The 55,157-nt window shown below is 57.7% G+C and carries 60 protein-coding genes (2 of these 60 cut by a window edge); 38 read left to right on the top strand and 22 right to left on the bottom strand.

Annotation, left to right across the window (positions count from 1 at the left end):
* Nucleotides 1-1,692, bottom strand: the 5' portion of a protein-coding gene (locus ERD84_RS05135) for a LodA/GoxA family CTQ-dependent oxidase (RefSeq protein ID WP_130038524.1). 309 nt of this gene lie to the left of the window's left edge; 1,692 of the gene's 2,001 nt are visible here — the first part of the coding sequence; its start codon is at nt 1,690-1,692; its stop codon lies beyond the left edge, outside the window.
* Between the two features lie 12 nt (nt 1,693-1,704).
* Nucleotides 1,705-1,992, bottom strand: coding sequence for a twin-arginine translocation signal domain-containing protein (locus ERD84_RS05140; protein ID WP_130038525.1), 288 nt, complete (start codon nt 1,990-1,992; stop codon nt 1,705-1,707).
* A 228-nt stretch (nt 1,993-2,220) separates the two neighbouring features.
* Here ERD84_RS05140 and putP point away from each other — a divergent pair, with 228 nt between their 5' ends.
* Both putP and ERD84_RS05150 read left to right on the top strand, forming a co-directional pair.
* Entirely contained in the window at nt 2,221-3,720 is a 1,500-nt protein-coding gene (putP, locus tag ERD84_RS05145) for a sodium/proline symporter PutP (protein WP_130038526.1), read from the top strand.
* A 19-nt stretch (nt 3,721-3,739) separates the two neighbouring features.
* Nucleotides 3,740-4,174 carry an acyl-CoA thioesterase gene (locus ERD84_RS05150; protein ID WP_130038527.1) on the top strand — a complete coding sequence of 145 codons (435 nt, stop codon included), beginning with the start codon at nt 3,740-3,742 and terminating at the stop codon, nt 4,172-4,174.
* Between the two features lie 59 nt (nt 4,175-4,233).
* On the opposite strand, the gene galU is transcribed toward ERD84_RS05150, so the two are convergent.
* Nucleotides 4,234-5,073 (bottom strand): UTP--glucose-1-phosphate uridylyltransferase GalU, encoded by an 840-nt coding sequence (gene galU, locus ERD84_RS05155; protein ID WP_130038528.1) that lies wholly within the window; start codon nt 5,071-5,073, stop codon nt 4,234-4,236.
* 107 nt (nt 5,074-5,180) lie between these two features.
* Here galU and ERD84_RS15940 point away from each other — a divergent pair, with 107 nt between their 5' ends.
* Entirely contained in the window at nt 5,181-5,345 is a 165-nt protein-coding gene (locus ERD84_RS15940) for a hypothetical protein (protein ID WP_167667255.1), read from the top strand.
* Here the strand turns inward: ERD84_RS15940 and ERD84_RS05160 are convergent.
* The gene (locus tag ERD84_RS05160; RefSeq protein WP_130038529.1) at nt 5,339-6,187 is read right to left on the bottom strand and encodes a type III pantothenate kinase; all 849 of its coding nucleotides are present in this window, start codon (nt 6,185-6,187) and stop codon (nt 5,339-5,341) included. The two genes, ERD84_RS15940 and ERD84_RS05160, sit on opposite strands and share 7 nt — an antisense overlap.
* Nucleotides 6,184-7,065 carry a biotin--[acetyl-CoA-carboxylase] ligase gene (locus ERD84_RS05165; protein ID WP_130038530.1) on the bottom strand — a complete coding sequence of 294 codons (882 nt, stop codon included), beginning with the start codon at nt 7,063-7,065 and terminating at the stop codon, nt 6,184-6,186. The genes ERD84_RS05160 and ERD84_RS05165 overlap by 4 nt, the downstream gene beginning before the upstream one ends.
* Nucleotides 7,066-7,149: 84 nt before the next feature.
* On the opposite strand from ERD84_RS05165, the gene ERD84_RS05170 reads away from it, so the two are divergent.
* From ERD84_RS05170 to lipA, 7 genes are all read left to right on the top strand, one after another.
* Nucleotides 7,150-7,794, top strand: coding sequence for an alpha/beta hydrolase (locus ERD84_RS05170; RefSeq protein ID WP_130038531.1), 645 nt, complete (start codon nt 7,150-7,152; stop codon nt 7,792-7,794).
* A 31-nt stretch (nt 7,795-7,825) separates the two neighbouring features.
* Nucleotides 7,826-9,082 (top strand): D-alanyl-D-alanine carboxypeptidase family protein, encoded by a 1,257-nt coding sequence (locus tag ERD84_RS05175; protein ID WP_130038532.1) that lies wholly within the window; start codon nt 7,826-7,828, stop codon nt 9,080-9,082.
* An 11-nt stretch (nt 9,083-9,093) separates the two neighbouring features.
* Complete coding sequence (locus ERD84_RS05180) at nt 9,094-9,957, top strand: D-amino acid aminotransferase (protein ID WP_130038533.1); 864 nt, start codon at nt 9,094-9,096, stop codon at nt 9,955-9,957.
* A 52-nt stretch (nt 9,958-10,009) separates the two neighbouring features.
* Complete coding sequence (locus ERD84_RS05185; RefSeq protein ID WP_280634396.1) at nt 10,010-10,297, top strand: DUF493 family protein; 288 nt, start codon at nt 10,010-10,012, stop codon at nt 10,295-10,297.
* 2 nt (nt 10,298-10,299) lie between these two features.
* On the top strand, nt 10,300-10,977 hold the full coding sequence (gene lipB / locus ERD84_RS05190; protein WP_130038535.1) for a lipoyl(octanoyl) transferase LipB: 678 nt from the start codon (nt 10,300-10,302) through the stop codon (nt 10,975-10,977).
* Nucleotides 10,974-11,759, top strand: a complete 786-nt coding sequence (locus ERD84_RS05195) for an enoyl-CoA hydratase (RefSeq protein ID WP_130038536.1) — start codon at nt 10,974-10,976, stop codon at nt 11,757-11,759. Before lipB ends, ERD84_RS05195 begins: the two co-directional genes overlap by 4 nt.
* 180 nt (nt 11,760-11,939) lie before the next feature.
* Nucleotides 11,940-12,932: a lipoyl synthase gene (lipA, locus tag ERD84_RS05200; protein WP_130038537.1), complete on the top strand. Its 993-nt coding sequence runs from the start codon at nt 11,940-11,942 to the stop codon at nt 12,930-12,932.
* An 81-nt stretch (nt 12,933-13,013) separates the two neighbouring features.
* Here the strand turns inward: lipA and ERD84_RS05205 are convergent, their stop codons facing one another.
* The gene (locus ERD84_RS05205; protein ID WP_130038538.1) at nt 13,014-13,940 is read right to left on the bottom strand and encodes a LysR substrate-binding domain-containing protein; all 927 of its coding nucleotides are present in this window, start codon (nt 13,938-13,940) and stop codon (nt 13,014-13,016) included.
* Nucleotides 13,941-14,091: 151 nt separating this feature from the next.
* Here ERD84_RS05205 and ERD84_RS05210 point away from each other — a divergent pair, with 151 nt between their 5' ends.
* The 10 genes from ERD84_RS05210 (at nt 14,092) to ERD84_RS05255 (ending at nt 24,203) form a co-directional block, all read left to right on the top strand.
* Nucleotides 14,092-14,847 (top strand): SDR family NAD(P)-dependent oxidoreductase, encoded by a 756-nt coding sequence (locus tag ERD84_RS05210; RefSeq protein WP_130038539.1) that lies wholly within the window; start codon nt 14,092-14,094, stop codon nt 14,845-14,847.
* A gap of 10 nt (nt 14,848-14,857) precedes the next feature.
* Complete coding sequence (locus ERD84_RS05215) at nt 14,858-15,706, top strand: transketolase (protein ID WP_130038540.1); 849 nt, start codon at nt 14,858-14,860, stop codon at nt 15,704-15,706.
* On the top strand, nt 15,703-16,704 hold the full coding sequence (locus ERD84_RS05220) for a transketolase family protein (RefSeq protein ID WP_130038541.1): 1,002 nt from the start codon (nt 15,703-15,705) through the stop codon (nt 16,702-16,704). The genes ERD84_RS05215 and ERD84_RS05220 overlap by 4 nt, the downstream gene beginning before the upstream one ends.
* Nucleotides 16,705-16,780: 76 nt before the next feature.
* A complete protein-coding gene (locus ERD84_RS05225; protein ID WP_130038542.1) occupies nt 16,781-17,749 on the top strand; it encodes a TRAP transporter substrate-binding protein in 969 nt (322 codons plus the stop codon).
* Nucleotides 17,749-18,288: a TRAP transporter small permease gene (locus ERD84_RS05230; RefSeq protein WP_180001911.1), complete on the top strand. Its 540-nt coding sequence runs from the start codon at nt 17,749-17,751 to the stop codon at nt 18,286-18,288. Before ERD84_RS05225 ends, ERD84_RS05230 begins: the two co-directional genes overlap by 1 nt.
* Complete coding sequence (locus ERD84_RS05235) at nt 18,285-19,544, top strand: TRAP transporter large permease (protein ID WP_130038543.1); 1,260 nt, start codon at nt 18,285-18,287, stop codon at nt 19,542-19,544. The genes ERD84_RS05230 and ERD84_RS05235 overlap by 4 nt, the downstream gene beginning before the upstream one ends.
* 82 nt (nt 19,545-19,626) lie before the next feature.
* On the top strand, nt 19,627-20,517 hold the full coding sequence (locus ERD84_RS05240) for an NAD(P)-dependent oxidoreductase (RefSeq protein WP_130038544.1): 891 nt from the start codon (nt 19,627-19,629) through the stop codon (nt 20,515-20,517).
* Entirely contained in the window at nt 20,518-21,690 is a 1,173-nt protein-coding gene (locus tag ERD84_RS05245; RefSeq protein WP_130038545.1) for an iron-containing alcohol dehydrogenase, read from the top strand.
* A 70-nt stretch (nt 21,691-21,760) separates the two neighbouring features.
* Entirely contained in the window at nt 21,761-23,239 is a 1,479-nt protein-coding gene (locus ERD84_RS05250) for an aldehyde dehydrogenase (protein WP_167667257.1), read from the top strand.
* A gap of 121 nt (nt 23,240-23,360) precedes the next feature.
* Complete coding sequence (locus tag ERD84_RS05255) at nt 23,361-24,203, top strand: formylglycine-generating enzyme family protein (protein WP_130038546.1); 843 nt, start codon at nt 23,361-23,363, stop codon at nt 24,201-24,203.
* 101 nt (nt 24,204-24,304) lie between these two features.
* Here the strand turns inward: ERD84_RS05255 and ERD84_RS05260 are convergent, their stop codons facing one another.
* A complete protein-coding gene (locus ERD84_RS05260) occupies nt 24,305-25,021 on the bottom strand; it encodes a Crp/Fnr family transcriptional regulator (RefSeq protein ID WP_130038547.1) in 717 nt (238 codons plus the stop codon).
* A gap of 244 nt (nt 25,022-25,265) precedes the next feature.
* Between ERD84_RS05260 and nirK the strand changes: the two genes are divergently transcribed.
* The 7 genes from nirK to ERD84_RS05295 all read left to right on the top strand — a co-directional run bounded on the left by nirK (nt 25,266) and on the right by ERD84_RS05295 (nt 33,302).
* Nucleotides 25,266-26,750 (top strand): copper-containing nitrite reductase, encoded by a 1,485-nt coding sequence (nirK, locus tag ERD84_RS05265; RefSeq protein ID WP_167667259.1) that lies wholly within the window; start codon nt 25,266-25,268, stop codon nt 26,748-26,750.
* A gap of 181 nt (nt 26,751-26,931) precedes the next feature.
* Nucleotides 26,932-28,515: an ABC transporter substrate-binding protein gene (locus ERD84_RS05270; RefSeq protein ID WP_130038548.1), complete on the top strand. Its 1,584-nt coding sequence runs from the start codon at nt 26,932-26,934 to the stop codon at nt 28,513-28,515.
* Nucleotides 28,516-28,527: 12 nt separating this feature from the next.
* Nucleotides 28,528-29,502, top strand: a complete 975-nt coding sequence (locus ERD84_RS05275; RefSeq protein ID WP_130038549.1) for an ABC transporter permease — start codon at nt 28,528-28,530, stop codon at nt 29,500-29,502.
* The gene (locus ERD84_RS05280) at nt 29,499-30,440 is read left to right on the top strand and encodes an ABC transporter permease (protein ID WP_257215202.1); all 942 of its coding nucleotides are present in this window, start codon (nt 29,499-29,501) and stop codon (nt 30,438-30,440) included. Before ERD84_RS05275 ends, ERD84_RS05280 begins: the two co-directional genes overlap by 4 nt.
* 8 nt (nt 30,441-30,448) lie before the next feature.
* The gene (locus ERD84_RS05285; protein WP_130038550.1) at nt 30,449-31,432 is read left to right on the top strand and encodes an ABC transporter ATP-binding protein; all 984 of its coding nucleotides are present in this window, start codon (nt 30,449-30,451) and stop codon (nt 31,430-31,432) included.
* Nucleotides 31,429-32,445, top strand: coding sequence for an ABC transporter ATP-binding protein (locus tag ERD84_RS05290; RefSeq protein WP_130038551.1), 1,017 nt, complete (start codon nt 31,429-31,431; stop codon nt 32,443-32,445). Before ERD84_RS05285 ends, ERD84_RS05290 begins: the two co-directional genes overlap by 4 nt.
* A complete protein-coding gene (locus ERD84_RS05295; protein WP_130038552.1) occupies nt 32,442-33,302 on the top strand; it encodes an N-formylglutamate amidohydrolase in 861 nt (286 codons plus the stop codon). The genes ERD84_RS05290 and ERD84_RS05295 overlap by 4 nt, the downstream gene beginning before the upstream one ends.
* Here ERD84_RS05295 and ERD84_RS05300 read toward each other — a convergent pair.
* Nucleotides 33,299-34,324, bottom strand: coding sequence for a C45 family autoproteolytic acyltransferase/hydrolase (locus tag ERD84_RS05300; protein WP_167667334.1), 1,026 nt, complete (start codon nt 34,322-34,324; stop codon nt 33,299-33,301). The genes ERD84_RS05295 and ERD84_RS05300 overlap by 4 nt on opposite strands.
* A 21-nt stretch (nt 34,325-34,345) precedes the next feature.
* Nucleotides 34,346-35,239 (bottom strand): MurR/RpiR family transcriptional regulator, encoded by an 894-nt coding sequence (locus ERD84_RS05305; protein WP_130038554.1) that lies wholly within the window; start codon nt 35,237-35,239, stop codon nt 34,346-34,348.
* 192 nt (nt 35,240-35,431) lie between these two features.
* Between ERD84_RS05305 and ERD84_RS05310 the strand changes: the two genes are divergently transcribed.
* Nucleotides 35,432-36,757 (top strand): aspartate aminotransferase family protein, encoded by a 1,326-nt coding sequence (locus tag ERD84_RS05310; protein WP_130038555.1) that lies wholly within the window; start codon nt 35,432-35,434, stop codon nt 36,755-36,757.
* A gap of 86 nt (nt 36,758-36,843) precedes the next feature.
* Nucleotides 36,844-37,368 carry a carboxymuconolactone decarboxylase family protein gene (locus ERD84_RS05315; protein ID WP_130038556.1) on the top strand — a complete coding sequence of 175 codons (525 nt, stop codon included), beginning with the start codon at nt 36,844-36,846 and terminating at the stop codon, nt 37,366-37,368.
* A 466-nt stretch (nt 37,369-37,834) separates the two neighbouring features.
* On the opposite strand, the gene ERD84_RS05320 is transcribed toward ERD84_RS05315, so the two are convergent.
* Nucleotides 37,835-38,272, bottom strand: a complete 438-nt coding sequence (locus ERD84_RS05320) for a GNAT family N-acetyltransferase (protein ID WP_245150632.1) — start codon at nt 38,270-38,272, stop codon at nt 37,835-37,837.
* Between the two features lie 128 nt (nt 38,273-38,400).
* On the opposite strand from ERD84_RS05320, the gene ERD84_RS05325 reads away from it, so the two are divergent.
* Nucleotides 38,401-38,703: a copper-binding protein gene (locus ERD84_RS05325; protein WP_130038558.1), complete on the top strand. Its 303-nt coding sequence runs from the start codon at nt 38,401-38,403 to the stop codon at nt 38,701-38,703.
* Between the two features lie 49 nt (nt 38,704-38,752).
* Here the strand turns inward: ERD84_RS05325 and hslU are convergent, their stop codons facing one another.
* On the bottom strand, nt 38,753-40,084 hold the full coding sequence (hslU, locus tag ERD84_RS05330; protein WP_130038559.1) for an ATP-dependent protease ATPase subunit HslU: 1,332 nt from the start codon (nt 40,082-40,084) through the stop codon (nt 38,753-38,755).
* A 21-nt stretch (nt 40,085-40,105) separates the two neighbouring features.
* Complete coding sequence (gene hslV, locus ERD84_RS05335) at nt 40,106-40,639, bottom strand: ATP-dependent protease subunit HslV (RefSeq protein WP_130038560.1); 534 nt, start codon at nt 40,637-40,639, stop codon at nt 40,106-40,108.
* A 191-nt stretch (nt 40,640-40,830) separates the two neighbouring features.
* On the opposite strand from hslV, the gene ERD84_RS05340 reads away from it, so the two are divergent.
* From ERD84_RS05340 to ERD84_RS05350, 3 genes are all read left to right on the top strand, one after another.
* Complete coding sequence (locus ERD84_RS05340) at nt 40,831-41,052, top strand: hypothetical protein (RefSeq protein ID WP_130038561.1); 222 nt, start codon at nt 40,831-40,833, stop codon at nt 41,050-41,052.
* Nucleotides 41,053-41,097: 45 nt separating this feature from the next.
* Entirely contained in the window at nt 41,098-41,805 is a 708-nt protein-coding gene (locus tag ERD84_RS05345) for a VOC family protein (protein WP_130038562.1), read from the top strand.
* A 97-nt stretch (nt 41,806-41,902) separates the two neighbouring features.
* The gene (locus ERD84_RS05350) at nt 41,903-42,895 is read left to right on the top strand and encodes a Bug family tripartite tricarboxylate transporter substrate binding protein (protein WP_130038563.1); all 993 of its coding nucleotides are present in this window, start codon (nt 41,903-41,905) and stop codon (nt 42,893-42,895) included.
* Between the two features lies 1 nt (nt 42,896).
* On the opposite strand, the gene ERD84_RS05355 is transcribed toward ERD84_RS05350, so the two are convergent.
* Both ERD84_RS05355 and ERD84_RS05360 read right to left on the bottom strand, forming a co-directional pair.
* On the bottom strand, nt 42,897-43,316 hold the full coding sequence (locus ERD84_RS05355; RefSeq protein ID WP_130038564.1) for a PaaI family thioesterase: 420 nt from the start codon (nt 43,314-43,316) through the stop codon (nt 42,897-42,899).
* A complete protein-coding gene (locus tag ERD84_RS05360; protein ID WP_130038565.1) occupies nt 43,309-44,301 on the bottom strand; it encodes a helix-turn-helix domain-containing protein in 993 nt (330 codons plus the stop codon). Before ERD84_RS05360 ends, ERD84_RS05355 begins: the two co-directional genes overlap by 8 nt.
* A gap of 136 nt (nt 44,302-44,437) precedes the next feature.
* On the opposite strand from ERD84_RS05360, the gene ERD84_RS05365 reads away from it, so the two are divergent.
* Entirely contained in the window at nt 44,438-45,070 is a 633-nt protein-coding gene (locus ERD84_RS05365) for a cysteine hydrolase family protein (RefSeq protein ID WP_130038566.1), read from the top strand.
* On the opposite strand, the gene ERD84_RS05370 is transcribed toward ERD84_RS05365, so the two are convergent.
* The 4 genes from ERD84_RS05370 to ERD84_RS05385 form a co-directional block, all read right to left on the bottom strand.
* Nucleotides 45,060-46,244 (bottom strand): MFS transporter, encoded by a 1,185-nt coding sequence (locus ERD84_RS05370; protein WP_130038567.1) that lies wholly within the window; start codon nt 46,242-46,244, stop codon nt 45,060-45,062. The two genes, ERD84_RS05365 and ERD84_RS05370, sit on opposite strands and share 11 nt — an antisense overlap.
* Before the next feature lie 111 nt (nt 46,245-46,355).
* The gene (dksA, locus tag ERD84_RS05375; RefSeq protein ID WP_130038568.1) at nt 46,356-46,799 is read right to left on the bottom strand and encodes an RNA polymerase-binding protein DksA; all 444 of its coding nucleotides are present in this window, start codon (nt 46,797-46,799) and stop codon (nt 46,356-46,358) included.
* A gap of 75 nt (nt 46,800-46,874) precedes the next feature.
* Nucleotides 46,875-47,999: a CobW family GTP-binding protein gene (locus ERD84_RS05380; protein WP_130038569.1), complete on the bottom strand. Its 1,125-nt coding sequence runs from the start codon at nt 47,997-47,999 to the stop codon at nt 46,875-46,877.
* Nucleotides 48,000-48,137: 138 nt separating this feature from the next.
* Entirely contained in the window at nt 48,138-48,608 is a 471-nt protein-coding gene (locus ERD84_RS05385; RefSeq protein ID WP_130038570.1) for a Fur family transcriptional regulator, read from the bottom strand.
* A 159-nt stretch (nt 48,609-48,767) separates the two neighbouring features.
* On the opposite strand from ERD84_RS05385, the gene ERD84_RS15945 reads away from it, so the two are divergent.
* Genes ERD84_RS15945 through ERD84_RS05400 form a run of 4 tightly spaced genes read left to right on the top strand, consistent with a single transcriptional unit; the run spans nt 48,768 to nt 51,597 of the window.
* A complete protein-coding gene (locus ERD84_RS15945; protein WP_167667261.1) occupies nt 48,768-48,914 on the top strand; it encodes a hypothetical protein in 147 nt (48 codons plus the stop codon).
* 6 nt (nt 48,915-48,920) lie between these two features.
* A complete protein-coding gene (locus ERD84_RS05390; protein WP_130038571.1) occupies nt 48,921-49,637 on the top strand; it encodes a metal ABC transporter ATP-binding protein in 717 nt (238 codons plus the stop codon).
* Nucleotides 49,637-50,536, top strand: coding sequence for a metal ABC transporter permease (locus tag ERD84_RS05395; protein ID WP_130038886.1), 900 nt, complete (start codon nt 49,637-49,639; stop codon nt 50,534-50,536). Before ERD84_RS05390 ends, ERD84_RS05395 begins: the two co-directional genes overlap by 1 nt.
* Nucleotides 50,536-51,597 carry a metal ABC transporter solute-binding protein, Zn/Mn family gene (locus tag ERD84_RS05400; protein ID WP_245150611.1) on the top strand — a complete coding sequence of 354 codons (1,062 nt, stop codon included), beginning with the start codon at nt 50,536-50,538 and terminating at the stop codon, nt 51,595-51,597. Before ERD84_RS05395 ends, ERD84_RS05400 begins: the two co-directional genes overlap by 1 nt.
* A gap of 12 nt (nt 51,598-51,609) precedes the next feature.
* On the opposite strand, the gene xerC is transcribed toward ERD84_RS05400, so the two are convergent.
* The 4 genes from xerC to ERD84_RS05420 all read right to left on the bottom strand — a co-directional run.
* Nucleotides 51,610-52,566 (bottom strand): tyrosine recombinase XerC, encoded by a 957-nt coding sequence (gene xerC, locus ERD84_RS05405; RefSeq protein WP_130038572.1) that lies wholly within the window; start codon nt 52,564-52,566, stop codon nt 51,610-51,612.
* A 9-nt stretch (nt 52,567-52,575) separates the two neighbouring features.
* Nucleotides 52,576-53,262 carry a DUF484 family protein gene (locus tag ERD84_RS05410; RefSeq protein ID WP_130038573.1) on the bottom strand — a complete coding sequence of 229 codons (687 nt, stop codon included), beginning with the start codon at nt 53,260-53,262 and terminating at the stop codon, nt 52,576-52,578.
* Entirely contained in the window at nt 53,259-54,173 is a 915-nt protein-coding gene (gene dapF / locus ERD84_RS05415; RefSeq protein ID WP_371743150.1) for a diaminopimelate epimerase, read from the bottom strand. The genes ERD84_RS05410 and dapF overlap by 4 nt, the downstream gene beginning before the upstream one ends.
* Nucleotides 54,174-54,874: 701 nt before the next feature.
* A protein-coding gene (locus tag ERD84_RS05420) for a Bug family tripartite tricarboxylate transporter substrate binding protein (protein WP_130038574.1) crosses the window boundary here: on the bottom strand, nt 54,875-55,157 show its 3' end. It continues 716 nt past the right edge of the window; 283 of the gene's 999 nt are visible here — the last part of the coding sequence; its start codon lies beyond the right edge, outside the window; it ends in the stop codon at nt 54,875-54,877.

Genomic DNA, 55,157 nt, shown 5'->3' on the forward strand with positions numbered 1-55,157 from the left:
TGGGCTGGACATATAAGCCGATATGGCGCCGGGCTCGTTGTTATGGCCCACGCGAAATGCCTCGGCAAAGTATTCGCGATAAATGATCAGGTAGGGAAATTCGATGCCGGGGTGGAAACCACCACCGATGGTAGGCTGAAGCGCGGAGCTATCGAGTGCATGCGGCTGTTCGGCCAATGGCAATTGCTCGAGGGGGATGGGGTCTTGCAGGGTGCCGACTTCGAAGTCGCCGTCGGCCCAGTTCTTCAAGTGCTTCAATTGCCAGTCGGTCAGGCTCAGGAATTGATCGGGAAAATTATTGCCTAGCTGCTGGTTTTGCAAGGGCTTGCCTGCCGTGCCCCACAGCTTGGGCATCAGGGTATCGTCTTCGGTGCGCTGGAATTCTTCATTCTTCCAGCTCGTGGGCCGTTGCGGCGGAGCGGGCAACAGGGTGTCGACCAATCTGCCGTTTTTGCCAGGGGCATGCCGCATCAGGCTGTAGATTCTTTGCCTGATGGGCTTGCTTTGTTCGCTGGGATCGGCCAGCAGCTTCATGTAGCCGGGCAGCAGCAAGTTGCCCGGCTGCCCCGGGCCATGGGCGCGATTCTTGGTTTCGGGAGCAACGCCTGCCGCCTCGGGACTTACCCAGCCGTAATGGACCGCATTGGCGAAGACGGGGTAGATATCGCGGTAGAAATTCGTTTTTTGCCCGGTATAGGGATAAGCCTCGGGAAAGGTCTCGTAGACGCGATCGAGAATGGACACCACGTGGTACATATGAGGTGCAAACTTGGGCGGCGCGGTGACGATCCATGCCCCGGCCTTGGGGTTTCTTGTGCCCTCGTCCGTGGCTGCCTTCACGTTGTCGCGGGTGCTGAGCACCGTACCGTCCTTGAGCGTGACCGTGACATCGATTTCGCCGCCACAGGTGTCGTCCCACCAGCCCGGGATGTTGAAGTAGGCGAACTGGTTGGTCAGGGGGTTTTTGCCGTTGTCAGGGCCGTTGGGCGGATTGACGGTTTCACTGGGATTCGACAGCACCACCTTGGGTGTCGTGACACATTCGCCTTTGCCGGGAGCGGGAATGAACAGCAGGCGATCCTGGTTGTCGAGGCGCAGTTGGCCCAATTCGATGTCTTGGGCAGCCGTATAAGTGACCTCGACGTCTTTAGACGGGTCTTTGGGCGTGTAGCCTTCGAAGCGCAGTTCGCCGGGCAGCGTGCTTTTTTCGATGCCGGTGAAGACATCGCCTTTCATGACGACCGCTTCGGTTTGCCCCGATGCGATCGTGTGCACGCCTGGGTCGATAATGAGCTGATCGCGCTCTATGGGTTTTTTGCCGGGCTGGATGGAAGGGTTGCGCAACTCGTCGGGGTCGAACAGATAGGCACCCTGGAACGCGTAGTTGGCCGCCTTCATGTTACGCACATGAACCCGCCAGTGCAGGGACTGAACCAGATCCGAGTCGGACGTGAGTTCGGCGACGACCTTGTCGTTGGCATCGTAGGCGTACACTCGATACCGCTGCGCCTGGCGTTTCAGTCGCGCGCCGCCATCGCGATAGGTACCGCCCTTGGGCCCCGGGCCATTGCTGCCGCCCGGATCGACCACGATGCCCGGCGCTTCAGGGCCGATGTAGAACTCGTCGCTGTCACCGAGGCGGGCCATGCCTATGCCCGGGTGTATGCGTATGCTTTTAATTTTATCGGACACGGCTTGTTTCCCTTAAAGAGAGTCTACGATTTTCCAATCGAGCAAATCTGCGGATGCAACGGCGTACCGGGTGCCAAGATGTTCGATGTTGGCGTAGATATAGCCGTTGGCCTGGGAATGACCCTGCAACGAGAACCCACCGCCGAAGCCAGCCTTGATTGATTTTTCGATGTTGGTACGGGTGACTGGCGCGTTGTTGGTGTGTGTGCCTGCCGCGGCGCTGGCGATGCCTGCAGGCAACAGGGCGCAGGCCGAGGCTGCAGCGCAGCCCTTGAAGAAATTTCTACGCTTGATATTCATGTGCGGTGGCTCCGTTCTAGGTGCTTTCTGGTCAAGGCACCACACAGATTACTTCATGGTGGGACAAAAAACTACAGGCAATCAAGCGTTTGAGCCATTTCGTGCCGGCAGTGTTATCAGAAAAAAGGTTTATAGAGCTGCTTACTTATGTTAGGGTTTTGCGAGAGAAGCCGTATCAGTTGGTAATGCATCAATACACGCAACAATAACTGGCTAAGGAGAAGCGTCATGGCGGTGGGTGTCTGGATCAGTTTGGGCCTGTACTTTTTATTGATGCTTGCCATAGGTTTTTACGCCATGCGCCAGGCCACTGCATCGTCGCAGCAATATTTGCTGGCCGACCGAAATCTGCATCCGGCCGTGGCGGCTTTGTCGGCCGGTGCTTCCGACATGAGCGGATGGCTGTTGCTGGGCTTGCCGGGGGCGATATTCATTGCGGGCCTGCAAGAGGCCTGGATAGGCATAGGTTTGTGGGTGGGTGCCCTGATCAATTGGGTTGTCGTCGCACCGCGCTTGCGCGAACAAACCGAGCGTTACGACAATGCCCTGACCATTCCTGCATTTCTGGCCAACCGTTTTCCTACAAAAGCTTTGGCGCTGCGCATCGTGTCTGCTGTTATCGTCGTGCTCTTCTTTGTGGTCTATACGGCATCAGGCCTGGTCGCGGGCGGCAAGCTATTCCAAATGGCCTTTAGCGGTCTGTTTACCTTTGGCGGCCTCAGCGATTATCAAACCGGTGTCTGGCTAACCCTGATCGTGGTACTGGTTTATACCTCGCTCGGCGGTTTTCTGGCAGTGAGCCTGACCGACTTCGTCCAGGGCTGCATCATGATGCTGGCACTGGTCGTCATGCCTATTGTGGTGCTCTACGGAGAAGGTGGCGGAGGCCTTGCCCAGGCGTCGGAAACCTTGTCCACCGTTACTGAGCCGGCCAACTATCTTTCCTGGACGGAGGGCATCAGCTTTGTGGCGTGGTTGTCTGCGGTTGCCTGGGGGCTGGGTTATTTTGGCCAGCCTCATATTATTGTGCGTTTCATGGCGGTGCGGTCTGTCAAAGATGTACCCACTGCACGCAATGTCTGCATGATCTGGATGTTTATTTCGCTGTTCGGTGCGATCGCCATGGCCATTTTCGGGCGTGCCTACGCCATACGTAATGGATTGACCATCGAAGATCCTGAAACCCTCTTTATTGTCCTGTCCGACCTTTTGTTCCATCCGCTGATTACCGGCTTTCTTTACGCTGCACTGCTGGCAGCCGTCATGAGCACGATTTCCAGCCAGTTGCTGGTGTCTTCCTCATCGTTGGTCGAAGATTGCTATCGCTTGTTCCTGAACAAGCAGGCCACCGAAAAGCAAAGCGTAAATGTCGGCCGCATCAGCGTTGTGGCGGTAGGGTTGGTGGCAGCCTTTATTGCCCGGAATCCCAACTCTCAAGTGCTGACGCTGGTCAGTCATGCGTGGGCGGGTTTCGGCGCGGCTTTCGGGCCCTTGGTGATTCTGGCCCTGACCTGGCGCCGCATGTCGGGTGCGGGTGCCGTAGCCGGCCTGGTGGTCGGTGCCGTTACGGTCATGGTCTGGATAGGTATGGGCTGGAATGCCAGCTTCCTGGGTGGCGAAGGCGTCTACGAAATCATTCCTGGCTTTGTCGCATCGTGGATAGCCATTTATGTGGTCAGCCTGATGACGCAAAGCGAAGGCGAGTTCCGGGCGGCCCAGAGCGTCTGAATATTGTTAAATTGTTGTCATGAAAGAAAGAAAAGTCATTACCCGAGGCGAGCTTAAAACCTTTGTTCCCATTACTACGCGCTGGATGGATAACGATGTTTACGGACATGTGAACAACGTCAACTATTATTCTTTCTTTGATACGGCGGTCAATCAGAACCTGATTGACATGGGCATGCTCGATATCGCCAATAGCAGCGCAGTCGGTCTGGTCGTGGAAACGGGCTGCACTTATTCCGCCTCGGTATCATTTCCCGATAAGCTCGAAGTCGGCTTCAAGGTCGCGCATCTTGGTACGAGCAGCGTTCGTTACGAGCTGGGTTTGTTCAAGCAGGGCGAAACAACGGCGGCAGCTCAAGGGCATTTTGTGCACGTTTATGTTGATCGCGAAACAAGAAGACCCGTGCCGATTCCGGCAGAGCTTAAGGCAAAGCTGGCGCAGCTTGTCGTATAGCTAGCGGGGCCTAAGGGGTGCTGGCGTCTGGCCGTAAGCACCCCTGGGCTGCAATGCCGTCATTCAACCCTTAAATCGTGGTATTTGCGCCCCAGTTCTACCGTGGCTCGGAAAAACCCCGCCTTGCTGCCGCAGTCGTACCGCAATCCTTCGTATTGCAGGCCAAATACACTGCGGGCGGTCAGCAGGCTGGCGATGCCATCGGTAAGCTGGATTTCGCCACCCACGCCGGCCTGGGTCTGGCGCAAGTGCTGGAAGATTTCGGGTTCGAGCACATAGCGGCCCACCACGGCCAGGGTGCTGGGCGCGTCGGCGGTGTTGGGTTTTTCGACAATGCTTGAAATATTGGTTGTATTCGGGCTGACCTGGGTGCCTGAAATAATGCCGTAGCGGTCAGTTTCTTCGGGCCGTACGTTTTGTATGGCCATGACACTGCCTTCGTGCTTGTGTGCGGCGTCGATCAGTTGTTGGGTAACAGACGTGCTGGCGTCGATCAGGTCATCGGCCAGCAGCACGGCAAAAGGTTCGTCGCCCACAATGGGGGCTGCGCACAATACGGCGTGACCCAGGCCCAACGGGGCAGGTTGACGGGTATAAATGCAATTGACGTTGGAAGGCAGCACGTTGCGCACAATTTGCAGCATTTCGTGCTTGTTCTTGGCTTCAAGTTCAGCTTCAAGCTCGGGGACGCTGTCGAAGTGATCTTCAATGGCGCGCTTATTGCGGCCGGTAATGAAAATCAGCTCGGTGATACCGGCGGCAATGGCTTCCTCGACCGCGTACTGGATAAGCGGCTTGTCGACGATAGGGAGCATTTCTTTGGGCATGGCCTTGGTGGCCGGCAGAAAGCGGGTACCCAGACCGGCAACAGGGAATACGGCTTTGCGAATTGGCTTCATAAACAATGAGTAAAAGTGAATGCTAGGTTAATGATACGCTAACGATGTTGCGGTCATCCGCTATACACTGTGGCTATTCATTACAGAATGGCAGTGCCATCGATTTTATGCGTGTTTTGTTTCTTGTGGTCGTGTTGGCGAATCTGGGTGTGCTGGCTTTGGGCCAGGGTTTTTTTGGGCCTGCGCCTATCGAGCAGGGCCGCGAAGCGCGCCATTTGTCTGAACGAAACCAACAGGCCGTGCAGTTGGGCGAGCCCCGCGCCGATTACTGATCTGGCTCTTGAGCCAGGCGCGCCAGGCCGTCCAGTACCGGCGTGGCCAGCCATTGTATGGGCCGTAGCGGCAAGTGCAGGTCGGCTTGGGCTCTTGCCAATAGCCGCTGGGCTTCATCTTGCACCCCGGGCCAGCCGCCGCCCGAACTAAACACGATGGGCGCATGCCCATAGCGTTCCAGGCCTTCGCGCCACTGGCGCAGCAAGGCGCCCGCTTGTGCGGCGGCAATGCCGCTGCTGATGGCTTGTTGGGTGTCTACCGGGTAGGCATGCGCGGGGCCGTCGGCTTCGGGCAGTCTTGCGGTGCCGGCTGCCAGCGATGTACGCATCAGGGCCGGGCCAGGAAAAATCAAACCGCCTTCAAAGACAAAGCGTGCACCGTCATTGGGGTGAGCCTGGTCTGCTGCCGAGTCATTGAGTGGCCGCAGGGTGTCCAGGGTGGTGGCCGTGCCGAAGCTGGCCAGCATCAAGGGGCTGTCGCCGCCGTCCTGCTTGAGAGCGTGTTGTGCCAGGCCCAACATGGACACCCAGCGGTCGGTGCCCAGTTGTTCGTGCCGGTAGGCGTTGCGCACGCCTGCGGCTAATGGCTGGCCTTGCACCCAGCGGCTTGCCAGGCCGTAATGTTGTGTCAGGATGGCATCCAGTGCGGCGCTTAGTTCAGGTCTGGCGACGCTGACGCCCAACACAGCGCCAGGGCGTTCGTTCAATTGGGCCAGCCAGGCCGGGAATTGCCCGACGGCATTGTGCTCCAGCGTCAGGGGTTGGTGTTCGCGCCGACCACTGCCGGGTTCGAGCCAGCCCACCTTGATGCGGGTGTTGCCAATGTCGATCAGGAGTTTCATGGTTGGGTCACTTCACTTTGAGGCCGGACGGACACTTCGCCTACCGTTACTGCCTGTTCGCCCTGTGGGCTGCGTAGCAGTAATTGTCCCAGTCGATTGACGCCGCAGGCAATACCCGCCTGCAGCAGGCGGCCGTCGTCCAGTATGTTTACATGTTGCCCCAGCAAGGCATCGACCTGGGCGTAGCGCTCGGGCAGAAAGTCCAGACCATGGGCGGTGACTTGGTTAAGGCAGTCGTACCAGGACTGGGCAATGCGTGCCACCAGGCCGGCTGCCGGGACGGTGGCGACGCTGCTGTCTTTGGCTGTGATTTCCGACCAGTCTGCCACCTTGCGGTTCAAGGATGTGCTCAGTGCGCGTGCATCGTCGAGATTCAGGCCCATGCCTATGATGGCTACGTGGTGGTCGGGCGATAGGCGTGCGGTGCCTGCGCGGGACACTTCAACCAGAATGCCGGCCAGTTTGGCGGATTGCCATTGCAGGTCGTTGGGCCATTTCATGGTCAGGTGGCCGCGCTGTTCGGGGCTGATGAGTTCGCGCAGGGCCTCGCAGGCGGCCAGGCCGGCCAGGGGGGATAGCGTGGGCAGTTCTTTGGGCGGCAGGAAGACGTCGAAAGCGCAGGAAAACATCAGATTGGCCCCGGGCCGGTTCTGCCAATTGCGTCCGGCCCGGCCCCGGCCCCGTTCTTGCAGATGAGCACCCAGCAACCAGGGGCGGGCCAGCGGACCGCTGGTGCTGCGGGCCATGGCCAATAGATCGGCATTGGTCGAGTGCGTGGTCTGGACCCAGCGCACTTGCCGGAAATGCGGCAGAGCGGCGCTTACCTGGTTCAGCATTTGTTCCGGGTCGGGTAAATGCAAGGGAGTGCTGATCGTCATGGTGGAGCCTGGCCACACGAGAGGCGGCCTGATAAGGGTGGCGTAAAATATGCGTGCTTGTGTTTATAACTCAAACTGGTGGCTATGCTTGCTCGTACCGAGAAAATAACTTTTCAGGGCGAGGCCGGAGTCATTGACTGCGCCCTCGACTTGCCCATGACACCCCCCATCGGCTGGGCTTTGGTGCTGCATCCGCATCCACTGCATGGCGGCGCCCGCGACAATAAAATCGTCACAACCATCTCGCGCGCCTGCGTCGAGCGCGGCCTGATGGCAGTGCGCCCCAATTTTCGAGGCGTGGGCGAGTCTGCCGGTGAATTCGATGCTGCCGTGGGCGAAACCGCCGACATGCAGCAATTGGTCCGGCAGTTTGCACAGGCCCATCCAGAGGCCGCCGCTGGCAAATGGGTGCTGGCTGGTTTTTCTTTTGGCACATCGGTGGCTGCCCAGCTGTATTCGGTTCTGGCCGAGCAATCGCAAGCTGTGCCCGATGCGTTACTATTGTTTGGGCCTGCGGTGGAACGATTCAAGTTTCGAACTGTCTCTGTTCCAGACGATACCTTATTGGTCCACGGCGAAGCCGACGAAGTCGTGCCTTTGTCTGAAGCCATGAGCTTTGCCCAGGCCCACGATCTTCCTGTAACGGTCGTGCCAGGCGCCAGTCATTTCTTTCATGGCAAGCTTGTCGTGCTGAAGCGTTTATTACAGCAGCGGCTGGGTTTGCTATGACGCTCCGTTCAAATTCATTTACGATACGCCAATGACATTTCAACAAAAACCTCGTGCCCATTCTCCCCGATACCTTGCTTATGCCGTCAGCCTGACGCTGGCCCTGGCGTCGGCCGTTGCCCAGGCTCAAGATGCCGCCGCACCGGCCGATGCGGCGCAAACCGCGGTCAGTCCGGTCACTAGTCCTGTCAGCACGGCCGTAACTACGGTCGGCGAGCTGGCCACGGTACCTGCGCCCGCGCTTACGGCGCGCGCCTGGATGACTCTAGACGTAAACAGTGGTCAGGTCATTGCCGCCCAGAATCTCGATGAGCCCGTCGAGCCCGCATCGCTGACCAAGCTGATGTCGGCCTATGTGGTATTTGAAGCCCTTGAAAACAACAGGCTGACGCTAGACCAAAAAGTACCGGTATCGGAAAAGGCCTGGAAGACCGAAGGCTCGCGCATGTTCATCAAGGTGAACAGCCAGGTTTCGGTCGACGACCTGCTTCAGGGCGTAATCGTGCAATCGGGCAATGACGCTACGGTGGCCTTGGCCGAGGCTGTGGCTGGCAGCGAAGATGCCTTCGTTACGCTCATGAACGAAGAAGCCGCAAGACAAGGCTTGCGCGACACGCATTTTGAAAACTCCACCGGTCTGCCAGGGGCTACGCACCTGACTACCGCGCGCGACCTGGGTATGCTGGCCAAGAATCTGGTGACTGATTTTCCGCAGTATCTGCACTATTACAGCCAGAAAGAATTCACCTACAACAACATCAAGCAAAACAACCGCAATCGCCTGCTCTGGTCCGACCCCACCGTCGACGGCCTGAAAACCGGGCATACACAGTCGGCCGGCTATTGCCTGGTGACCACGGCCTTGCGCGATGGCCGCCGTGTGGTGTCGGTGATTGTGGGTGCGGCCAGCGATGCGGCCCGTACTGAAAACAGCCTGAAGCTGCTGAACTGGAGCTTCCAGAACTTTGACACCATTAAGCTGTACGACAACGACAAGCCTGCCGTCACCGCCAGGGTGTGGGAAGGCGAGGCCAAAAATGTAGGCCTGGGCTCGACTACCCCCACCTGGGTCACCGTCCCGCGCGACAAGGCCGAGCAGATCAAGCCGGTTGCCCAATACAACCAGCCACTGGTTGCACCGCTTAAAGCGGGTACCAAGGTCGGCAAGGTAACGCTGTCGCTCGATGGCCGTGTGCTGCGCGAAGATCCTCTCTATGTCTTGGCCGACGTGCCTCAGGCGGGTTTCTTCAGCCGTATCGTCGATAAAGTCCGTTTGTTATTTCAGTAAGGCACACCACCATGATTCCCAATGTCGATAACGACAGTATTGTTTACTTGAATGGCGACTACGTTCGCTTGGGCGACGCCAAGGTCTCTGTGCTGGACCGCGGGTTTATTTTCGGTGACGGTATTTACGACGTGGTGCCTGCCTACAATGGCAAGCCGTTTCGCATGGATGGCCATTTGGCCCGCCTCGAGCGCAGCCTGGCGGCCATCGATATCAAGGTCGACCTCAAGCGTGCCGACTGGGAAGCGCTGGTGCTCGACCTGCTGAAGCGCTCGGGCCTGGGCGATTGCATGGTTTACATACAGGTTACCCGAGGCGTGGCCAAGCGCGACCACGGCTTTCCGGCCAATACGCCAGCCACCATTTTCTGCATGGTTTCGCCTTTCGCACGGCCAGGCGCCGCTGCGCGCGAACAGGGCCTGTCGGCAGTAGGCATCCCCGATGTGCGCTGGTTGCGTTGCGAGATCAAGTCGGTTTCCTTGCTCGGCAATGTGCTGGCCAAGCAGCATGCGGTCGATGCGGGCGTTGACGAAGTCCTGCAGTTTCGTGATGGCTATTTGTCCGAAGGCTCGTCCTGCAATATCTGGATGGTCAAAAATGGCGAGCTGCTGGCTCCCCCACGCAGCAATCTCATCCTCGAAGGCATACGTTACGGCCTGATGGAAGAGCTGGCTGACGCCGATGGCATTGCCTTTGCGGCCCGGCCCATTTCGCAGCAAGAGGTCGACGAGGCCGACGAGCTGATGCTGTCGTCAGCTACCAAAGAATTGCTGCCTATTACCCGCTACAACGGCAAGCCGGTGGGCTCGGGCAAACCTGGCCCGGTCTATGCACGCCTGCGCGCCGGCTACGATAAGGCGATCGAAGCGCTGTAGGTCTTCTGGCGCCGTGGCCCTATAGGTAGCGACGCCAGCAGGTACAGCCACGATCAATATGACCATGCAAGACATTCCACCAGAAGACTCGCTCATCGAATACCCCAGCGACTTTCCCATTAAAGTCATGGGCAAGGCGCATCCTGATTTTGCGCAGATGCTGACTGAACTGGTGCGCGAGTTCGATCCGGAGTTCGATCCGGCTACCGTCGAAATGCGGCCCAGTCGCAGCGGCAAGTATCTGGGTCTTACTTTTACTGTGCGTGCCACCTCGCGCGAGCAGCTGGACAACCTATATCGCGCCCTGCATGGCCACCATATGGTTTCCATAGTGCTGTAGGCATGACTCACTGCAAGTGGCTGTCCGGGCCTGTCGAATACTTGCCGGTATGGCAAGCCATGCGCGAGTTCACCGAGGCACGCACCGACGGTACTCCCGATGAAATCTGGCTGGCCGAGCACCAGCCCGTGTATACCCTGGGCCAGGCCGGCAAGCCGGAGCATGTACTCAATAGCGGCAGTGTGCCCGTGGTGCACTGTGATCGCGGCGGGCAGGTGACCTATCACGGACCAGGCCAGGTCATGGCGTATTGCCTGGTCGATTTGCGCCGCATGAATTTGTTCGTCAAAGAATATGTGGCCTTGCTCGAAGATGTAATCATCCAGGTGTTGGGCGAACTGGGTCTGGCTGGGGCGTGCCGCAAGGCCGGCGCACCGGGTGTTTATGTACCGGTTTCCCATCTATTGCCAGAATTCCGTCTGGCGCCCGGGCCGGGCGATGACGGTCTGGCCAAGATTGCGGCGCTAGGCATCAAGATACGCAAAGGCTGTGCCTATCATGGCCTGGCTCTGAATGTAGACATGAATCTGGATCCGTTCCTGGGCATCAACCCTTGCGGCTACGAAGGCTTGCAGACAGTGGATTTGCGATCTTGTGGCGTACAGGCTACGGTTGCCGAAGTGGGCGATCTGCTGGCCCGGCGCCTGATGCAGGCTTTTAATCAAGGAGAACCGGCATGACATCGGACAACACAGTTTTGCTGACAGAGGCAAAAGCCGGCGTCGTCACGCTGACCCTGAACCGACCCGATCAATTCAATGCCTTGTCCGAAGAGCTGCTTGAGGCTTTGCGCAATGCACTGGCGGCCGTTGCGCAGGACGACAGCGTGCGCTGCGTAGTGCTGGCCGCCAATGGCCGCGCGTTTTGCGCCGGACATGACCTGAAGCAAATGCGCTCCAACCCTGAGCAACATTATTACGAGCAACTGTTCGCGCAATGCAGCCGTGTCATGCAAAGCATCGTGAATTTGCCCGTGCCGGTCATCGCCAAGGTGCATGGCATGGCCACGGCAGCCGGTTGCCAGCTGGTAGCCAGCTGCGACCTGGCGATTACGGCCGATACGGCCAAGTTTGCGGTGTCGGGCATCAATGTGGGCCTGTTCTGCTCGACACCGGCCGTGGCCCTGACGCGCAATGTGCCTGCCAAGAAAGCCTTTGAAATGCTCATGACCGGCCAATTCATCAGTGCCGACGATGCCTTGGCGCATGGCCTGGTCAATGATGTCGTGCCGCTGGACCAACTGGACGCCCGAATCGATGCACTGGTGCGGTCCATTTGCGACAAAAGCCCGGTGGCGGTGCGCACCGGCAAGGGCATGTTCCAGCGCCAGCGTGGCATGAACCTCGGTGACGCCTACGACTACGCCGGCCAGGTCATGGCGCAGAACATGATGGCCGAAGACGTCGCCGAAGGCATAGACGCCTTTATTCAGAAGCGACAGCCTGTCTGGAAGGGCAGGTAATTTCTGATACGCCCGCAGGGCCATTAGGTAAGGCAAGGGGTCGCGCGTTAAAATGCACGATTAGACTTCTATGCCCGATAAACGACGCTCATGTCGCTTATCGACGTTCTTTCAATAATGACGCGTGAAGCACGCTGCCATTTTTAGCGCACAAAAAAGGTTTTGTGCGCAGGGAATCGTATGACTACACCTGTTGATCAGTCTGCCGTCCGTAAACCTACCGTGCGTCCCGCCTACGACCCAACGCAAAAGCAGAAGTCGGGCGACAAGACCTCGCGTATCCCCATCAAGGTGGTCCAGACCGAACGTCTGAAAAAGCCCGAGTGGATACGTGTGAAGGCCGCCGCGCCCGGATCGCGATTTTACGACATCAAGAAAATTCTGCGCGAACACAATCTGCATACCGTGTGCGAAGAGGCTTCGTGCCCCAATATCGGCGAATGTTTCGGCAAAGGCACGGCTACCTTCATGATCATGGGCGACAAGTGCACGCGTCGCTGCCCTTTCTGTGATGTGGGCCACGGTCGCCCCGATCCCCTTGACGTCAACGAGCCCGTCAATCTTGCTCGCAGCATTGCCGCCATGAAGCTGTCGTATGTGGTCATTACCTCGGTCGACCGCGATGACTTGCGCGACGGCGGTGCCGGCCACTTTGTGGAATGCATACGCCAGGTGCGCGAACTGTCGCCCACCACCCGCATCGAGGTGCTGGTGCCCGACTTCCGTGGTCGGCTCGATCGCGCCCTGGGCATACTCAACGATGGTCCGCCCGACGTCATGAACCACAATCTCGAAACCGTGCCCCGTTTGTACAAGCAGGCGCGTCCGGGTTCCGACTACCAGCACTCGCTCAAGCTGCTGTCCGACTTCAAGGCCTTGCATCCCGACGTGCCCACCAAGTCGGGCCTGATGCTGGGCCTGGGCGAAACCGACGAAGAAATCCTTGAGGTCATGCGCGACATGCGTGCGCATAATGTCGACATGCTGACCATAGGCCAGTATCTGCAGCCCTCCGAACACCACCTGCCGGTATTGCGTTACGCACATCCCGACGTCTTCAAGATGCTCGAGCGCGAAGCCTATGCCATGGGCTTTACCCACGCTGCCGTGGGTGCCATGGTGCGCTCGTCCTACCATGCCGACGAGCAGGCGCACCGCGCCGGAGTAGCTTAAGGGCTTGCGCCGGGAATGCTTGTAGCGCCGCTTGAACCGGCGCTACAAGCGCTATTTCTTCTATGCGCCGAATCGTGACGCTCAGGCGTTTGTCGTTTTGGGGCCGTTCAATTTATTGAAAGACTCATTCAACTGGTCGAACAGCCAGTCTTTGAATGCCACCATCTTGGGCAGGTGAGCTTTCGCCTGCAAGTACAGCAGACGGTGATAAACCAGCAGGGCGGGTTCTGTTCCCAAGGGCAGAACCAGCTTGCCACTTGCTACCTCCCGCTCGGTCTGCAGTCGACTGTCCAATATCACGCCCAATCCATCGACAGCTGCGCTGATGGCCATGAATGAGCGATCGAATCGTGGACCGTAGTGCATATCAGAAGCGCTCACCTGATGCTGCTTGGCCCAGTCCTGCCAGGTAATCAGGTTGACTTCCGATTGGATAAGGGTGTGATGTTGAAGGTCTTTTGGACTGTTGATGGGTTTGTCTCCGTAAGCTACCTCGGGCGCACACATGACTGCCAGGGGCTCTTTGGGAAAAGGGACGACGATAGTGCCTGGTTCTGGATTCACCGGGCCATATCGAACATCAAAATCCGCTGCCTCCGCCGTCAAATCGATGGGGCTGGTTGAGGCGTTGAGCCTTATGCCGATATCGGGATGAAGCATGCTGAAGTGTGAGAGCTTGGGCATGAGCCATTGTGATGCCAGGGTCGGTGCACAGTGGATGGTGAGAATATCTTGCTTGCCATAGTTCTGCATATTGAGCGTGGCCGCGTCGATAATGCCCAGCCCACGCGTAATCGCTTCGGCGTAGTGGCGTCCCGCGTCGGTCAATACGATTCCCCGATGAATGCGGTGAAATAAGGTAATGCCCATTCTTTCTTCCAGCAAGCGGATCTGATGGCTGATGGCCGATGGCGTCAGGTTCAGTTCCGCTGCTGCTGCGGCAAAAGAGCCCAGGCGCGCGGCGGCTTCGAAGGCCTGAATAGACTTTAGGGAAAGTGATGGTCGCATGGTGAGCCTTTATCTGAACCTTGGTCTTTCGGGTGAATTTGCTTCATCTGTATGGCGACTTTATTCGTTTGTCGGATGCATAAAGGGTTACTAGAATTCATCAATAACTAAAGCGTCATCGTGGCGCAACATAAAACGACAGAGGCAAAAAATGCAAGGACTACTGAGCAATAAAGTTGCAATCGTTACGGGTGCTGCTTCGTTGAACGGCATTGGCCGTCGTACGGCAAAGCTTTTTGCCGAGCATGGCGCAACCGTGGTGATCGTCGATCTGGACGCAGGCGCGGCAAGCGCTGCGGCGGAAAGCCTGGGGCCAGGTCATCTGGGGCTCGCCGGTAATGTCACCAGCCGGGATGATTGCCAGAAGGCGGTCGATACGGTGTTGCAAAGCTATGGCAAGGTCGACGTGTTGGTGAATAACGCAGGTATTACCCAGCCATCCAAAATCATGGATATTACCGGCGAAGATTACCAGCGTATCACCGACGTGTCGTTGCGCGGCACACTATACATGAGTCAGGCGGTTATTCCGACCATGCGCCAGGCGGGATCAGGTTCTATTGTTTGTCTGTCGTCGGTGTCGGCCCAGCGCGGTGGCGGTATTTTCGGCGGCCCTCATTATTCGGCGGCAAAGGCGGGCGTGCTGGGTCTGGCACGCGCCATGGCCCGCGAACTTGGTCCCGATGGCGTGCGTGTCAATGCGCTCACTCCCGGACTCATTCAAACCGACATTACCGCCGGTAAGCTGGGCCCCGAGATGAAGGCCGAAATTCTAAAAGGCATTCCATTGAATCGCCTGGGTGAGGCAGTCGATGTGGCTAACTGCTGCCTGTTCCTGGCAAGCGATTTATCCAGCTATCTAACCGGCGTCACGCTGGATGTTAACGGCGGCATGCTCATTCATTAATGGACGAACTATGACTACAGAACAACTGGCTGCCCTTGCGCACCGGGCATATCGAATCAGGCGCTACGCCCTTCAAATGGGCGAGGTTCAAGGGCAGGGCTATATCGGCCAGGCGCTGGGCTACGCGGATGTGCTGGCTGCTGCCTACCTCCATGCCATGAATATTGATCCCGCCAACCCTGAGTGGGAAGGGCGTGACCGCTTCCTGCTCTCGCATGGCCATTACGCCATTGCTCTTTATGCTGCACTGATAGAGGCGGGTGTCATCGCTGTGGAAGAGCTTGAGAGCTATGGGTCGGACGACAGCCGTTTACCCATGTCGGGTATGGCCAGCTATACGCCGGGCATGGAAATATCCGGCGGCTCGTTGGGGCAAGGCCTCAGCATCGCTGTGGGCATGGCCCTGGGACTCAAGCAAAAAGGCGGCAAGCAATTCGTCTACAACTCGATGTCCGACGGCGAGCTTGATGAGGGTGCTACCTGGGAAGCGGCCATGTCGGCAAGCCACCACGGTCTTTCCAACCTCATCTGTCTGGTCGACATCAATAATCAGCAAGCCGACGATAACTCGAACAAGATACTGGGCTTTGAGCCGCTGGCCGATAAATGGGACGCGTTTGGCTGGCATGTGCAGCGTGTCAATGGCAACGATTTGCCCGCTGTTGTTGCCGCTTTTGATGCGGCCAGGAACCTTGACGAGGCCAAGCCCAGAGTCATTCTGTTCGACACCCTCATGGGTAAAGGTGTGCCCTTCCTGGAACAGCGGGACAAAACCCATTTCATTCGTGTGGAAGCTTCGGAATGGCAGCAAGCCATTGCGATTCTGGATGCCGCAAACCTGGAAGAGTGTGAGTCATGAATACTGCAAGCCTTAAAAAACCCAAGTTGACGACCTCGGCCATGATCGCTTCGATTGCGGCTGATGGCCAGCCGGTCGAATCGGCTCCGTTTGGCCATGCGCTGGCCGAGTTGGCCAGGCATCGCCCCGAGATCGTCGGTATGACCGCAGATTTGGCCAAATACACCGACTTACATATATTTGCTCAGGCGCATCCTGATCGCTTCTTCCAGATGGGCATGGCCGAACAGCTGCTGATGGGCGCGGCAGGCGGTATGGCAAAAGAAGGCTTCGTGCCTTTTGTCACGACCTATGCCGTATTTGGAACACGTCGTGCCTACGACTTTATTCATCAAATCATCGCCGAAGAGCATCTCAACGTCAAAATCTGCTGCGCCTTGCCGGGCTTGACTACAGGGTATGGACCCAGCCATCAGGCTACCGACGACATTGCCATGATGCGCGCCGTTCCCGGCCTGACCATTGTTGATCCATGCGATGCGCTCGAGCTCAAACAGGCCGTACCCGCCATTGCGGCGCACGCCGGACCCGTCTATATGCGTTTGTTGCGCGGGAATGTGCCCGTTGTCCTTGATGAGTACGACTACAAGTTTGAGCTGGGCAAGGCCAAATTGCTATGCGACGGGAATGATGTATTGATCATTTCCAGCGGTCTGTTGACCATGCGTGCACTGGAAACCGCCAAGGCACTCAAAAAAGAAAACGTGGGTGTAGCGGTGCTGCATGTGCCCACCATCAAACCCCTGGACCGCGCAACGATACTCAAAGAGGCCGGGCGCTCCGGACGCCTGGTGGTGGTTGCGGAAAACCATTCCGTCATGGGGGGGCTGGGCGAGGCAGTCGCCGCCTTGCTGCTAGAGAACGGCGTTACCCCGGCATTCCGCCTGGCGGGTCTGCCCGACGAGTTTCTGGATGCGGGGGCTTTGCCCACTTTGCACGACCGCTACGGAATATCCACCGAAGTATTAAGCCAGCGCATCAAGCAATGGCTGAAGTAGGCAGTTAGCACAAAGGGGAAGCTGCTGCGTGCAGCCCCTTTTTCTTATTACACAACAATAGTCAGGAGACAAATTAATGAAAAAAACACTATTCGGTTTGCTGGTTGCCGCGTCGATCATGGCGCTTCCGGTTTCGGCTCAGCAAGTGTTGCGGCTTTCGCATAACGCATCACCCGGAAATCCCAAATCTGAAGCGTCCTTGCTGTTTGCCAAGCTGGTCGAGGAAAAAACCGAAGGGCGCATTAAAGTAGAAGTGGGTGGTGCCGCCCAATATGGTGAAGATGTTGAATCGCTCACCAATATGCGTCTGGGTACACTGGCCTTCAGTGCAAATTCCCAAGGGCCTACCTCGGGTGTTGTTCCGGAGTTTTCGGTACTGGGCCTGCCATTCCTGTTCAAGGATCTCGAGCATGCCTATAAGGTTATCGATGGGCCGGTTGGCGACAAGCTGGCCGAGCTGGCCGATGCAAAGGGGCTGGTGCTATTGTCCTTGTGGGATAACGGCATCCGCCACGTCAGCAACAATGTGCGCCCCATCAAGACTCCTGCGGACCTTGAAGGGATCAAGCTGCGTACTCCGCCCGATCCTGTCACGATCGACATCTTTACTGCACTGGGCGCCAACCCTACGCCGCTGGCCTTTTCCGAGTTGTACATTGCGCTACAGCAGGGTGTTGTAGACGGACAAGAAAATCCGTTCATGAATATCTATTCCACCAAGCTGCATGAAGTGCAGAAATACATTTCAATGACGGCGCACAAGTACGAAACCACGCCCTTCCTGGCCAGCAAAATCGTGTTTAACGGTTTTTCCAAAAAAGACCAGGCCCTGATCAAAGAAGCAGCCGTCGAAGCGGCCAAGTTCAACCGTGAAGAGTCATTGAAGTCAGATGCCAAGCTACGCCAGGTATTCCTGGATGCCGGCCTTGAAATCAACGAAATCGACTCCGCGCCCTTCATCGAAAAAACCAAGGGTGTGTACGATAAATGGCGTAAGGATTACCCCGAAATGGTCGAGCTGGTTGTCAGCGAGGCGAGGGATTAATGAGCGGCACCAATGGCTTGCCCTTAAGGGCAGCCACTGGGCTGGATAAAGTCATTTATCTTGCTTCGGTGGTTATTGCCCTGGGTTCATTGTTGGCCATGTTTGTGGCGCTGTTGCTCGAAGTGGTGGTGCGCTATGCCACGAACAGTGGCTTGGGCTGGCCTACCGAGCTGCCCAGTCTGCTGTTTCCGTGGCTGGTCATGAGTGGTGTCGTACTGGCCGCACAGCGGGGCCAGCATATAGCAGTCACCGCGATTCTGCATATTCTGGGAAAGACCAGCATGCGTATTTTGCTGATCGCTCTGCAGCTGATGTTGATTGTGGTGTTTCTTTATTTGGCCGAAGTGGGGCTCAGAGTCATCGAGGTGACCGGAACAGAAGTCTTTCCCGTGACGCGCATTACTGCCAAATGGGCTTATTTGTCCTTGATTGCGGGATTCGTTGGCGTTGCGCTGACGGCCTTGAGCACGATTGTCCAGCTGGTAGTCGCTCCTGATCCCGCTGCCGTGCGGGCACACAAGGCGGAGGAAGACATATGACCTTCCTCATGTTGGCCATATTCATGGTGCTGTTGGTACTGGCGATGCCTGTTGGTTTCGCTCTGGTGATCAGTTCCGGCATTGCAGTCATCACGGCCGGTGGTATGCCTAGTGTGGTGGCGGTCGTCAAGCTGTTTCAGCCCACCCAAAGCTTTCCGCTGCTGGCCATACCGTTCTTCATCTTGTCCGGAAACCTGATGATGGGTGGTGTGCTGGGCAAGAAGTTGATTGAATTCGCGACGGCGTTGGTCGGTCGTTTTCATGGTGGCCTGGGGCAAGTAGGCGTGGTGGGTTGCACCGTATTTGGCGGCGTGTCGGGCTCAGCAGTCGCAGAGGCTTCAGCATTGGGCAGCATGATCATTCCCTGGCAAAAAAGGGTGGGTTACCCGCCGGCGTTTGGTGCGGCCTCGATTGCGGCGTCATCCGTTATTGCAGGGATGATTCCGCCCTCCATTCCGTTGATTTTGTATGCATCGGTTGCCAATGAATCCATCGCAGCATTGTTTCTTGCCGGTGTGTTGCCAGGTTTAATGCTGTGTGTGGGCTTTATCCTTGTTTGCTATTTCAGCGGACGGCTGCGTAATTTCCCGAGACTTGCGCAAGGTGTCACTTTGAAAGGCATCTTGCGTGCGGCGGTGACCGCCATGCCTGCATTGATCATGCCTATATTGATCCTTGTGTTGTTGCGGGGCGGTATTGCCACGCCCACCGAGGTCAGTGTTGTGGCGGTCGCCTATGGCTTTGTTGTCAGCGCCCTCGTGTATCGCGACCTTAGCGTAAAACGGGTATATGACGCGTTGGTCGGCACAGCAGTGACAACCGGGGTCGTTATGTTGGTGATCGCGGCGTCCAATCTGGTTGGCTACGTGCTGATCATGGAAGATGTCCCCAATATGGCGGCCAAGTGGACGATGGATGTTCTGAAGTCGCCCGAGCTGGTCATCTTGATGATGAACATCATTATGTTGTTTGTCGGCATGTTCCTGGATTTGCCGGCTGCAATCCTGCTGCTGGGTCCCACCTTTGTGGCAATGGCTAACGAAATAGGCCTTGATACGGTTCAGCTTGGCGTAATGATGGCCATTAATCTGAGCATTGGCTTGTTCACGCCGCCTGTAGGAACGACTTTGTTTATTGCCGCGGCGATATCCAAAGAGCGGGTCGGAAGCATTGCTAAAGAGCTTTGGCCGTTCTACGCCGTCGCCATTCTGGTTTTGGGTCTGCTTTCTTACTTCCCGGCATTCACTTTGTATTGATTGCAACAACAACTACTTTTACTCGCTGGCCGGCTGATATTCAGCCGTGCCTCCGGGGTTTTATTGTGCGGAGTATTTTGAAATGAGTGTAGTGGCCTTTGTGGGGTTGGGCGCGATGGGCCTGCCCATGGCCAGGAATCTGTTGAGCAAAGGGTTTGAGGTTCGCGGTGTCGACCTGAATACTTTGGCGCTGGATGACTTGGTGCTGGCAGGCGGTATTCGGGCAGGGTCGGCCGCCGAGGCTGCGCATAATGCCGATGTGCTCATGCTGATGGTGGTTAACGCCAAGCAGGCCGAGCATATTCTTATGCAACCCAATGTGCTGGATGGGCTTGCGGACAACGGGGTGGTTTGCCTGATGTCGACTTGCCCGGCGGCAGACGTACAACGCCTGCATAAACTGGTGGCCAACAAAAATCGACGTTTTGTCGATGCACCGGTATCGGGTGGCGTGGCTGGGGCCAAAGCAGGCTCGCTGACGATCATGGCTGCGGCAGATCAGGTCAGTTTTGATCAAGTTCACGACATCTTTCGGGCGCTTGGAGAGCGCATCTTTCACGTTGGCCAGGAGCCAGGGCAGGGGGCTGTTGTCAAAACCGTGAATCAGCTGCTGTGTGGCGTGCATATAGCTGTCATGGCGGAAGCGTTCAGTCTGGCAAGCAAGGCCAATATCGATCTTGAGTTGCTATTGGACATCATGCGCGGTTCATCCGCTTCAAGCTGGATGTTGCATGATCGTGGCCCGCGCATGCTGCAGGACGATCCTGAAGTCACCAGCGCCGTCGATATTTTTGTGAAAGATCTGAATATCGTGCTTGAAACCGGCAGAGATGTGCGGGCCGCGTTGCCCATTGCCGCCGCCGCGCACCAAATGTTTTTGGCAACGTCTGGCCGTGGTGACGGTTTGGCAGACGATAGCCAGGTCATACGCAGCTACCATGTCTTGAACGTGGCTGCCAAACAGGAGAAGTAAATGTTGCAGCCTACATCGGTATTTCAGCCCATGCCACGCATCGTGCAAGGAACGAGCAAACTTGCGCAAAATCTGCCTGCTGAAGTTGCCCGCTTCAATGCCAGTAATATTCTGATCGTGACTGATCCAGGGCTGATCAAAACGGGTATTCCGGCGATGGTCAGTGAGCTGCTGAGCAATGAATATCAGGTCAGTATTTATAGTGATGTCGAGTCCGACCCCAGCGTGGAAAGTGTTGATCAGTGTGCTGCCTACGCCAAGCAGCATGGTTTCGACCTGATTGTGGGGCTGGGCGGAGGTAGCCCGATCGATACCGCCAAATGCACCTCGATATTGGTGACTAATCCGGGTAAAACCGCCGATTACCTGGGTATCGAGAAAGTGCCTAATCCGGGGTTGCCCAAGATACTCATTCCGACCACTGCGGGTACGGGCAGCGAAGTCACGAACGTGGCAGTGCTGAGTCTTAAAGAGGCCCAGACCAAAAAGGGCATCGTGAGCCGGTATCTTATGGCTGATTGCGCCATTCTGGATGCGGCATTAACCACAGGCTTGCCTGGTCACATTACCGCTGCGACCGGGATGGATGCCCTTACTCATGCCATCGAGGCTTACGTGTCGCGATTCGCACAACCGCTTACGGATTATTTTGCACTGGAAGCCATACGCCGCCTGGGCAGGTCGCTGCGTACGGCCGTGCACTATGGCCAGAACCTGCGCGCACGCGAAGATGCCCTGGTGGGTAGCCTGTATGCGGGGCTGGCATTTGGTAGTGCCGCCACGGGTATGGTGCACGGATTGGCCATGCCACTGGGCGGGCTGTACAACATACCGCATGGCATTGCCAATGCGGTTCTGTTACCGCATGTGATGCGTTTCAATCTGGTTGCCGCGACCCAGCGGTTTGCCGATATTGCCCAGGCTCTTGGAGAGCCCGTCGAAGGCTTGTCGGTACGTGCGGCTGCCGAACGTGCGATCGCAGCGGTGGAGTCCTTGTCACAGGATATCGGCATTCCTCGTTACCTGGAAGAGCTGGACGTACCCCGATCCGGCATGGACGACATCGCTCGCGATGGCATGACGAACTCGCGGCAAGTGCAGCCCAACCCCAGGCATGTCACTTATGAAGGCCTGATAGGTATTCTGGAGCGCGCCTTTCGTACTCCCGCCTAAGGCATGACCTCATCAGCCTTGTGATACATCGCTTTGCGCAGCACACGCACTTCATTTACAGGAGACAGTTTTGAAACAATACCGTATGTATATTGATGGCCGTTGGGAAGATGCGGCTTCGGGTCGCAGCTTTGAGTCGTTCAATCCGTACACCGGGCAGCCATGGGCACTGATTCCCAGTGGTGACCAGGATGATGTAGACCGCGCCGTAACGGCGGCACACCGGGCCTTGCACAGTCCGGAGTGGCGCGGGTTGACGGCCAGTGCACGCGGCGCTTTGCTGCGCAAGCTGGGCGACGCCCTGGCCGAGTATGCCGACCATCTCGCGGAGATTGAGGTGCGTGACAATGGCAAGCTTTTCTCGGAAATGCGGGCCCAGACCAGCTATATGCGTGAATGGTTTTATTATTTTGGTGGTCTGGCAGACAAAATCGAAGGCTCGGTCATACCCACCGATAAGGCGGGGCATTTCAACTTTACCAAGCATGAGCCGGTTGGGGTTGTGGCAGCGATTATTCCTTGGAACTCACCTTTGTTCCTGGCATCCTGGAAGATGGCGCCGGCCCTTGCGGCAGGATGCACCCTGGTGTTCAAACCGTCCGAATACACCAGTGCTTCCTTGCTTGAGTTTGCCAGGATTCTCGATGATGTTGGTTTTCCTCCTGGTGTGTTCAATGTGGTGACCGGGATGGGACCTGAGGTTGGTGCGCCCTTGTCCAGTCATCCTCTGGTATCCAAGGTGGCATTTACGGGTTCTGATGCGACGGGCCGAAAAATCTATGCCTCGGCTGCAGAAAGCATGAAGCGTGTCACGCTGGAGCTGGGCGGAAAATCCGCCAATATCGTCTTTGCGGATGCCAACCAGGACAATGCAGTCAAAGGGGTTGTGTCGGGCATTTTCGCGGCTAGCGGCCAAACCTGCGTTGCCGGGTCGCGGTTGTTGGTTCAACGATCCATCCATGATCAGTTTGTAGAGCGCCTGGTTGATTTCGCTCGTACCGCAAAAATCGGTAATCCCATGAGCGCGGATACGCAGGTAGGACCGGTTACCAATCTTCCTCAGTTGGAAAAAATCACAGGCTATATTGATATTGCCAAGCGCGAAGGTGCGACGTGCCTGTTGGGGGGCAAGCGGCCCGAAGCTCCTGAATTCGAGAACGGCTGGTTTGTCGAACCCACCATTTTTTCCAATGTCCGGAACTCCATGCGAGTTGCACAAGAGGAAATTTTTGGTCCGGTTTTGTCCATTATTCCGTTTGACGACGAAGACGAGGCTGTGGCCATTGCCAACGACAGTCTGTATGGGCTTGCCTCGGGTGTATGGACGGAGGATCTACGCCGTGCGCTGCTACTGCCGGACCGCCTGGAAAGTGGCACGGTCTGGGTCAACACTTATCGCACCATGAGCTACCTGACGCCGTTTGGCGGTTTCAAACACAGTGGGCTGGGCAAAGAAAGTGGCCAGGAAGGTATTCGTGAGTATTTGCGAACCAAGTCCATCTGGATATCGACAGCCACAGAAACTCCCAACCCTTTCATTATTCGTTGATGTCAGCCGCGACGGGCCAAGCGTGTTCCGTCTTTGCGCTGCAACAAAGAAGCCTTGGGGCAAAGCAGGTTCAATAGAGGTGTAGCGCCGGTCCTGCCGGCCAGCACTCAAAGGTTTGAACATGCTTGTCCCCGCCAGAACGCTGTCCTCGACGATTCTTCTTGCTGCCATGGCCGCTATATTGGCTGGTTGCGGCGCCGGCAGCGACAAGGCCGCCGGCACGTCCACGACCGACGACATGCAGGGCATTGCGATCATCAAGCCGGGCGAGCTCAGCTATTACCCGCCCGGTGAATACCTGAAAGGCGGGTACCCCGTCAGTCCACCGCTCACACAGATCAGTTTCGATAACGCCCTGCATATCATGCAGCGCCAGGTCAGTCAGGCCGAATTTGCGGCCTGCGTGGCGGCCAAGGCATGCAAGCGCCTCGATAAAGACCAGCGCGATGCCGTGTCGCCCGACCTGCCGGTGGTAGGCGTCAGCTGGCGCGATGCCACCGACTACGCTGCCTGGTTGTCGACAGAAACCGGCCATCACTATCGTTTGCCCAGCTTTGCCGAATGGGTGCATGCGGCCGGCCCCGGATACAAAGAGGATATCGTGCTTGAATCCTTCGACCCGGCCGATCCAGCGCAGCGCTGGCTGGCCGAATACAAGCTTGAAACACAGCGCAAGACCGCGGTAGATGCGCAATTGCGGCCATTTGGCGGTTTTGGCCAGAACGAGACCGGCATGCAGGACATGGTGGGCAATGTCTGGGACTGGACCGACACCTGCCATAGCCGCTACAACCTGGATATCAGCGATAGCGTCGATGCCCGCAGCACGCAAAACTGCGGGGTGCGGGTCGTGGCGGGGCCGCACCGCAGCGTCATTACCGACTTTGTCCGCGACCCCAAGGGCGGGGCCTGCTCGGTGGGCATACCGCCCAGCAATCTGGGCTTCAGGCTGGTGCGCGACTGATTCCATTTCCAAATCAACCGTGCACTTTGTCGGCGTCGCTTGCCTTACGCTAGTAATGTCTGCGCTTTGCCTTTGCGTTCACGATTGATTTGGAAATGGAATTAATTTGCAGCTTTCGTGGTGGGGGCGCCTTCGGCCAGGCGTATCAGTTCGTTCAGGTCTGACACCACGATGCGCTTGCGTCCGCTGTTGACCAGGCCGCGCTCCTTCCAGGCGCTGAGCAAGCGGCTGACTGTATGCAAGGTGGTGCCGGTCATTTCGGCGATGTCTTGGCGGGTAATGGGGAAGTTGATCAGTATGCCTTCATCGGTCTTTTCGCCTGACTCGTCGGTCAGCCGCAAGATGGCGCGCGCCACCCGCTGCTCGACCTCTTCGGTAGACAGCTCGCGTATGCGCGAATGGGCGTCCTGCAGGCGCTGGCCTACGGTTTGCAGGGCATTGACGGCAAACAGGGGGTTGCCTGAAATGAACTGGTCCCATTCTGAAGATGGCCAGGCCAGGGCGATGCTTTCTTGTACGGCCACCGTAGAGGCCGGGTAGTGGCTGCGCTGCATGGCCCTGGCAATGCCAAAGACGTCGCCCGGATTGACGTAGCGCACGACAACCTGTTCGCCTTCGGGCGTGATCTGCACCACTTTCAGATGGCCATGCAGCAGCACAAAGAACTGGGTGGCCGCCTCGCCCTGGTGAAAGGCCACATCGCCGTCGGCCAGGCGACATACCTGCGCACTTTTCAGGGCAGCATCGAGTGCGGCATCGGGCATGGCCTTGAAAAAATCAAGGTTCTTGATCAGCGCTCGGCTTAGCTCTTGGGGCATGTGGGTTTCCTGCAGCTGGTTGTAGGCGTACGACCTCTGATTCTAGCATCGAGCCCTGAAATTTTCCGATCTAAAGCATTGATTCTTCGCAAGAGTTTTGGGCGATGACATCTATTCGTGTATCTACGTATAAACCCGAGGAATCGCTCTCCGAGTTTGCGCTGCAACAAAGAAGGAAGTTCCGCGCAAGAGTCCAATAGAGCTGTAGACATTACTAAAGCAAGTGACTGAAGGGAGTAGCAAAATGAAAGCGTTTCGTCCAACCCTGTTAGCTGCAATGATGACCGCCCTTATGATGGGCGCCCCAGCCTGGGCTGCAGACCTGGCCGATAAATTGGATCGTGTCAAAGTAGACCTGGTGGCCCCACCTTTGGTGCATGCTCATACGCAAAAGGCATCGGCGGAACCCAAGGTGGTCGAGTTCACGATGGTTATCGAAGAAAAGAAAATCGTGATCGACGACAAGGGCACAACGCTGCAGGCCATGACCTTCAATGGTTCCATGCCGGGCCCCACCATGGTGGTGCACGAGGGTGACTATGTCGAAATCACCTTGGTCAATCCGGCCAGTAACGCTATGCCGCACAACGTTGACTTTCACGCGGCAACCGGCGCCCTGGGCGGTGCCAAGCTGACTGATGTGGCTCCCGGCGAGCAAGCCACCATGCGTTTCAAGGCAGACCGCAGCGGTGTGTTCGTGTATCACTGTGCGCCTGAAGGTATGGTGCCCTGGCATGTGGTCTCGGGCATGAGCGGCACCATCATGGTGCTCCCGCGCGATGGCCTGAAAGACCCCGAGGGCAATGAGCTGAAGTACGACCGGGTCTATTCCATAGGAGAGTTCGATCTGTACATTCCCAAGGACGAAAACGGTCAGTACAAAGACTACGCTTCGTTGGCCGACAGCTATTCCGACACCGTCGAAGCTATGCGCAAGCTGATCCCCACGCATGTGGTCTTCAATGGCAAGGTCGGTGCACTGACTGGCGAAGGTGCCATGAAGGCCAATGTAGGCGAAACCGTGCTGATGATTCATTCGCAGGCCAATCGCGACACGCGTCCTCACCTTATTGGTGGACACGGCGATTGGGTCTGGGAAACGGGCAAGTTTGCCAACGAACCAGAAAAGAACCTGGAAACCTGGTTCATTCGGGGTGGTTCGGCCGGCGCAGCCTTGTATACCTTCAAGCAGCCTGGTGTGTATGCCTACGTCAACCATAACTTGATCGAGGCATTCGAACTGGGTGCTGCCGGACACTTCGTGGTCGAGGGCAAATGGGACGACGACTTGATGAAGCAAATCAAGGCAACCGGCCCGATCACGAAAGAAACCGCCGCCATGCTCGAAGAGCGGGCTACCCAGTTGGCAGGTACCAGGCCAGCACTGACGCCCGCAGTTGACAAGGTCGCTGCCGCGCCGGCGGTCAAGACCACTGAACGGGCCAAGCATGCCGCTGCCAAACCGGCCGCCAGGAAAGTTGCGTCGACACACCCCGACGGCGAGAAACTGTACAAGACGTCTTGTGTGGCTTGCCATAGCACGGGCGTGGCCAACGCGCCCAAGCTCGGCGACAAGACAGCCTGGGCTCCCATGGTCGAAAAAGGTCTGGATTCTGTCCTGGCAGTTGCCATCCAGGGTAAAGGTGCCATGCCGCCGCGTGGGGCCACATCGGCTGACGATGCAACCTTGCGCGCTGCAGTTCAATACATGATGAGCAGCGTGCAGTAAACATCGGGAAATACCCCATTACGTATCATGGGGAAAATACCGATCATGTAAAACTGCTTGGGTCGCTACACTCGCTCCATGCCTCTTTGGCACGGAGCGTTTTTCTTTTCTCCGTCATATTGCAGTTTTCCGTAGTGTTTGGCTTACCCCGTTAATTACACCGCATAAAGGGCAGCACACAATGAAACTCATTCGTAAGACCATTCTTTTGTCGGCCATGGCCGCGTGTTTTCTTGGCGCCGCCAGCATGGCGCAGGCACGTGACCTGACCATCGCCTTGCGCTCCGAGCCGAGCTCAATGGATCCGCAGTTCCACTCCCTGACACCCAACACGCAGTTGTCGGAAACCATGTTCGACCCGCTGGTGCGCACCGATAGCACGGCCAAGCCGGTGCCCTCATTGGCTGAGTCCTGGACGGTAGATGGCAATGTCTGGACGTTCAAGCTGCGCCCCGATGTCAAGTTCTCTGATGGTTCGCCCTTTACGGCCCAAGACGTCATCTTTACTTACGACCGCGTGCCCAAGGTGCCTAACAGCCCCTCGTCGTATTCCCTTTATTTAAGTTCCATCGACAAGGTCGAAGCGCCCGATCCGCACACCATCAAGATCACCACCAAGGGCCCAGCGCCTGTCCTGCTGGCCAATTTGTCCATGGTGCCCATCATGTCGCACAAGGCGGCTGCCGGGCCGGCCCCCGAAGGCAAGACCACCGTCGAGCTTAACCGTGGCGATGGCCTGGTGGGTACCGGGCCCTATAAATTTGTCTCCTGGAAGCGCGGGGCCGAAATCGTGCTCGAGCGCAACGAACATTACTGGGGCGACAAGCCCGATTGGGACAAGGTCACTTACCGGCCCATTTCCAACTCGGCAGCCCGCGTGGCGGCCTTGTTGGCCGGCGACGTCGACGTCATTGAAGACCCACCCACCGACGATCTGCCCAAGCTCAAGAAAGACAAAAACCTGTACATACAAGAAACCCCTTCGGTGCGTGTCATCTATCTGGCAATGAACCAGGGCGACGAACCGCCTCCCGGCATGGAAGGTACCGACGGCAAGAACCCTCTGGCCGACAAGCGCGTGCGGCAGGCGCTGTCGCTGGCCATCGATCGCAAGGCTATTGTCGAGCGCATCATGGACGGCGTAGGCTTGCCTGCGGGCAATCTGCTGGCCTATCCGGCCTTTGGCACGTCTGAAAAACACTCCAAGGCCGAGACCGTCGACGCCGAGAAGGCCAAGAAGCTGATGGCTGAAGCCGGTTACCCGAAGGGCTTCACGCTGTCGCTGGGTTCGCCTGACGGCCGCTACACCAACGACAAGCGTATTGCCCAGGCCGTGGCCGCCATGTGGGCACGCATCGGTGTAAAGACCAATGTCGAGACCATGGCGCCGCCTGTTTTCTTCAAGCAGCGCAATGCCTATGCTTTCAGTACTTATCTGGCAGGTTGGGCGGCCAGTTCCGGCGAAATGCTCAACCCGCTCAAATCGCTGGTGGTTACCAAAAACAAAGAGAAAGGCCTGGGCACCACCAACTGGAGCAAATACTCCAATCCTGACATGGACAAGCTCGTTGCCGAAGCCTCCGTCACACTCGATGACGACAAGCGTTCGAAGCTGTTGCAGCAGGCCGGTAACCTGGTCATGGAAGACTATGGCATTTTGCCGCTGCAGTTCGAACTCTCTGTCTGGGCCATGAAGAATGATGTCCGCTACGGAGGCCGTGCCGACCAAATGACGCTGGCCCAAGACATGACGATTGCCAAGTAAGCCAGAGTCACAGTGCTATCGACTATTGTTCGTCGTGTACTGCAGACGCTGCTTGTAGTCCTGGTCATGTCGGCCCTGGTGTTCGGGGGCCTGTATCTGGTGGGCGACCCGGTCGATATGCTGGCCAGCCCCGAAGCCACTGAGGTCCAGCGCGAGCTGATTCGTCAGTCTTTCGGGCTGGACCAGCCCTTGTGGCGGCAGTACGGCATATTCCTGGGCAAGGCGCTGCAGCTCGACTTTGGCGCCAGCTTCCTGACCGGCGAGTCTGCCATGCATCTGATTCTGGAGCGCATGCCGGCCACGCTCGAGTTGGCCACCCTGGCCATGTTCCTGTCGCTGGTCATAGGCATACCGCTGGGTGTGTATGCGGGACTCAAGCCCAACAACAAGAGTGCGCGCGGCATTATGGCGGGCTCGGTGTTGGGCTTTTCCCTGCCTAATTTCTGGGTAGGCCTGATGCTCATCATGCTGTTTGCCGTCATGCTGGGCTGGCTGCCGGCGGGCGGGCGGGGTACCGTTGAAAGCTTCGGACCCATCAAACTCAGTATTTTCAATTGGGACGGCTTCAAGAACCTGATTCTGCCGGCTTCGACTATCGCAGTGGCCAAATGCGCGCTCATCATACGGGTGACGCGTGCGGCCACGCGTGAGTGCCTGCCGCAAGACTACATCAAGTTTGCCCGTGCCAAAGGCCTGCGTGAACGCCGTGTGCTGGGTGTGCATCTGATGAAGAACATTTTGATTCCCATTGTGACCATAGGCGGGCTGGAGTATGGCCAGGTGTTTGCCTTTGCCGTCGTCACAGAAACCGTGTTTTCGTGGCCGGGCATGGGTAAGCTGCTGATTGATTCCATCATTACGCTCGACCGCCCGGTTGTGGTGGCTTACCTGATGCTGACCGTGGTGTTTCTGGCTACGCTTAATTTATTGGTGGATATTGCCTACACCGTGCTCGACCCACGTGTGCGACTGGGAGGATCGGCATGAGCGCCCATCAGAACAGCACCGACGCCGTATTGCCTGTGGGGCAGCCCACCGCAACAGTCGTTCACGAAAGTCAGGCCAGGCTGTTTCTGGCGCAGTTTTGCTCGAGCAAGCTGGCGGTGCTGGGCTTGATACTGCTGCTGCTCTGCCTGGTCATGGCTATTTTTGCCCCATGGATTGCACCGCAAAATCCTTTCGACATCGCCACACTCGATATTTTCGACTCCAAGCTGCCGCCAGGCAGCACCAATATGGACGGCAGCCTGACGTATTGGCTGGGGACGGACGGGCAGGCGCGTGATGTGTTCTCGGCCATTCTGTATGGTTTGCGCATCAGTCTGTTCGTGGGCTTTGTGTCGGTGTCGGTGGCCTTTCTGATTGGTGCTGCGGTTGGCCTGATTTCGGCCTATTTCGGTGGCCGTATCGATGCGCTGCTGATGCGCATCGTCGACATCCAACTGTCGTTTCCTTCCATCTTGCTGGCCTTGGTCCTGCTGGCGGTGTTGGGCAAGGGGGTGGACAAGGTCATCTATGCCCTGATTGCTGTGCAGTGGGCCTATTTTGCGCGTGCGGCGCGCGGTGCGGCCATTGTCGAGCGCAACAAAGAGTACGTGGAAGCAGCACGCTGTATGTCGTTGTCGTGGCATCGCATTTTATGGCGCCATGTTTTTCCCAACTGTATTCCGCCGCTCATGGTTATTGCCACCATAGACCTGGCTCATGCCATTGCACTAGAGGCCACCTTGTCCTTCCTGGGGGTAGGTGTGCCGGTGACCGAACCGTCGCTGGGCATGCTTATTTCCAATGGCTTTGAGTTCCTGATGTCGGGCAACTACTGGATATCCTTTTTTCCGGGCATAGCGCTGGCGCTGGTGGTGGTGGCCATCAATCTGGTTGGTGACCATCTGCGCGATATCCTTAACCCGCGCAACGAGATCTAGGGCTGAGCATGACGACGGCAACTTCTTCTCTTTTGCTGGATGTCCAGGGCCTGAAGACCTGGTTCCATACCCGCGAGGGCATCATCAAAGCGGTAGACGGTGTGTCGCTGCAGCTAAAACATGGCGAAATATTGGGTCTGGTGGGTGAGTCGGGGTCGGGTAAGAGTATTACCGGCTTTTCCCTGATGAAGCTGATTGATGCGCCGGGGCGCATACAGGCTGACCGCATTCACTTCAATGGCCACGATCTGCAGACTTTGCCGGCCGATGCGTACAGGCAGTTGCGTGGGCGCGATATGGCGATGATCTTTCAGGATCCGATGATGACGCTGAATCCCACCTTGCGTGTGGATACCCAGATGATAGAGGCCATACAGGCGCATAACCGGGTGTCGCGCAAGGCAGCGCGGGCGCGCGCCATACAGGTGCTGGGTATGGTGGGCATACCGTCGCCAGCCGATCGCCTGCTGGTGTATCCGCATCAATTGTCCGGCGGCATGCGCCAGCGTATTGCGATTGCCATCGCTTTGCTCAATGCACCCAAGCTGATTATTGCCGACGAGCCCACTACGGCGCTCGATGTGACGATACAGGGGCAGATTCTGTACGAGGTGCAAAAGCTGTGCCGCGAGATGGGCACGGCCCTGATCTGGATTACCCACGATTTGGCCATTGTGTCGGGGCTGGCCGACAGGCTGGCGGTGATGTATGCCGGACGCATAGTCGAAACCGGGCCCACGGGCCAGATCATAGGTGCCGCCCAGCATCCTTATACGCACGGCTTGATTTCCTCGATACCGTCGATTTCAACACGGGGCGAGACCTTGTTCCAGATACCAGGCTCGACGCCTTCTTTGCTCAATCTGCCTCCGGGCTGTCCCTTTCAGGCGCGCTGCTATCGTGCTACAGAGCAGTGTGTCAATACGCCTGTGCTCGAGGAAGCCGCAGCAGGACACTGGGTCAGTTGCTGGCACAAGGGGGTGCAGACATGAGCGGCAGCAACACGATATTGAGTCTGCAGGATGTGCAGCGCCGCTACAGCCAGCCGGTAGATATGGTGGAGCGGCTGGGACGCATGCTCAAGGGGAGCGCCGCGCCGCGTTCTGTGCTGGCCGTGGCTGGTGTCGACCTGGCCGTGCGGGAGGGCGAGGTGATAGGCCTGGTGGGTGAGTCAGGCTGCGGCAAGTCCACGCTGGGACGCATGTTGACGGGTATATTGCCGCCCAGCGCTGGCCAGATTTTGTATAAGGGCACGCCGGTCAACAAGCTGACGCCGGTGCTGCGGCGCGAATACGATCTGGGCGTACAGATGATTTTCCAGGATCCTTATTCGTCGCTCAACCCGCGCATGCGGGTGCTGGACATCATCGGTGAAGGTCCGGTGGTGCATGGTCTGGTCAAACGGTCGGGCAAAGAAGCTTATGTGTCCGAGCTGATGCAAAAAGTCGGCCTGGATCCCGCCTATCGCTTCCGCTATCCGCATCAGTTTTCGGGGGGGCAGCGCCAGCGCATAGGCGTGGCGCGTGCCCTGGCGCTGAAGCCGTCGGTGCTGGTGTGCGATGAAGCGGTGGCGGCACTCGATGTATCGATCCAGGCGCAGGTGCTGAATCTGTTCATTCAGCTACGTCACGAGTTCGCGCTGACCTATATTTTCATCAGTCACAACCTGGGTGTGGTCAGCCATATTTCCGATCGCGTGGCCATTATGTATTTGGGTCGCATCGTAGAGCTGGCCGACACCGACACCATCTTCAGCCGCGCCAACCATCCGTACACGCAGGCCTTGATCAAAGAGCTGCCTGTGCTGCGTACGGGTCAGCGCCAGTTCGATCCGATCAAGGGCGAGCTGCCTTCGCCCATCGATCCTCCGCCGGGTTGTCCCTTTCATCCACGGTGCCCGATGGCCATGGACCGATGCAAGGTAGAACGCCCCTTGTTGCGAGATATCAATAGCGGAGGCGTACAGCATTTGAGCGCCTGTCACTTGAACCAGGAGACACCATGAAATTTGCCGACTCGGACTTTGAGCCTTACGAACTATTGTTGCCGACTCGCAGCGCCATACCGCTGGTGTGCGATTCACCGCACAGCGGTACGACTTATCCGGCCGACTTCCAGTACAGCATACCGGTGTCTGAACTGCGTTCGGCCGAGGACACGTATGTCAATGAGCTGTGGCAGGCAATTCCGTCCGTGGGAGGCAGTTTGCTGGCGGCGAATTTCCCTCGCTCATACATAGACCCCAACCGCGACACGGACGATATCGACGTCACCCTGTTGGCCGAACCCTGGCCGACAGCGCTGCATCCCACTGAGAAAACCCGGCTGGGTCATGGGCTGATCTGGCGCAAGGGGCGTACCCAGCCCATCTACGATCGCAAATTGTGGGTCGCTGAAGTCGAGCATCGCATCGCCACTTATCACCAGCCCTATCACGCAGCGCTGGCGCGGCAAATAGAAGCCGCGCACGAACGCTTTGGCGTGGTATGGCATTTGAACCTGCATTCGATGCCCGCCAATTCCTACGAGGTGCTCGAAATCCAGACCGACAAGCCTTTGGCGGATTTTGTGCTGGGTGATCGCGATGGCACGACTTGCGACCCCACGCTGATCGGCATTATTGAAGACTTCCTGCTCGAGCGTGGCTACACCGTGGCTCGCAACGATCCTTTCAAAGGGGTGGCGCTGATTGCCCGCATGGGGCGCCCGGACGACAACCGGCACAGTCTGCAGATCGAGGTGAACCGGGCTTTGTATATGGATGAGAAGCGCTACGAAAAGAATGCCAACTTTGAGGTGCTGCAAAACGATCTGACGCTCCTGAGCGCCAGAGTGGGCGAGTTCGTCGAATCGACGCTCTAGGGTTTCAGCATTGCATCGGCCAGTTTGTATTGGGCAGGCTGGCCAGGCTGGGCGTAGACCGACCATTCGACGTGGCTGGCGCCGACATGAATATCAACGGTGGCCATGGTGTTTTCATTGTCGCTATCGTCGGGGGCGTTGCGATAAATAGGAAATTCCTGATTGGCCTGGTCGGCCAGAATGACGAGCGGGTCAAGCTGGCCCTGGGCCAGCAGGGCGTCGCCGCGTTCCTGCCGGCAGCGCGAGGAATCGGTAATCAACTGCGGGTGGTCTCTGAATCCTGGATGAATCAAATGGTTGGCATGCAATGCGGGTGCGGTCATGGTGTGGGCCGAGACACCCAGGGCATTGAATTCCACACTGTATAAATCGGGCTGGCCGCGCTGGGCCAGGCTAAGGTGGAAGCCACCTGATTTTGTGGCCCTGCGCAGCAAGGTCAAGGCATGATCCACATGGGTTTGATTCAGTATGGCGCGGGTGAGCACCATGCGGGGAACACCGGCAGTGATCTGGCGCGAGCGCAGGTTGTTGACCGTCATGACCAGGCCGTGGGCGGTCACCGCGAAAGTGTGCCCCGGGATGGATGCCGGGTACACAAAGGAGGCAAAGGCGGGGCCGTTGTCGGGCGTAAACAAGCCTATGCCGCAGTGGCCGGCAAAGCCGGGGTCACCATCTTCATTGTGGGTAATGCGTGGCTGCCCTGTGCCGGGTAGCTGTACGGTGGTGCAGCCGTCGGGCGGCATGGACCACAGGTCACCACGGCAATTCCACAGAAATACGTCTTCAAAGGGTAGCTCCAGGCCGCTGGCCAGGCCTTCGAGTTCCTGGCGTATTTGCGGGAAGTGGGCATCGACCAGGGCCAGCATGGATGCTGCGGCGGCGCTGCCGCGCCAAGCCATGACGCTGTCCCACGACGGCGAATGGAGCAGGTAGCTGTGGGCTGATTCAGCACCGAACTTGCCCAGCGCGACACCTGCGCTGAAGGGGGATCCGGAGGCTTCGACAAGTGACAACATAGTGATTCTCTTATGGGTTCCAGAACATTACAGATAGGCGCCGGTTTGGTGCAGCTGGTCTTCGGCGGCTTCAATGCGGGTGATGGCTTGCTTGCCTGCCTTGGCCAGCAATTGTTCTATCAGCAGCTCCACCAGCGCTGATGCGGCGGCGCTGGATGGAAAGAAGGAAGGTGTTTCGGTCGCAAACAGCAGCACGCAATCGGCTTCAAGGGCAATGGGTGCCACGGCGCTGTCGCAGATGGCCAATACACGGCTGCCTGCCCGGCGTGCGGCCCGGGCAACCTGCAGGGCCTCGTTGGAATAAGGCGCAAAACCGATGATCACCACCGCATCGTTTTTGGTAAAGGCCCGCCATTCCATTTCGAGCGTGCCGGCGTCGCCGCGCAAGAGTGTGACCGATGGCCGGAACAGACGGTACTGGTATTGAAACAGAAAGGCCGGGGCGTGCGAAGCCCGGAAGCCGGCCACATAGACTTGCTGCGCTTTGGACAGCATTTTGACGGTCAACGGCAGGTTTTCGGCGTTGCTGGTTTCGTTCAGACGAATATTATCGGCTTGCACCGCCACTATCCGACCGACGGCATGGTGCAGATTCTTGTCATGCAGCAATTCGCGGGCACGGTCGGCGTAGCGCTTGGGATTTTGTTGCATGGACCGTACGAATACGGCTTTCAGTTCCGGCCAACCGGCATAGCCCAGCAGCTTGGCCAGCCGCAGCAAGGTGGCCGGCTGCACACCAGCCTGGGCGGCAATTTTTCGCATGGAGGCAACCGGGACGTCAAGGGGGAAATCCAGCAAGTGGCGGGCGCCAACCTGGAATTGCGGAGTCATGTCCGCAAAGTCGCGCTGGATACGAGCGGTGAGCGCTTCCAGATTGTCGGGGGCGGTCTTTTGGCCGGAAGGTGTGGTGGATGTGGACATGGTCGGGGCTGGTGTGGTTATTGCCTGCGCGGGCAGGCGACCTGCATGCAGGTGTCAACAAACTGCAACGTGAGCAAATAATGCGGGTTGCAAACAAGTTGATTATATTGATTTATTTGTTGAAAAGCTTATTATTTGGGAAACAAGTGTTGAATTTGTGTTTTGTTGAACATACCTACTGAACCGAGCGCCATGACCCACGTATTTCATCGCAATCCCAAACAGCAGCTTGCCTTTGCCGTGCGTGGCCAGGGCATAGCGCTGTTCGACCAGGACAACAAGTCGTATATCGACGCATCGGGCGGCGCAGCCGTGTCCTGCCTGGGGCATGGGCATCCCGTTGTCATCCAGGCTATCAAAGATCAGCTTGACCGCATTGCCTATGCTCATTCGTCGTTCTTTACTACGCAGGCAGCCGAAGAACTGGCCGACTTCCTGGCCGAGCGCTCGCCTGGCGATCTGAATCGTATTTACTTCCTGTCGGGTGGTTCCGAAGCGGTCGAAGCCGCCTTGAAGCTGGCACGCCAGTACTTTGTTGAAATCGGGCAGCCCACGCGGCGTCATTTTATTGCGCGCCGCCAAAGCTACCACGGCAATACGCTGGGTGCGTTGGCCATAGGTGGCAATGCCTGGCGTCGCGAGCCGTTTCTGCCACTGTTGGTGCCGGCCCATCATGTGTCGCCGTGCTATGCCTACCGCGATCAGCTTGCCAACGAAACCGAAGAGCAATATGCCGAGCGTCTGGCCCAGGAGCTCGATCAGCAAATCGAGGCGCTGGGTGCCGAGAACGTGGCCGCATTCGTGGCTGAAACAGTGGTCGGCGCTACCGCAGGTGCCCTCGCGCCGGTCAGGACGTATCTGAAGCGCATGCGTGAAGTGTGTGATCGTCATGGCGTGCTGTTGATTCTTGACGAAGTCATGTCGGGCATGGGGCGCACCGGGCATTTATTTGCTTGCGCCGAAGATGGCGTGGTGCCCGACATCATGACGATTGCCAAGGGGCTGGGCGCCGGCTATCAGCCTATAGGTGCCATGGTGGCCAGCGATCGTATTTACGATGCGGTGGTGGCGGGCAGTGGCTTCTTCCAGCACGGACATACCTATATGGGGCACGCCACGGCATGTGCTGCCGCCCTGGCGGTGCAGCGCGTCATCGAGCAGGAGCAATTGCTGAGCAATGTGCTGCAGCGTGGCGAGCAGCTGCGCGCCGAGCTGCGCAGTGTGCTGGGTGATCATCCCAATGTGGGCGATGTGCGCGGCCGTGGTTTGTTCGTGGGTGTGGAGTTTGTGCAGGACAAGGCCAGCAAGGTCACGCTGAATCCGGCGCACAAGACGCATGCCAGGCTCAAGAAGCAAGCCATGGAAAATGGCCTGCTGATGTACCCTATGGGCGGCACGATAGATGGTGTGCATGGCGATCATGTGTTGCTGGCGCCGCCGTTTATTTGTACGCCGTCTGATATCACCGAGATTGTGTCGCGTTTTGCGCGCACGGTGAGTCAGGTGTTGCCTGCCTAGTTATTAATATGTGTTGCGCTGCTGGTGTGGTTGGCTGTTGGCGCAGTGTTTTTGCTTCTTAATGGTTTGTTCAAGGAAACCCGCCCATGGCCCGTTTACCCTATGCCGATCTGACGCATCCTGAGGTCAGCCCGTTGGTGGAGCAGATTGTCGCCGAGCGCGGCAGTGTGCTGCATCTGTATCAAATGTTGTTGCAAAGTCCGCCTGTTGCGCGTGGTTGGTTGAATCATCTTACGGGTATTCGTCATCATAATTCGCTAAATGGTGCTTTGCGTGAGATGGTGATTATGCGGATTGCGCATTTGAATGGTGCGCCTTACGAGGCTGATCAGCATGCGCCGATTGCGCTGAAAGAAGGGATGACGCAGGCGCAGCTTGATGCTTTGCCGCAGTGGCAGGGCTCTGATTTGTTCAGTGAGCAAGAGAGGGCGGTGCTGGCGTATACGGATAGTATGACGCGGGAGGTGCAGGTACCTGATGCGGTGTTTGATGCGGTGCGGCCATTTTTTGAGCCCCGGCAGTTGGTGGAGTTGACGGCGACGGTGGCTACTTACAATATGGTGTCACGGTTTCTGGAGGCGCTGCAGATTCATTCGCATGATGAGCGTTGATTTGCTGGCTCTTGGTTTTTCGGCTGAGCTTTTGAGTTCTTGAGCAAGGCGGGTGTATCAGGGGCTGTTTCGGCTTGGCGCGCTGCGGCCCCTGGCTTTGCCAGGGGCTTCCCGTTTCTGGCGGCCCGATCGAGGCGTGTGCGGAACTCGACCGGTCGGGCCAGTGGCCCGACACCCGTCGGTCTCGAGCAGCCGCACACTTGCATCCTCGATCGAACCGCCAGAAACGGCTTGCGCGAGGCGCCTGCACAGCCCCTGATACACCCGCCTTGTAAGGGTGTGGTCAAGTCTGCCGGTTCAGCGCAAGGCCGCCATACCCCGTGTCCTTGTCATGCGCGATGTCCACGATGCGCTGGACTATTATCGCTGGACTATTATCTGTCGGAAGCTTCTAAAAACGTAGCGCTTGAATTTCTAAACGAGCCGAAATGAGCTTACGACCATCTTTCGCGATTTCCTGGAGTGGTTAAACTTCCAGCGCTGCCAGGCGCTGTAGTGCGTTGCCGGTAAGGCGGACTATGCGCCATTCGGGCAGGATGTCGGCGCCCAGGTGTTTGTAGAAGTCTATGGCGTTCTGGTTCCAATCCAGCACGACCCATTCGAAACGTCCGCAGTCTTGTTCGATGGCCTGTCTGGCCAAGTGTTGCAGCGCCATTTTGCCCAGGCCCTCGCCGCGGTGGGCAGGCTGTATGTATAGGTCTTCAAGGTAGAGGCCGCGTTTGTCCAGGAAGCTGGAGTAATTGTGAAACCACATGATGTAGGCGACGGGCAGCTCGGGCTTGTCGCGAAGGGTGGCTATCAGGCAGTGGGCGGCCGGGCGCTCGCTGAAAAAGCTGTTGCGCAGTGTTTCTTCGGTGGCCTTGAAAATATCGGTGAGCTTCTCGAATTCGGCCATTTCCCGCATAAGGCCTAGTATGTGGGGAAGGTCTTCGGGGCGTGCTGGCCTAAGCAGGTAACGTTCTGTTGCGCTGGACAAGCGGATTCCTTGATTTGGCGTTATGCTGAAGTCGTGTTTTAACAGGAGTTTAGCTTATGCCTTCAGGGAATCAGCGAGCGGTGCAGGCACTGGCAGCCGCACTGGCCTTGACGTCTTTTTATTCGGTCAATGCTGTGGCACAAGAAGCCACTGCATCTGGAGAAGTGCGCAGCATTAATGCGGCTGATGGCAAAATTACCATCAAGCATGGCGCTATTGCCGACCTTGAATTGCCGGCGATGACGCTGGTGTATCGCATAGATGTCGCGCTGTTGGCCGATATCAAGCCGGGCGACAAGGTCAAGTTCACGGCCAAACGTGAAAACACCCAATACGTCATTACCAAGATATCAAAGTAGTTTTGCATGAGGGCGGCCCATCTGGGCCGCCTTTCAATACAGATACCGCTTAAAGCACGTAGCGGGCCAGGTCCTGGCTGCTGGCGGTTTCTTCGAGTTTGTCGTTGACATAGGCCGCGTCGACGGTCACTGTGGTGCCACTGCTGGCCGTCGCGTCGAAAGACAGGTCTTCGAGCAGTTTTTCCATGACAGTGTACAGACGGCGTGCGCCGATGTTCTCGGTGCGCTCGTTGACATCGAAGGCCAGTTCGGCCAGGCGTTGTATGCCTTCGTCAGTAAAGTCCAGCGTGACGTCTTCGGTGGCCATCAGGGCATGGTATTGCTTGGTCAGCGAGGAGTCGGTGTCGCACAGTATGCGTACAAAGTCTTGTGCGGTCAGCGAGTCCAGCTCGACACGGATGGGGAAGCGGCCCTGCAGCTCGGGGATCAGGTCCGAGGGCCGCGACATCTGGAATGCGCCCGAGGCAATGAACAGGATGTGGTCGGTTTTGACCACGCCATATTTGGTATTGACGGAGGTGCCTTCGACCAGTGGCAGCAGGTCGCGCTGTACACCCTGGCGCGATACGTCGCCACCAGAGTGTTCCTGGCGGGTGGCGATTTTGTCGATTTCGTCGAGGAAGACTATGCCGTTTTGTTCGGCATTGGTCACGGCGCTGGTGCGCAGTTCTTCTTCGTTGATGCGGCGCCCGGCTTCTTCTTCCGTCAGGAGCTTGAAGGCTTGCTTGACGGTCATTTTCTTGGGCTTTTTCTTGTCGCGGCCCAGGCCGGCGAACATACCTTTGAGCTGTTCGGTCATTTCTTCCATGCCGGGAGGCGCCATGATTTCCATCTGCGGTGCCATCTGGGCCACGTCGATTTCAATTTCCATGTCGTCCAGCTTGCCTTCGCGCAGGCGTTTGCGGAAGGTTTGACGCGCATTGTTTTCTTCGCGCACGGGTTCGCCGTTGGCGTCGCGCGCAGGCGAAACCAGGACGTCGAGAATGCGGTCCTCGGCGGCGTCTTCGGCCTGGGTGCGTACGCGTCGCATCTGGACATCGCGCGACTGTTTGACTGAAATTTCGACCAGGTCGCGGATGATGGTGTCGACGTCGCGGCCTACGTAGCCGACCTCAGTGAATTTGGTGGCTTCTATCTTGATGAAGGGGGCGTTGGCCAGCTTGGCCAGGCGGCGGGCGATTTCGGTCTTGCCGACACCGGTGGGGCCGATCATGAGAATATTCTTGGGCACGATTTCGTGGCGCAGTGGCTCGGCCACTTGCTGGCGGCGCCAGCGGTTGCGCAGGGCGACAGCCACCGAGCGCTTGGCCCGGTTCTGGCCGACAATATTCTTGTCGAGTTCGGAGACGATTTCTCCGGGAGTCATATTGGTAGCAGACATAATTAGGGGCGCATTAAAAGCTTAGAGTGTTTCGACGATATGGTTTTGATTTGTGTAAATGCACAAATCACCCGCGATCTCTAGTGATTTCTTCACGATGTCGGCGGGAGCCATCTCGGTGTTTTGCAAAAGGGCCAGCGCGGCAGACTGGGCATAAGCCCCGCCCGAACCAATCGCGGCCAGGCCGTTTTCAGGTTCGAGCACGTCGCCGTTGCCGGTCAGCACCAGTGTGTGCTCTTTGTCGGCCACGATCAGCATGGCTTCAAGGCGTCGCAACACACGGTCGGTACGCCAGTCTTTGGTCAGTTCGACTGCGGCACGCATCAGATTGCCCTGGTGCTTTTCCAGCTTGGCTTCAAAGCGTTCTTGCAGAGTGAAGGCGTCGGCCGTGGCGCCGGCAAAGCCGGCAAGTATCTTGTCGTTGTACAGGCGGCGTATTTTGCGCGCTGTGCCTTTGATGACGATGTTGCCCAGGGTGACCTGGCCGTCGCCGCCCAGGGCAACGTGTTCGCCGCGGCGAACGCAAATAATGGTGGTGGCGTGAAATTGTTCCATGTATCTTCCTTTGAGCTATATAGCTGGGGACAGCGGTGGGAATTTCAAGGGCTGCCTGGCTGGGCCCGATTACGAGAAAGGTTTTGTTTCAGGAACGATGCTACACTCGGGCGGTCCTGTATGGACGACGACGCGGGGCGAGGCTCGTGCCGCCCCAGCGCCCTGAATATCAAAATAAAACAGAGGCATCCATGCACTACATCATTCAGCTTTTAGCAACAATTCTTATTGGTACCGCCATTGGCGCCGTGCTTAGCCAGCGTACCAAAGCGCTGCTCATCGGCTCTGTCATAGGCATCGTACTGGGCATTGTCGCTCTGATCACGGCTTCCTGGGTGCCGCTGGCGGTGGGTACGGCCGTCTTTCTGGTGGTCCAGGGTTTGCAGCGCGACAATTATTCATCGCGCGCCTGAGCCTTACCGCGCTGCGCAGCGCAAACCAGCAAGGAATCAGACCGCATGTCCATCGATTTCGATCATCTGGTCCTGATGATGCGCGATCAGCTGAACGATCGCGCGCCACGTCTGCAGAAAGATGGTTTCCATCTTACCGAGGTGTCGGTACATAACCTGGGTTCCATCAATCAGCTCATTACGCTTGAATCCTCGTATATCGAGCTTCTGGGTTGGCCTGCAGGCCAACCTCCGGCGCGCAAGGAAATCGCCGAACAGGCCTTGGGGCTGGACGCGTTGGTTTTCAGGCCACGCAATGCAGGCGACACCTACGAGCAGCTGCTCCGGGCGGGTTTCGAGGTGAATCCGGTGCAAAGGCTGGAGCGGCTGGTGCCGACCCCGACGGGCACGGGCATGGCCCGGTTCGATACCGTCCGGTTTGCGCGGCAGCCTATACCTGGCTTACGCATTTACTATTGCCAGCACCTGACCCCCGAATACATTTGGGACGAAAGCGTGATGCATCATGAAAACGGGGCACAGTCGCTGCATGACATCACGGTCAAGGCGCCCGATGCCCGCAGCGTTGCCAGCACATTGGCTGTGCTGACCGAAGGGCGGGTACAAGCGGCCGCTGATGGCAGTCATGTGCTGGATCTGCCCAATTTGCGGCTGCGAGTGCTGCCGGACCCCAGTCTTTCAGCGCCTGTCATCTGGCAAGCGGTGTTGGGCTATCGCGATGGCACGCTACGCCCCTTTGCGCCACCCTTATAAGTCAATTATAAGCATTCAACCATTTGTTATAAGCAAAAGGCTTAAGCCGCGTTATCATTTACGGCTTAGTTGACGCATCTATAACACTGGAATTTTTATGCTTAGCCATGCCAAATCAAACCTAGCGGCTGCAACATTTTTCAAGGCGGTGGCGGGTAGCTTGCTGGCCTTGTCGGCACTTTCTTTTGCACAGGCAGCCGAACAGCCGCCTATACGCCTGGTTGTACCGTTTCCTCCCGGAGGCAGCACTGATATTGCCTCGCGCATTATTCAGCCCAAGCTGGCCGAGCTGCTGAGCCGCGACGTAGTCATCGAGAACAAGCCCGGTGCGGCCACGCAGATCGCCAGCCAATACGTACAGCGTTCCAAACCCGATGGCAATACCTTGCTGGTCAGTTTTGACAGTCATTCGCTGAATCCCATTGTGCGGCCGCTGCCCTACGATACCTTCAAGGATTTTCGCGGCATTACCTTTGCCCTGCGTTTCCCGCTGGTGGTGGGGGTGTCCAAGCATGTCGAGGCCAACTCGCTGAAAGAGTTCGTGGCCGCAGCCAAGGCCGACCCCAAAAAATACAGCTATGCATCAACCGGCCTGGGTTCGCTGAACCATTTGGCCCCGGAAGAGCTCAAGCGTATGGCTGGCATTGAAATGCTGCATGTGCCCTTTGCCGGAGGCGGGCAGGCCATGCAGTCATTGGTGGGCAATATTACCCATATGGCTTTCCTGAGCTATGCAGCATTCAAGCCGCAAATCGAGGCGGGCAATATCAAGCCTTTGGCCGTGACAGGCGCTAAGCGCATTGCTGATTTGCCAGACGTTCCCACCGTGAAGGAGTCGGGCTACCCTGACTTCGAAGCCTATTCATGGATAGGTATTTTTGCACCTGCCGGAACGCCCGACGATATAGCCAACCCGCTCACCGATGCCTTCCAGAAAGCCTTGAATGACAAGGAAGTCAAGGCCAAGCTGGCCAACCTGGGCTTCGAGGTCATGGCCACAGACGGCCCGACGGTAGATCGCTATGCAGTCGAGCAATACCAGCGCTGGAGCACGTTTGTGAAGGACACTGGCCTGTCGCTGGCGAAGTAACTTACCCCGCGGGTACGTAGGCAATGGTGGCCTGCATCAAGGCAACCACTTTGCTGTTTTGGCCTGAATAAGCCAAGACCTCGCCGGTGCAAACAGCCAGTTGCTTGCCGGCGTTCTGCACTTTTCCGATGGCAAGAAAGCGGTCGCCCAGCGCTGGCCGCAGAAAATTGATCTTGAACTCGGCCGTCACCACCTCACGGCCCTGCGGCGCCCTGGTCAAGGCCGCGTAACCGCAGGCGCTGTCGACCACGCTGGTGATGGCGCCTGCGTGTATATAGCCGAACTGCTGGGAAAGATGTTTGGAAAAAGGCAGTTCTATATGCACTTCTCCATCGACTACAGACGCAAGCCGGGCACCTAGTGTGACCATCAAGCCTTGGGCGTCAAAGCTGGCTGTTACGCGTTCATGAGCGTCATGCATGGGAATAAGGGCCTATCGTTTGAAAGAGTTTACGGTACGCCATGGGCGAAGTCTGGAAAACGGTCCTGAAGTGTTGCCTTAACGAAAGCGCTGACCCAAAACCTGCTTGTTGAGCGACCATCTCGATCGATACATTGGTGGTTTCAAGCATGCGTTGCGCGTGCGCCAGCCGTTGGTTCAACAGCCATTGCTTGAACGATACACCAGTCGCTTCGCGAAAGCGGCGTGTAAAGCTGCGGCGGCTCATCGCCGCACGCTGGGCCAGGGTGTCGATGGTGTGCGGTTGCTGGGGGCGGCTGGCCACCCATTGCAGCACTTCGGCGAAGCGGTTTTCGCTGTTGCTGACCGGGAGCGGCTGTTCAATGAACTGCGCCTGCCCGCCTTGACGCTGGGGAGCAATAATAAGCTGCCTGGCTACCTGGTTGGCGAGTTCTGCGCCCCCTAAGCGGCGCAGCAAATGCAGGCAGCAGTCCAGGCCGGCCGCTACACCGGCGGATGTCAGTACATCACCTTCGTCCACATAAAGCACGTCTGGATTGACGTTGATTTTGCCGTATTGTTTTGCCAGTTTTTCAGCATAGGCCCAGTGGGTGGTTGCCGACTTGCCGTCCAGCAGACCGGCTTGGGCTAGTGGAAACGCACCCAGGCATAAGCCCATGACCAAGGCGCCGCGCGCATGGGCGCGCTGCAAGGTTTCCAGCAAGGCGAGTGGCGCTTGCCGGCAGTCGTTATGCCAAGTCGGCACAACCACGATGCTGGCGGTTTCTGCTACATCAAGACCATGCTTTACAGCGATGTCGAAGCCTCCGGAGGTGCTCAGTGAGGTGCTGGCGGCAGCGCAGACCCGTACCTGAAAGCGAGGCGTGCGTGGGCCTGGGCGGCAAGAACCAAAAACCAGGCTGGGTACCGACAAGTGAAATGGGCTCATGCCGTCGAATGCGATGACGGCGACCTCGTAGCGTTCGGCGGGCTTGGTGTTGTGCATGGCCCGATATTATCGTAGATATGCCTACAGGCCAATATGTTTCTGCGTCAGGCAAGGCCACAATAGGACATATGGGGGGCTGCGTGGTATGGCCAGGTGTTCAACCCCCATTACCCCTTTCACTCAGGAGAATTCGATGTCTGAAACCTTAAACCGTGCCTTGCTGGTAATCGATGTTCAAAATGAATATGTCACGGGAAGCCTTTTGATAGAGCATCCGCCGGTGCAGGATTCTTTGCGCAATATTGCACTTGCCATGGATGCGGCCCAGGCCGAGCAGATGCCCGTTATCGTTGTGCAGCACGATGCGCCCGAAGATTCGCCTTTGTTCGCCAAAGGTTCTGCCGCCTGGTTGTTGCACCCTACTGTGGCAAAGCGCGAGGCCGATCACCACATCCACAAATCCATGGCAAGCGTGTTTGCCGGGACTGACCTGGCGCAATGGTTGGCACAGCACCGTATCGATACCCTGTCGGTGTGCGGATATATGACCCATAACTGCGTCGCTTCGACCATTTTTCACGCAGCGCATAATGGGCTGAAGGTGGAGTATTTGGCAGACGCTTCAGGTGCTCCGTCGTACAGGAACGCGGCTGGCGCCGCGAGCGCCGAGGAAATTCACCGTGTGTTCAGCACGGTATTCCATACTGGTTTTGCCGCTGTTACAACAACGGAAAACTGGATCGCTGCAGTCAGTGCGGGACGCGTTATCGAGGCTGACAGCATTTATATGTCCAACCAGCGAGCCAAAGAGGCGCTTATTGCCTGATGCTAGACGCTGAAATCGTCATCAGCATCAGTGTGGCGGCCAGCCCCAGGGTGGCCGACAGCCACAAGGCTTGTACGCCGTAGGCGTCAAGGCATAGGCCGAACAGCCACGGCGCGAGCGCTTGTGCAATGCGGGCCGGTACCATGAGCATGCCCTGGCGGTGTCCGTAGCCCTGGGCGCCAAAGATCACCAGGGGTAATGTTCCCTTTGCTATGGTCAGGATGCCATTGCCGGCGCCGTGCAATATGCCGAACGCGGCGGCTGCCGGTGCGCCTATCACGCCGAAAGCCAATGCGCCTATGGGGTGCAGCAAAGCCGCGATACGGGCGGAGAGCAGTGGGTGGATTTTGCGCAGCAGGCCGAACTCGAGCAACCGGGCAGCCACTTGAGCTGGGCCGATGAGTGCGCCGACCATGACCGCGGTGGCCAAGGTGGCGCCGCCAGCCTGCAGTAACTGAGGCAGGTGGGCGGCCATGGCCGTGCTGATGAACCAGGTGGCGGCAAAGACAAAGGCCAGCACGAACGATGGCCAGCGTTGGGACTGGGGGCTGCTGGCCGCGTGAGTGTTGTCCTTGGATGCTGCCGTGCTGACTTCAGTGTTTTGTAGTGTTTGCAGCCGGGGTAAGCTCAGATTCAGCGCCAGGCCCAGTGTCAGGTGCAGCGCGGCCCAGGTAAAGCAGGTAGCCCGCCAGCCTATGTGTGCTTCCAGAAACGTCGATAGCGGCCAGCCTACTGTGCTGGCAAAACCGGCAATTAGCGTAATGCCGGTAATGGCGCCGCGCGAACGGCTTCCGTAAAGTGCGACCAGTGTAGAAAATGCGGCCTCATACAGGCCGCTGCCCATACCTATGCCAATAATCAGCCAGGCTCCAAAGAGCCCCCACGGACCTTGTGCACAGCCCAGGCCCGTCAGGCCCAGGGCGAAGATGACGCTGATGATTGCCAGTACGGGCCGTCCGCCATAACGGTCGATCAGATGGCCGGCGTAGGGGCCCAGCAGGGCGGAGATAATGAGCGCCGCGCTGAATGCGGCAAACACAGTAGGTGTGGAAACGCCCAGGTCTTGCGCCATGGGGGCGGCCAACATAGCCGGAAGGTAGTAGCTGGAGGCCCAGGCCAGGGTCTGGGCAATGCCCAGTCGGGTGACGATGCCGGTGGTTGGCTCGGTGGCCATGTGGACTCTCTAGGGGTTTTGCAACGTCATCTGTGCTGCAGCCTTTTTACTGTACGAAGGGCCACCTTGCCGCGATCTGTAAGGTTTGCGGCAAGGAAAAGCAAAAAGAGTTTAGTCTCCGTACAGTTTTTGACGCATTTCGCGGCGTTCTTGCGCTTCGAGTGACAAGGTGGCTGTGGGACGAGCCAGCAGGCGTGGAACGCCGATGGGTTCGCCGGTTTCTTCGCACCAGCCGTACTCGCCCGAGTCGATCAGCGTGATGGACTGCTGTACTTTCTTGAGCAGCTTGCGCTCGCGGTCGCGTGTACGCAGTTCAAGTGCGTGCTCTTCCTCGATGGTGGCACGATCGGCCGGATCGGGTACGAACTGGGTTTCGCGCAGGTTTTCGGTGGTGGCGTCGGCATTGTTCAGGATTTCCTGCTCAAGTTCTTTCAGGCGATTCCGGAAGAATGCCAGTTGATCCGCGTTCATGTATTCGGATTCGGGCATTGCCAACAACTCTTTTTCCGTCAGCAAACGACCCTGATTCTTTGTAGCGGCTGATTTGCTTGTCATGATGTTTCCTCTAATCTTGTAATGTTGGTGCCTGGTCAATCATAGTGCGCATTAATGTTTGCGCAGTATGGCTTTTTAAACCAGGCAGTTTTCCAGTCCTTGGTTGAAAATGTCCTGGGGGAGTTTACGTCCGATGAATACCATTTTGGTATTAGGCTTTTCATTGGCTAGCCAAGGCTTGCCGGGTTCTGCGCCCATCATCATGTGCACGCCCTGAAAGAGCATGCGGCGATTGATACCTTTCAAATACAAAATACCTTTGTAGCGCAGCAGATCGGGGCCATAGACCTGGACGATGCCGCCCAGAAATTCTTCGAGCCGCTCCGGATCAAAGGCTTTGTTGGATCGGAAAACAAATGCTCCGATCTGGTCGTCGTGATGGGCGTGATGGTGATCGTGGTGGTGATGGCCGCAAGCGGGACCGCATTCGCCTTCATGATCGTGATCATGCCCGTGATCGTGGCCGTGATCGTGATCGTGGCCATGATCATGTTCATGGTCGTGCGCGGCGTCCGGGTGTACTTCGGCCAGAAATTCCGGATCGATGTCGAGAATGGTGTTCAGATTGAAGCCGCTGATATCCAGCAAGACGGCCAGATCGGTTTCACCGAAATGGACGGGCGTAATGGAGGCGCGTGGATTGATGTGCACCAAGCGGGCACGCAGCGCCTGATAGTCTACCTCGTTGACCAGGTCTTTCTTGGAAATCAGGAGGCGATCGGCAAAGCCAACCTGCTTCTGGGCTTCTTCCTGCTTGTCCAGTGTTTCCATGCCGTGCTTGGCGTCGACCACGGTAATCACGGCGTCGAGCCGGTAGTAGTCGGCGATTTCGTCGTCCATGAAAAAGGTCTGGCACACCGGGCCCGGATTGGCCATGCCGGTGGTTTCGATGATGACGCGCTCGAAATTCAGCTGACCCGCCTCGCGCTTGATGCGCAGGTCGTCCAGGGCGCGCATGAGGTCGCCGCGCACGGTGCAGCAGACGCAGCCGTTGCTGAGCTCGACGATTTCTTCTTCGCTGTCTTGGACCAGTAAGTCGTTATCGATGCTTTCTGGCCCGAATTCATTTTCGATGACAGCAATACGCCGGCCGTGATACTCGGTAAGAATGCGCTTGAGCAGCGTGGTTTTACCCGCACCCAAGAAACCGGTAAGGATGGTTACCGGAACCATTTTGTTTGCTTGAACAGCGGCTTTCATCTTGTGCCTCGCGAGCGCGATCCTGAGATCAGCCTGCCACCGGGTACAGCTTGCCTAGGGGAGGTTTTCTATAGGTAGCGCAGAAAAACTTAACGTGCGATTACATCACAGCATACGCTTTAGAGCAAACATATGCTGTCAATGTGTGTGCGACCGGCAGTTTGCGCACAGGGCGCGCAGCTCGGTTTCGTGGCCTGACAGGGCAAAACCGGCGCTGGCGACTTTGTCGGCCAGTTGGCGGCTGAGGGCCGGATCGCTGAGTTCGGCGACGGTGCCGCACTGGGTGCAGACGACCAGCAGGTCGTGGGGCTCGCCGGCAGCGTCCAGGCAGGCCGTCCAGGCGTTGATGGCGTCGAGCCGGTGTACCAAGCCTTCATCAACCAGGAAATCCAGGGCGCGATACACCGTGGGAGGCGCCGCGCCCGGCTGTACGCTGCGTATCAGGTCGAGCAGCTCGTAGGCCTTGACGCTGCGGTGCTGGGCCAACAGGATCTCGAGGACTTTGCGCCGTATGGGGGTCAGCTTTTTGCCGCGCTGGGCGCATAGCGATTCGGCAGTATGCAGCTTGGCCGCCAGGGCGGATGGCTGTGTCGAATGTTTGGCAGACATGAGCTGGGCTCTCGTTTCAGGGTCAATAAATATGGAATGCTCAAGGTCAAGCATCGCATAAACAGGATAAACTTGCCTATCTAAGTTATGTTATAACATAACCAATGCTATAATTCCCTAATTCAAAAGCTCATTCCTGTCCTTTTCCCGACGGCCCTCATGCATCGTTCTTCTTCTCCTGTCAGCGGTTTACGCCGATATCGCGGTTCTGCGCTGCTTGCTTCCAGCCTTCAGCGCATGCTGCGGGTCTTGCCGGCGGTGCTGTGCCTGTGGGCCCTGACAGGCTGGGCCATGGAGTGGTGGTAGTACGCCATGTGCCATACCGCGATAGAACTTGACCAGGTGTCGCTGGGATGGCGCGATCGCATCGCCGTGCGTGATATCTCCGGAACCTTCGCGCGCGGCTCCATGACGGCCATCGTGGGGCCCAACGGCGCAGGCAAGTCAACGCTGATCAAAGGCATTATGGGTATGCTGAGCCCTTTGCGCGGACACATACGTCTGGCCAATGATTCCAGCGCTCACATGGCATGTCTGCCGCAGCAGGGCGAGCTCGATCGCAGCTTTCCCATCACGACTTACGATCTGGTTGCCATGGGTGCCTGGCGGCGTACCGGGTCCTGGAAGCGCTTCAAGGCCGCCGAGCATGATCGGGTTCAAAGCGCTCTCGAAGCCGTAGGCCTGGCAGATTTCGGGGCTCGTATCGTAGGTACTTTGTCGGGCGGACAGTTGCAGCGTGCGCTGTTTGCCCGATTATTGCTGCATGATGCCGACACTTTGCTGCTCGATGAGCCTTTTTCAGCGGTAGATCGCCACACTACTGAAGATTTGATGGCGGTGCTGCAGGCCTGGCATTCGGAAGGCCGCACGGTCATTGCCGTGTTGCACGACATGGAACTGGTGCGTGCCTGCTTCCCGCAGGCCTTGCTGATGGGAGGGCAGGCCGTTGCCTGGGGGCCCACGCCGCAGGTCCTGACACCCGAAAATCTGCACTTGGCGCGGCATCTGTGCGCAGGAGACTACCTGTGATGTGGCTGGTCGACCTGTTGTTCGGGCCTTTTATCGAATACAGCTTCATGCGCCGGGCGCTGGCCGGTTCGCTGGCTTTGGCGTTTGCCGCGGGTCCACTGGGCGTATTCCTGGTGCTGCGTCGTATGAGCCTGATGGGTGACGCCATGGCACATGCCATTTTGCCGGGCGTGGCTGTGGGTTTTTTGACAGCAGGCCTGTCTTTGACGGCCATGACCATAGGCGGCATGATTACCGGCCTGGTGGTGGCCATGCTGGCGGGCGCGGTGGCACGGCTGACTCCCCAACGCGAAGATGCCAGCTTTGCTGCTTTCTACCTGGTGTCGCTAGGCCTGGGGGTGATGCTGGTTTCGCTGCGAGGCTCGAATATGGACTTGATCCATGTGCTGTTCGGCACGGTGTTGGGTCTGGACGATGGCGCCTTACTGCTGGTAACCGCCGCATCCAGCATTACGCTGCTGGCTCTGGCCCTGATTTTCAGGCCTCTGGTGCTGGAGTGCCTGGATCCCTTGTTCCTGCGCAGCCAGGGCGCTGCAGGGTCGTTCATCCACATGCTGTTCCTGTTGCTGCTGGTCATGACGCTGGTTGCGGGCTTTCAGGTACTGGGTACGCTGATGGTGGTCGGGATCATGATGCTTCCCGCCACCGCCGCCCGATTCTGGGCGGGTTCAGTTGGTCGGCAAATTGTGTTGTCGGCGGCGATTGGTGCCGTGGTCTCGTATATTGGCCTATTGTTTTCGTACTATGGCAATGTGCCTGCCTCACCCGCTATTATTATTGCGGCAGGATGTGTCTATTTTCTATCTGTTTTCTTTGGCCCTCACGGAGGGTTAATGCAGGCTGCGCGCCAGGCTCGGGCCCGCCGGCAACGTCTGTCCAGAATTTCGGAGAACTTTTAATGGCTATTCGCAAGCCTATATCCAGCATGTATTCGGCTCTTGCTTCCTTTCATATGGGCCGCCGGCTCGTACTTGGCAGCATGTTGAGTGGTCTATTGATTGCCTCGGTGCCCGTGGCGCAGGCGGCCCAGGCACTTGCGCCGGCAAAACCCGTCAAGGTGGTGGCCACTTTTTCGATCCTGGGCGATATGGTCAAGGAAATCGGTGGTGAATATGTCGAGCTGACCACCATTGTTGGGCCGAATAGTGACGCGCACACTTTCGAACCCACTCCTGCCGATGTAAAGGCCTTGGCCGATGCCCAGGTTCTGGTGCTGAACGGCCTTGATTTTGAAGCCTGGTTACCCAGACTAATCCAATCGGCCGGGTTTCAGGGACAGCAGTTGCTGGCCTCGCAAGGCGTGTCGGTGCTTCATCTGAACCCTGCAGAGCAGGCGCACGACGATCACGGCAAGCATGCTGAGGCGCCGAAAGAGGCAGATGCCGCCGATGACCACGATCATCCACAGCATACGAGCGATGTCGACCCGCATGCCTGGCAAAGCCTGCAAAACGGCATTATCTATGCCCAGAATATCAGAGAGGGCTTGATCAAGGCGGCGCCGGCTCATCGCGCCTATTTCAAGGGTAGGGCCAGTGTATTCATCGAGCAAATGAAAAAGCTGGATGCCGAAATCAAACTGGCCTTTTCGGAAATACCCAAGAATAAGCGCAAGGTGATCAGCTCGCATGACGCATTCGGCTATTTTGCACAGGCTTATGGCGTTCATTTTGTTCCTCTGGCGGGGCTGTCCAGCCAGGCCGAACCATCGGCCAAGGAAATGGCCGCCGTCATCGATACCATCAAGCAAGAAGGCATCTCGGGCGTGTTTGCCGAAAATATGACGAGCTCCAGGCTGGCCAGCCAGATCGCACGTGAAACGGGGGCTGTGGTGGGCGGCACCTTGTATTCCGATGCGCTGGACGTGCCTGGCCAGCCGGCGGCCAGCTATCTGGGCTTGATAACCTGGAATGCAGGTCAGCTCATTTACGTACTGAAGGGTGGTCTGACCAAAGGTTAGCGTGCTGCCTGCCTATTGCTGGCGCTTGCGGCCAGCGCGCGGGTGAGCCTGGTCGTAGGCCTGGGCCAGGTGCTGAAAATCCAGGCGTGTATAGATTTGCGTCGTCGAAATATTGGCATGGCCCAGCAACTCCTGCACAGCGCGTAAATCCTGGGCCGATTGCAGCATGTGGCTGGCAAAGCTGTGCCGTAAACCATGTGGGTGTACATGCACAGGCAAGCCCACCAGCGTAGCCAGTTTGTTCAACTGCAGTTGCACGACGCGAGGCGAAATACGCTTGCCCCGCGCACCCAGAAACAAGGCGGCAGAGGCATTGGGGTCGGTTGATCCGGCCAGCAATTGATCACGCTTTTGCAGCCAGCGCTCCAGGGCGGCAATGGCCTTGCCGCCCAGCGGCACGCTACGTGTCTTGCCGCCCTTACCTTTCACGATTGCTTCCTGCTCTTCGAGCTGTATCCAGCTTTGGGACTCATATTCGCCGTTGCGCGCATAGCGCCAGTCGAGGCTGACCAGCTCGGCCAGCCGCAAGCCGCTGGAATACAGCACTTCAAACATGGCTTGGTCGCGGCAGTCGATGGCGGTATCAGGCTCGGGCAGATTGGGTCGATCGAGCAATACCTGGGTTTGCTCGACTGATAGTGCTTTGGGCAGGCTGCGGGGGATTTTTGGTGCGCGCACTCCGGCTGCGGGGTTGGATTCCATGCCGGCTTGCGGGGCCCACCACTGAAAGAAACCACGCCAGGCTGCCAGGGCGCGCGCCAGGCTGCGCGGCTTCAGGCCTTGCGCATGCAAACGTGCGACAGCCTGGCGTATATGGCTTTCTGTGCATTGATCCAGCTTCAGGTCGGCGTGGCACAGGATCAAATGATGCAGGTCTTGTCGATAGCCCGATAGCGTGTGAACGGAATAACGGCGGTGACCTTGCAAGTGTGCAAGCCATTGCTCCATGGGGGAGGGCAGGGCATGCATGACCTGCCCTCAGGCGTAGTCGTCAGGTTTGGCGGGCCCTTGCAGACGCAGCAGGCTGGCGCTGGCCAGACGATTGATCGTGTCAAGAAAAGCCGTGCCCATGTCGGGCGTAAAGCGCTCGACGTCGTCAGAGCCCAGCACCAGCAAGCCGATGGGTTCGCCGCTGCCATGGGGTCGCAGCGCAATCATGGCCAGTGAAGCCGGCGGCATGCCCAGCCACGTTGCGGCTTCCTGGTCGGTGTAGGGGCCGCAATAAGGTGTGGTCAGCTCGCGGGCGTAAGACCGTATGCTGTCGGTGACGTCCTGATTGAACTCGGTGTCTTGAAGGCCGGAAAGATCCCACAGCCGCAGGGCGATCGTAGACAGGTCGAACAGGTCGCCCAAGCTGCGTACGACATGGCCGGGCAGCTGAGTGGCGTCGTCTTCGGCCAGCATGCGACAGCACCAGTCCATCAGGGTGTTGGTAATGCGTTCATTGCCGCTGGCATTGTGCACCAGCCCCGACAGTTTCCATTCAAGATCTTTGGCGCGGGCGCGCAGCGTCAGGATCTGGCGTTCACCCAGTGAAATGGCACGGGTCTCGTTGGGATGAGGCACACGCAAATTGGCGAATACCTCGGCGTGGTCCTGAAAGAAGGAAGGGTTTTCTTGCAAGAACTGCGCAATATGCTCGGAGGAAAGGCTGTCTGCACTCATGGCTGTAAAAAATCCTTGGTGGTTAACTGTTCGGTAAGCGTGTCGATGTCGACGCTGCCGGCAAACACCGTAACCGCTGGCCCGCTCATGTGCAAGAGGTTGTCGGCCCAGGTGATGGCCAGCGGACCGCCCCGGGTATGCACCAGGACCGGGCTGTCGAGCAGGCCACGGCGTATTCCGGCCACCGCCGCCGCGCAGGCGCCGGTACCGCAGGCCAATGTTTCACCCGCTCCGCGCTCATAGACGCGCAGCTTGATGGTGTGGCGGTCGAGTACTTGCATGAAGCCCGCATTGACGCGCTGCGCAAAGCGCGGGTGAGATTCTATGAGTGGTCCGGCTGTGCCCACTGGCGCCGTTTGTATGTCGTCGACCAGCTGGACGGCATGCGGGTTGGAGATGGCGACCAACGAGAGTTGGACGTCATTGTGGCCAGGTAGGGGCAAGGCCCACAGGGTGTCGTCTGCGCAGGGTGTGGATTGCAGGCCTTGTACGTCGAAGGCAAGCGCTTGGGGTTCGAATCGGGTCTGGCCCATTTCGACCGAGACGTCGCCGTTGCCGGTGCTGTCGAGGGTGATGATGCCGGATTTGATTTCGGCTCGCAGGGGGTTACGGCGCGACAGGCCTTGTTCGTGCACGAAGCGTACGAAGCAGCGGGCGCCGTTGCCGCAATGTTCGACTTCGCTGCCGTCGGCGTTGAAGATGCGGTAACGGAAGTCGGCTTCGGGGTGCAGGGGGGTGTCGACGAGGAGGATTTGGTCGGCGCCGATACCGAAATGGCGGTCGGCTAGCGCCCGCGCCCGTTCGGGGGTGAGGTCGATGTTTTGTCGCACGCCGTCGAGCACGACAAAGTCGTTGCCTGCGCCGTGCATTTTTACGAAGTTCCAGATCATGATGCTGACATTATCGCGGATTAGGTGGGGTTTGTCCGTGATTTTTGAGTTGTTGGTGCGCAGGTTGCTGCTGATGAGAAATATGCCACTTTTTTGATCGTGGCTGTAGGTAGGTAAGTTTTCTGTTGCTGGTATCACTGCGTTCTTGCGCGGTGCAGTCATGTGTCCGGGATGCCGCTCCGATCGCTGCGCCCCTCCTGCGGAGGGGTGCCCTTGCCCTGGTCTCACAGCGGGGTCGGACGCGAACTCGCCTGGGACAGTCCCCCGGACTGTCCCAGGCTCAGACAGCGCGTCCTCTTAGGCCCCCGCTTTGAGACCTGGGCTGCGGCTTGCTCAAACGTCGCTTTACCCCGGACACATGACTGCACCGTGTCATGACGGCAGGGGTGATACCCGCTGTCAATGGATTTTTGTACCCCAAGCCTGGCTCATTCCTAAAAAGGCGTATGTGACGGGGGCTGTGCAGGCGACTCGCGCAAGCCGTTTCTGGTGGCTCGATCGAGGATGCAAGTGTGCGGCTGTTTGAGACCGACGGGTGTCGGGCCATTGGCCCGACCGGTCGAGTTCCGCACACGCCTCGATCGGGCCACCAGAAACGGGAAGCCCCTGGCTTTGCCAGGGGCCGCAGCGCGCCAAGCCGGAACAGCCCCCGTCACATACGCCTTTCTTAAGAACGAATTATCAGGAGGCCAAAAATCAGAGAACCAACACGGCAGAACAGATCAATCCAGCGAAAGGCCCAAGCGATTGATCACCTCATCCCAGCGCTTCTTCTCGCTCACTACCAGCTCGGTCAACCCCTCGGGTGTTGTCGGTGCTGGCGTGAAATAAAGCGTCGCCATCTTCTGCTTCACATCATCACGCGCCAGGATCTTTGTGATCGACTCATTCAAGCGCTGCACCACATCATCCGGCGTACCGGCAGGCACAAAAATTGCATCCCAGGAAATCGACTCGAAACCTGGATAACCCTGCGACGCCATCGTTGGGATGCCTGGCAGCACA

This window comes from Pollutimonas harenae (assembly GCF_004153685.1).
GTDB lineage: Bacteria > Pseudomonadota > Gammaproteobacteria > Burkholderiales > Burkholderiaceae_B > Pusillimonas_C > Pusillimonas_C harenae.

Coding starts and splice junctions, on each gene's coding strand:
- ERD84_RS05140 (WP_130038525.1), bottom strand. CDS start 1,992: ATGAATATCAAGCGTAGAAATTTCTTCAAGGGCTGCGCTGCAGCCTCG.
- putP (WP_130038526.1), top strand. CDS start 2,221: ATGGCGGTGGGTGTCTGGATCAGTTTGGGCCTGTACTTTTTATTGATG.
- ERD84_RS05150 (WP_130038527.1), top strand. CDS start 3,740: ATGAAAGAAAGAAAAGTCATTACCCGAGGCGAGCTTAAAACCTTTGTT.
- galU (WP_130038528.1), bottom strand. CDS start 5,073: ATGAAGCCAATTCGCAAAGCCGTATTCCCTGTTGCCGGTCTGGGTACC.
- ERD84_RS15940 (WP_167667255.1), top strand. CDS start 5,181: ATGCGTGTTTTGTTTCTTGTGGTCGTGTTGGCGAATCTGGGTGTGCTG.
- ERD84_RS05160 (WP_130038529.1), bottom strand. CDS start 6,187: ATGAAACTCCTGATCGACATTGGCAACACCCGCATCAAGGTGGGCTGG.
- ERD84_RS05165 (WP_130038530.1), bottom strand. CDS start 7,065: ATGACGATCAGCACTCCCTTGCATTTACCCGACCCGGAACAAATGCTG.
- ERD84_RS05170 (WP_130038531.1), top strand. CDS start 7,150: ATGCTTGCTCGTACCGAGAAAATAACTTTTCAGGGCGAGGCCGGAGTC.
- ERD84_RS05175 (WP_130038532.1), top strand. CDS start 7,826: ATGACATTTCAACAAAAACCTCGTGCCCATTCTCCCCGATACCTTGCT.
- ERD84_RS05180 (WP_130038533.1), top strand. CDS start 9,094: ATGATTCCCAATGTCGATAACGACAGTATTGTTTACTTGAATGGCGAC.
- lipB (WP_130038535.1), top strand. CDS start 10,300: ATGACTCACTGCAAGTGGCTGTCCGGGCCTGTCGAATACTTGCCGGTA.
- ERD84_RS05195 (WP_130038536.1), top strand. CDS start 10,974: ATGACATCGGACAACACAGTTTTGCTGACAGAGGCAAAAGCCGGCGTC.
- lipA (WP_130038537.1), top strand. CDS start 11,940: ATGACTACACCTGTTGATCAGTCTGCCGTCCGTAAACCTACCGTGCGT.
- ERD84_RS05205 (WP_130038538.1), bottom strand. CDS start 13,940: ATGCGACCATCACTTTCCCTAAAGTCTATTCAGGCCTTCGAAGCCGCC.
- ERD84_RS05210 (WP_130038539.1), top strand. CDS start 14,092: ATGCAAGGACTACTGAGCAATAAAGTTGCAATCGTTACGGGTGCTGCT.
- ERD84_RS05215 (WP_130038540.1), top strand. CDS start 14,858: ATGACTACAGAACAACTGGCTGCCCTTGCGCACCGGGCATATCGAATC.
- ERD84_RS05220 (WP_130038541.1), top strand. CDS start 15,703: ATGAATACTGCAAGCCTTAAAAAACCCAAGTTGACGACCTCGGCCATG.
- ERD84_RS05225 (WP_130038542.1), top strand. CDS start 16,781: ATGAAAAAAACACTATTCGGTTTGCTGGTTGCCGCGTCGATCATGGCG.
- ERD84_RS05230 (WP_180001911.1), top strand. CDS start 17,749: ATGAGCGGCACCAATGGCTTGCCCTTAAGGGCAGCCACTGGGCTGGAT.
- ERD84_RS05235 (WP_130038543.1), top strand. CDS start 18,285: ATGACCTTCCTCATGTTGGCCATATTCATGGTGCTGTTGGTACTGGCG.
- ERD84_RS05240 (WP_130038544.1), top strand. CDS start 19,627: ATGAGTGTAGTGGCCTTTGTGGGGTTGGGCGCGATGGGCCTGCCCATG.
- ERD84_RS05245 (WP_130038545.1), top strand. CDS start 20,518: ATGTTGCAGCCTACATCGGTATTTCAGCCCATGCCACGCATCGTGCAA.
- ERD84_RS05255 (WP_130038546.1), top strand. CDS start 23,361: ATGCTTGTCCCCGCCAGAACGCTGTCCTCGACGATTCTTCTTGCTGCC.
- ERD84_RS05260 (WP_130038547.1), bottom strand. CDS start 25,021: ATGCCCCAAGAGCTAAGCCGAGCGCTGATCAAGAACCTTGATTTTTTC.
- nirK (WP_167667259.1), top strand. CDS start 25,266: ATGAAAGCGTTTCGTCCAACCCTGTTAGCTGCAATGATGACCGCCCTT.
- ERD84_RS05270 (WP_130038548.1), top strand. CDS start 26,932: ATGAAACTCATTCGTAAGACCATTCTTTTGTCGGCCATGGCCGCGTGT.
- ERD84_RS05280 (WP_257215202.1), top strand. CDS start 29,499: ATGAGCGCCCATCAGAACAGCACCGACGCCGTATTGCCTGTGGGGCAG.
- ERD84_RS05285 (WP_130038550.1), top strand. CDS start 30,449: ATGACGACGGCAACTTCTTCTCTTTTGCTGGATGTCCAGGGCCTGAAG.
- ERD84_RS05290 (WP_130038551.1), top strand. CDS start 31,429: ATGAGCGGCAGCAACACGATATTGAGTCTGCAGGATGTGCAGCGCCGC.
- ERD84_RS05295 (WP_130038552.1), top strand. CDS start 32,442: ATGAAATTTGCCGACTCGGACTTTGAGCCTTACGAACTATTGTTGCCG.
- ERD84_RS05305 (WP_130038554.1), bottom strand. CDS start 35,239: ATGTCCACATCCACCACACCTTCCGGCCAAAAGACCGCCCCCGACAAT.
- ERD84_RS05310 (WP_130038555.1), top strand. CDS start 35,432: ATGACCCACGTATTTCATCGCAATCCCAAACAGCAGCTTGCCTTTGCC.
- ERD84_RS05315 (WP_130038556.1), top strand. CDS start 36,844: ATGGCCCGTTTACCCTATGCCGATCTGACGCATCCTGAGGTCAGCCCG.
- ERD84_RS05320 (WP_245150632.1), bottom strand. CDS start 38,272: ATGCGGGAAATGGCCGAATTCGAGAAGCTCACCGATATTTTCAAGGCC.
- ERD84_RS05325 (WP_130038558.1), top strand. CDS start 38,401: ATGCCTTCAGGGAATCAGCGAGCGGTGCAGGCACTGGCAGCCGCACTG.
- hslU (WP_130038559.1), bottom strand. CDS start 40,084: ATGTCTGCTACCAATATGACTCCCGGAGAAATCGTCTCCGAACTCGAC.
- hslV (WP_130038560.1), bottom strand. CDS start 40,639: ATGGAACAATTTCACGCCACCACCATTATTTGCGTTCGCCGCGGCGAA.
- ERD84_RS05340 (WP_130038561.1), top strand. CDS start 40,831: ATGCACTACATCATTCAGCTTTTAGCAACAATTCTTATTGGTACCGCC.
- ERD84_RS05345 (WP_130038562.1), top strand. CDS start 41,098: ATGTCCATCGATTTCGATCATCTGGTCCTGATGATGCGCGATCAGCTG.
- ERD84_RS05350 (WP_130038563.1), top strand. CDS start 41,903: ATGCTTAGCCATGCCAAATCAAACCTAGCGGCTGCAACATTTTTCAAG.
- ERD84_RS05355 (WP_130038564.1), bottom strand. CDS start 43,316: ATGCATGACGCTCATGAACGCGTAACAGCCAGCTTTGACGCCCAAGGC.
- ERD84_RS05360 (WP_130038565.1), bottom strand. CDS start 44,301: ATGCACAACACCAAGCCCGCCGAACGCTACGAGGTCGCCGTCATCGCA.
- ERD84_RS05365 (WP_130038566.1), top strand. CDS start 44,438: ATGTCTGAAACCTTAAACCGTGCCTTGCTGGTAATCGATGTTCAAAAT.
- ERD84_RS05370 (WP_130038567.1), bottom strand. CDS start 46,244: ATGGCCACCGAGCCAACCACCGGCATCGTCACCCGACTGGGCATTGCC.
- dksA (WP_130038568.1), bottom strand. CDS start 46,799: ATGACAAGCAAATCAGCCGCTACAAAGAATCAGGGTCGTTTGCTGACG.
- ERD84_RS05380 (WP_130038569.1), bottom strand. CDS start 47,999: ATGAAAGCCGCTGTTCAAGCAAACAAAATGGTTCCGGTAACCATCCTT.
- ERD84_RS05385 (WP_130038570.1), bottom strand. CDS start 48,608: ATGTCTGCCAAACATTCGACACAGCCATCCGCCCTGGCGGCCAAGCTG.
- ERD84_RS15945 (WP_167667261.1), top strand. CDS start 48,768: ATGCATCGTTCTTCTTCTCCTGTCAGCGGTTTACGCCGATATCGCGGT.
- ERD84_RS05390 (WP_130038571.1), top strand. CDS start 48,921: ATGTGCCATACCGCGATAGAACTTGACCAGGTGTCGCTGGGATGGCGC.
- ERD84_RS05395 (WP_130038886.1), top strand. CDS start 49,637: ATGTGGCTGGTCGACCTGTTGTTCGGGCCTTTTATCGAATACAGCTTC.
- ERD84_RS05400 (WP_245150611.1), top strand. CDS start 50,536: ATGGCTATTCGCAAGCCTATATCCAGCATGTATTCGGCTCTTGCTTCC.
- xerC (WP_130038572.1), bottom strand. CDS start 52,566: ATGCATGCCCTGCCCTCCCCCATGGAGCAATGGCTTGCACACTTGCAA.
- ERD84_RS05410 (WP_130038573.1), bottom strand. CDS start 53,262: ATGAGTGCAGACAGCCTTTCCTCCGAGCATATTGCGCAGTTCTTGCAA.